The sequence below is a fragment of the Heliomicrobium undosum genome, assembly GCF_009877425.1.
In the GTDB taxonomy this organism is placed as follows: Bacteria; Bacillota; Desulfitobacteriia; order Heliobacteriales; family Heliobacteriaceae; genus Heliomicrobium; species Heliomicrobium undosum.
The window spans coordinates 1-57671 of the sequence record NZ_WXEY01000012.1 but is presented as its reverse complement, the minus strand read 5'-3'; the positions used below and the strand labels follow the sequence as shown (position 1 = coordinate 57671).

At 56.1% G+C, this 57671-nt stretch carries 48 protein-coding genes, 1 pseudogene, 1 CRISPR repeat array and 1 riboswitch (1 of these 51 running past the window's edge); of the genes and pseudogenes, 12 read left to right on the top strand and 37 right to left on the bottom strand.

Annotated elements, in window-relative coordinates; genetic code table 11:
• From cas6e to GTO91_RS11565, 17 genes are all read right to left on the bottom strand, one after another.
• A protein-coding gene (cas6e, locus tag GTO91_RS11645) for a type I-E CRISPR-associated protein Cas6/Cse3/CasE (protein ID WP_161258890.1) crosses the window boundary here: on the bottom strand, window positions 1–21 show its start. Its footprint begins 654 nt before the window's first position; only the first 21 of its 675 coding nucleotides appear in the window; its start codon is at window positions 19–21; its stop codon lies off the left edge, out of view.
• Entirely contained in the window at window positions 3–686 is a 684-nt protein-coding gene (cas5e, locus tag GTO91_RS11640) for a type I-E CRISPR-associated protein Cas5/CasD (protein ID WP_161258889.1), read from the bottom strand. Before cas5e ends, cas6e begins: the two co-directional genes overlap by 19 nt.
• Window positions 683–1738 (bottom strand): type I-E CRISPR-associated protein Cas7/Cse4/CasC, encoded by a 1056-nt coding sequence (gene cas7e / locus GTO91_RS11635; protein WP_161258888.1) that lies wholly within the window; start codon window positions 1736–1738, stop codon window positions 683–685. The genes cas5e and cas7e overlap by 4 nt, the downstream gene beginning before the upstream one ends.
• Window positions 1739–1764: 26 nt before the next feature.
• Window positions 1765–2268: a type I-E CRISPR-associated protein Cse2/CasB gene (gene casB / locus GTO91_RS11630; protein ID WP_161258887.1), complete on the bottom strand. Its 504-nt coding sequence runs from the start codon at window positions 2266–2268 to the stop codon at window positions 1765–1767.
• Window positions 2265–3848, bottom strand: a complete 1584-nt coding sequence (casA, locus tag GTO91_RS11625) for a type I-E CRISPR-associated protein Cse1/CasA (RefSeq protein WP_161258886.1) — start codon at window positions 3846–3848, stop codon at window positions 2265–2267. The genes casB and casA overlap by 4 nt, the downstream gene beginning before the upstream one ends.
• Window positions 3835–6561 carry a CRISPR-associated helicase Cas3' gene (cas3, locus tag GTO91_RS11620; RefSeq protein WP_161258885.1) on the bottom strand — a complete coding sequence of 909 codons (2727 nt, stop codon included), beginning with the start codon at window positions 6559–6561 and terminating at the stop codon, window positions 3835–3837. The genes casA and cas3 overlap by 14 nt, the downstream gene beginning before the upstream one ends.
• 941 nt (window positions 6562–7502) lie before the next feature.
• Window positions 7503–9000: direct repeats of the CRISPR family, unit length 29 nt; unit sequence CGGTACACCCCCGCGCACGCGGGGAACAT.
• 159 nt (window positions 9001–9159) lie between these two features.
• Complete coding sequence (locus GTO91_RS11615; RefSeq protein WP_328793789.1) at window positions 9160–10746, bottom strand: SpoVR family protein; 1587 nt, start codon at window positions 10744–10746, stop codon at window positions 9160–9162.
• 235 nt (window positions 10747–10981) lie between these two features.
• Window positions 10982–11341: a hypothetical protein gene (locus GTO91_RS11610; protein ID WP_161258884.1), complete on the bottom strand. Its 360-nt coding sequence runs from the start codon at window positions 11339–11341 to the stop codon at window positions 10982–10984.
• 128 nt (window positions 11342–11469) lie between these two features.
• Window positions 11470–12378 carry a diguanylate cyclase gene (locus tag GTO91_RS11605; RefSeq protein ID WP_161258883.1) on the bottom strand — a complete coding sequence of 303 codons (909 nt, stop codon included), beginning with the start codon at window positions 12376–12378 and terminating at the stop codon, window positions 11470–11472.
• Window positions 12379–12731: 353 nt separating this feature from the next.
• A complete protein-coding gene (locus GTO91_RS11600) occupies window positions 12732–13535 on the bottom strand; it encodes a P-loop NTPase (RefSeq protein WP_161258882.1) in 804 nt (267 codons plus the stop codon).
• 55 nt (window positions 13536–13590) lie between these two features.
• Window positions 13591–14724 (bottom strand): radical SAM/SPASM domain-containing protein, encoded by a 1134-nt coding sequence (locus tag GTO91_RS11595; RefSeq protein ID WP_161258881.1) that lies wholly within the window; start codon window positions 14722–14724, stop codon window positions 13591–13593.
• A complete protein-coding gene (locus tag GTO91_RS11590) occupies window positions 14721–15773 on the bottom strand; it encodes a TIGR04222 domain-containing membrane protein (protein WP_161258880.1) in 1053 nt (350 codons plus the stop codon). The genes GTO91_RS11595 and GTO91_RS11590 overlap by 4 nt, the downstream gene beginning before the upstream one ends.
• A 278-nt stretch (window positions 15774–16051) precedes the next feature.
• On the bottom strand, window positions 16052–16714 hold the full coding sequence (locus GTO91_RS11585) for an amino acid ABC transporter permease (RefSeq protein WP_161258879.1): 663 nt from the start codon (window positions 16712–16714) through the stop codon (window positions 16052–16054).
• 15 nt (window positions 16715–16729) lie between these two features.
• Window positions 16730–17383, bottom strand: coding sequence for an amino acid ABC transporter permease (locus GTO91_RS11580; RefSeq protein WP_161258878.1), 654 nt, complete (start codon window positions 17381–17383; stop codon window positions 16730–16732).
• Window positions 17384–17452: 69 nt separating this feature from the next.
• Window positions 17453–18301: an ABC transporter substrate-binding protein gene (locus GTO91_RS11575; protein ID WP_161258877.1), complete on the bottom strand. Its 849-nt coding sequence runs from the start codon at window positions 18299–18301 to the stop codon at window positions 17453–17455.
• 135 nt (window positions 18302–18436) lie between these two features.
• Window positions 18437–19171: an amino acid ABC transporter ATP-binding protein gene (locus tag GTO91_RS11570; RefSeq protein ID WP_161258914.1), complete on the bottom strand. Its 735-nt coding sequence runs from the start codon at window positions 19169–19171 to the stop codon at window positions 18437–18439.
• Between the two features lie 58 nt (window positions 19172–19229).
• On the bottom strand, window positions 19230–20339 hold the full coding sequence (locus GTO91_RS11565; protein WP_161258876.1) for an HD-GYP domain-containing protein: 1110 nt from the start codon (window positions 20337–20339) through the stop codon (window positions 19230–19232).
• Window positions 20340–20748: 409 nt separating this feature from the next.
• Here GTO91_RS11565 and GTO91_RS11560 point away from each other — a divergent pair, with 409 nt between their 5' ends.
• Together GTO91_RS11560 and GTO91_RS11555 are read left to right on the top strand one after the other, a co-directional pair.
• On the top strand, window positions 20749–21189 hold the full coding sequence (locus GTO91_RS11560; protein ID WP_161258875.1) for a CBS domain-containing protein: 441 nt from the start codon (window positions 20749–20751) through the stop codon (window positions 21187–21189).
• Window positions 21190–21322: 133 nt separating this feature from the next.
• Complete coding sequence (locus GTO91_RS11555) at window positions 21323–22750, top strand: NAD(P)H-dependent oxidoreductase (RefSeq protein WP_161258874.1); 1428 nt, start codon at window positions 21323–21325, stop codon at window positions 22748–22750.
• Between the two features lie 33 nt (window positions 22751–22783).
• Here GTO91_RS11555 and GTO91_RS11550 read toward each other — a convergent pair whose 3' ends face one another.
• On the bottom strand, window positions 22784–23038 hold the full coding sequence (locus tag GTO91_RS11550) for a hypothetical protein (RefSeq protein ID WP_161258873.1): 255 nt from the start codon (window positions 23036–23038) through the stop codon (window positions 22784–22786).
• Window positions 23039–23192: 154 nt separating this feature from the next.
• On the opposite strand from GTO91_RS11550, the gene GTO91_RS11545 reads away from it, so the two are divergent.
• From GTO91_RS11545 to GTO91_RS11530, 4 genes are read left to right on the top strand one after another with little or no spacing between them, the layout of a single operon-like run.
• Window positions 23193–23828, top strand: coding sequence for a sigma-70 family RNA polymerase sigma factor (locus GTO91_RS11545; protein ID WP_235919557.1), 636 nt, complete (start codon window positions 23193–23195; stop codon window positions 23826–23828).
• Entirely contained in the window at window positions 23825–24955 is a 1131-nt protein-coding gene (locus GTO91_RS11540) for a zf-HC2 domain-containing protein (protein WP_161258912.1), read from the top strand. The genes GTO91_RS11545 and GTO91_RS11540 overlap by 4 nt, the downstream gene beginning before the upstream one ends.
• Before the next feature lie 41 nt (window positions 24956–24996).
• Window positions 24997–25947 carry an ABC transporter ATP-binding protein gene (locus GTO91_RS11535; protein WP_161258872.1) on the top strand — a complete coding sequence of 317 codons (951 nt, stop codon included), beginning with the start codon at window positions 24997–24999 and terminating at the stop codon, window positions 25945–25947.
• A gap of 12 nt (window positions 25948–25959) precedes the next feature.
• Window positions 25960–26823, top strand: coding sequence for an ABC transporter permease subunit (locus tag GTO91_RS11530; protein WP_161258911.1), 864 nt, complete (start codon window positions 25960–25962; stop codon window positions 26821–26823).
• A 72-nt stretch (window positions 26824–26895) separates the two neighbouring features.
• Here GTO91_RS11530 and GTO91_RS11525 read toward each other — a convergent pair whose 3' ends face one another.
• Entirely contained in the window at window positions 26896–28851 is a 1956-nt protein-coding gene (locus tag GTO91_RS11525; RefSeq protein WP_161258871.1) for a [Fe-Fe] hydrogenase large subunit C-terminal domain-containing protein, read from the bottom strand.
• A 278-nt stretch (window positions 28852–29129) separates the two neighbouring features.
• Window positions 29130–32894 carry an ATP-binding protein gene (locus GTO91_RS11520; protein ID WP_161258870.1) on the bottom strand — a complete coding sequence of 1255 codons (3765 nt, stop codon included), beginning with the start codon at window positions 32892–32894 and terminating at the stop codon, window positions 29130–29132.
• Window positions 32895–33225: 331 nt separating this feature from the next.
• Here GTO91_RS11520 and GTO91_RS11515 point away from each other — a divergent pair, with 331 nt between their 5' ends.
• Window positions 33226–33909 (top strand): hypothetical protein, encoded by a 684-nt coding sequence (locus tag GTO91_RS11515; RefSeq protein WP_161258869.1) that lies wholly within the window; start codon window positions 33226–33228, stop codon window positions 33907–33909.
• Between the two features lie 8 nt (window positions 33910–33917).
• Here the strand turns inward: GTO91_RS11515 and GTO91_RS11510 are convergent, their stop codons facing one another.
• The 16 genes and pseudogenes from GTO91_RS11510 to GTO91_RS11435 all read right to left on the bottom strand — a co-directional run bounded on the left by GTO91_RS11510 (window position 33918) and on the right by GTO91_RS11435 (window position 51660).
• Window positions 33918–34658: a hypothetical protein gene (locus GTO91_RS11510; protein ID WP_161258868.1), complete on the bottom strand. Its 741-nt coding sequence runs from the start codon at window positions 34656–34658 to the stop codon at window positions 33918–33920.
• Window positions 34659–34754: 96 nt separating this feature from the next.
• Window positions 34755–35132 (bottom strand): annotated as a pseudogene (locus GTO91_RS11505) (Imm26 family immunity protein); the annotation flags it as partial.
• Window positions 35133–35248: 116 nt separating this feature from the next.
• Window positions 35249–35746, bottom strand: a complete 498-nt coding sequence (locus GTO91_RS11500) for an immunity 26/phosphotriesterase HocA family protein (protein ID WP_161258866.1) — start codon at window positions 35744–35746, stop codon at window positions 35249–35251.
• 187 nt (window positions 35747–35933) lie between these two features.
• Window positions 35934–36200 carry a hypothetical protein gene (locus GTO91_RS11495; RefSeq protein ID WP_161258865.1) on the bottom strand — a complete coding sequence of 89 codons (267 nt, stop codon included), beginning with the start codon at window positions 36198–36200 and terminating at the stop codon, window positions 35934–35936.
• Window positions 36201–36462: 262 nt separating this feature from the next.
• Window positions 36463–37602: a sporulation protein YhbH gene (gene yhbH / locus GTO91_RS11490; protein ID WP_161258864.1), complete on the bottom strand. Its 1140-nt coding sequence runs from the start codon at window positions 37600–37602 to the stop codon at window positions 36463–36465.
• A gap of 12 nt (window positions 37603–37614) precedes the next feature.
• Entirely contained in the window at window positions 37615–39510 is a 1896-nt protein-coding gene (locus tag GTO91_RS11485; RefSeq protein WP_161258863.1) for a PrkA family serine protein kinase, read from the bottom strand.
• Between the two features lie 190 nt (window positions 39511–39700).
• Complete coding sequence (locus tag GTO91_RS11480; protein ID WP_161258862.1) at window positions 39701–40615, bottom strand: stalk domain-containing protein; 915 nt, start codon at window positions 40613–40615, stop codon at window positions 39701–39703.
• 82 nt (window positions 40616–40697) lie between these two features.
• Window positions 40698–41906 (bottom strand): hypothetical protein, encoded by a 1209-nt coding sequence (locus GTO91_RS11475; protein WP_161258861.1) that lies wholly within the window; start codon window positions 41904–41906, stop codon window positions 40698–40700.
• A 313-nt stretch (window positions 41907–42219) separates the two neighbouring features.
• A complete protein-coding gene (locus GTO91_RS11470; protein ID WP_161258860.1) occupies window positions 42220–42378 on the bottom strand; it encodes a hypothetical protein in 159 nt (52 codons plus the stop codon).
• A gap of 116 nt (window positions 42379–42494) precedes the next feature.
• Complete coding sequence (locus tag GTO91_RS11465) at window positions 42495–43364, bottom strand: MetQ/NlpA family ABC transporter substrate-binding protein (protein ID WP_161258859.1); 870 nt, start codon at window positions 43362–43364, stop codon at window positions 42495–42497.
• Window positions 43365–43630: 266 nt separating this feature from the next.
• Window positions 43631–44284 (bottom strand): methionine ABC transporter permease, encoded by a 654-nt coding sequence (locus tag GTO91_RS11460; protein ID WP_161258858.1) that lies wholly within the window; start codon window positions 44282–44284, stop codon window positions 43631–43633.
• Complete coding sequence (locus GTO91_RS11455; RefSeq protein ID WP_161258857.1) at window positions 44277–45305, bottom strand: methionine ABC transporter ATP-binding protein; 1029 nt, start codon at window positions 45303–45305, stop codon at window positions 44277–44279. Before GTO91_RS11455 ends, GTO91_RS11460 begins: the two co-directional genes overlap by 8 nt.
• Before the next feature lie 128 nt (window positions 45306–45433).
• Window positions 45434–45541: riboswitch (SAM riboswitch) on the bottom strand.
• 66 nt (window positions 45542–45607) lie between these two features.
• Window positions 45608–47023: an NAD-dependent malic enzyme gene (locus GTO91_RS11450; RefSeq protein WP_161258856.1), complete on the bottom strand. Its 1416-nt coding sequence runs from the start codon at window positions 47021–47023 to the stop codon at window positions 45608–45610.
• Between the two features lie 215 nt (window positions 47024–47238).
• Window positions 47239–49290 carry a methyl-accepting chemotaxis protein gene (locus GTO91_RS11445; RefSeq protein ID WP_161258855.1) on the bottom strand — a complete coding sequence of 684 codons (2052 nt, stop codon included), beginning with the start codon at window positions 49288–49290 and terminating at the stop codon, window positions 47239–47241.
• Between the two features lie 238 nt (window positions 49291–49528).
• Window positions 49529–50698 carry a double-cubane-cluster-containing anaerobic reductase gene (locus tag GTO91_RS11440; RefSeq protein ID WP_161258854.1) on the bottom strand — a complete coding sequence of 390 codons (1170 nt, stop codon included), beginning with the start codon at window positions 50696–50698 and terminating at the stop codon, window positions 49529–49531.
• Between the two features lie 125 nt (window positions 50699–50823).
• A complete protein-coding gene (locus GTO91_RS11435; RefSeq protein WP_170294217.1) occupies window positions 50824–51660 on the bottom strand; it encodes an acyl-CoA dehydratase activase in 837 nt (278 codons plus the stop codon).
• A gap of 263 nt (window positions 51661–51923) precedes the next feature.
• Between GTO91_RS11435 and GTO91_RS11430 the strand changes: the two genes are divergently transcribed.
• The 4 genes from GTO91_RS11430 to GTO91_RS11415 all read left to right on the top strand — a co-directional run bounded on the left by GTO91_RS11430 (window position 51924) and on the right by GTO91_RS11415 (window position 54884).
• Complete coding sequence (locus tag GTO91_RS11430) at window positions 51924–52790, top strand: VanW family protein (protein WP_161258853.1); 867 nt, start codon at window positions 51924–51926, stop codon at window positions 52788–52790.
• 190 nt (window positions 52791–52980) lie between these two features.
• Complete coding sequence (locus GTO91_RS11425) at window positions 52981–53955, top strand: hypothetical protein (protein ID WP_161258852.1); 975 nt, start codon at window positions 52981–52983, stop codon at window positions 53953–53955.
• A 185-nt stretch (window positions 53956–54140) separates the two neighbouring features.
• Entirely contained in the window at window positions 54141–54380 is a 240-nt protein-coding gene (locus GTO91_RS11420) for a hypothetical protein (RefSeq protein ID WP_161258851.1), read from the top strand.
• An 81-nt stretch (window positions 54381–54461) separates the two neighbouring features.
• On the top strand, window positions 54462–54884 hold the full coding sequence (locus tag GTO91_RS11415) for a hypothetical protein (protein ID WP_161258850.1): 423 nt from the start codon (window positions 54462–54464) through the stop codon (window positions 54882–54884).
• Window positions 54885–55107: 223 nt separating this feature from the next.
• On the opposite strand, the gene GTO91_RS11410 is transcribed toward GTO91_RS11415, so the two are convergent.
• Window positions 55108–56784 carry a methyl-accepting chemotaxis protein gene (locus GTO91_RS11410; protein WP_235919556.1) on the bottom strand — a complete coding sequence of 559 codons (1677 nt, stop codon included), beginning with the start codon at window positions 56782–56784 and terminating at the stop codon, window positions 55108–55110.
• Window positions 56785–57023: 239 nt separating this feature from the next.
• Here GTO91_RS11410 and GTO91_RS11405 point away from each other — a divergent pair, with 239 nt between their 5' ends.
• Entirely contained in the window at window positions 57024–57671 is a 648-nt protein-coding gene (locus GTO91_RS11405; RefSeq protein WP_161258849.1) for a glycoside hydrolase domain-containing protein, read from the top strand.

Genomic DNA, 57671 nt, shown 5'->3' with positions numbered 1-57671 from the left:
CTTTAATTCGGACAGGTACACCATTTTTCCACCTCATTAGATACCTCAACATATTCAAGCGTTAATCTTCGCTGTCGGAATGTACGTTGTGAAAATGAAATCGGAAGATCGGAAATGAGAATTTCTCCGTTTTCCGCCTCGAATAACACCGGAAGTCTTCTCGGCTTTGCTGGGAGTTCTATTTCGTCCAGGTAACGCCAAGGCTCTTGTTGAAGCGCGGTTTCAAGCGGTCTGTGTTCCCGGATAGAGCCCTTCGGAAAATATGGGGGTACTGTCAACGGAAACGATTTTCTTCCCAGGCATAGCGTAAACTTCGGCGAACGCAACGCCTGTTCAACTTCACGCAGCAAACAGAGATTATCGGACTCAAAACCGGCGATAAATCGAGCCCCCGCTAAGTAATGTCGAGATGACGTCACCGATGTTTTACCCGTACCATCCGCCTTGATCACGTTTTGGGCCGTTTGAAAGTCACGAAAGGCCCGACCGGGCGCATCAATGCGAACACCAAACCGCATCGTGGTGAGGTCGGATATCTCTTCTTCCCGTCGGCGCCCCAAAGCAGCGCAGAGTAAGCCGATGACTGCGCTTTTCGTTGGCGCCAGCTGTGTGTCTCGATCATCAAAACGGCTGCGACTCCCCCACGATTGCATGGGACCGATTAAAGGGATGAGCAGCGTGTTCATGCCCGCTCTCTCCGCACTGTCTCCACAATTAGATTGACGGCTTTATCAAAACTATCTTTCTTTGCAGAACTGAGGCCATGCAATGGAAACTGATCGTCACGATCATGGACGACCGCCTGCGTCGCCTCTTGATAAAGACCATACACCTTATTCATTTGATCATGGTATCTCACCAGACGATCAATCGAGGCGGAAACAAGATCATCCGTTCGAACCGGCTTCACGAAGGCATTAGCCAATGATACCGGCACCCCTGCATTTCGCACAATGAAGAGGACGAAAGACGGAGGGTTATAGGCCGTCATCACAGTTTGTTTTCCGGAAGGGAAAGCAAGACAAAAAGCCCGCAGGTATTCTCTGACCGATTGCAACGCAAGCTCCTGATCGCCCTTTAGGTTCTCCTCCAATTGGTTCACGTCGATAAGGGAGTACCGATAAAAACATGCAGAGTTGTATCCCTGGATCCCCAGCATGCCTGCACCGGTTTCATCGGTCTGCTGTAGATCGTCCATGGCCGAGAAAAAGTCTGTTTCCATATTTACCCGATGGGTGCTGATCGCGTGGGCCACCTGACAAGCGGCGTCGATTTTACGTTCCGGCACTTCCGCCACCATGCGGCCAAACATGGCGATATCAGCCGACAGTCGCGCCTTCTTCAGCCGTTCAGTCGCTGTTTTCTTGTCAGCCCCATCGCGTAAACACTGTACGATCGCCTCTATCTCACTTTCCGAAATGAAAAGCAAAACAGCCGTTTCATCGGTCCTTTTATCATCCATTTTTGAATAGTGGGCGCTGATGAACTGAGTAACCGTTTCGTCCGAAATCTCACCGTTCGTCAGCGTCTTTACCTTTTCCACCAATCGTTTCGTTCTAAAGCCTATAGGGATGCTGTTTTCTAAAACAAAAAAGTTCCGGATGGCCCGCTTCCACGATTGACTGGAAACGCGCGCCCTGGGAACACCGCCAAATTCACACATTTTCGGTGTATTTGTATCATCCCGGTTGAGGCAAGAAGGCGCAAAGTTTTGCAGCACATGGCATTCGATTTTCAAAAGGCTCTTCCCCTTTCTCGATCATCTTAATTAGCGGAACGGGCCGGTTCCCGATAAAAATCCCTCGCCCATCTTCTCTGAACGGCGCTGTCAACGAGATCCCAACGGTCTGCATCATGCAACAGCATCTTCCAATCCAGGCCGAGACCATGGCTTCCCAGCAGCTTAATGGAATGGCGGAGCAAATCGGGGAGTTGTTCCTTTCTGGCTGCAAGGACCATACTAAACCTTTTTTCAATGCTGTCGGACTTCTCTCTTAGATGTCGGAAGGCCGCACCGAAGGAGACCCCCTCGGTATGTATGGGGTTGATAACGAAAAGCCCAGCGGCGAGATACAGCAAATCCTCTTGATCACCACTTACATTGACCGCAAATGGGGCGACATAAGGCGCCGCATGGATCGGATTTTGAATGGACTGCCGCAGTCTTGCCAAGGCAGCCCGACACGACGAAATCTTGTCACGATTCCGCTCAAAGGACGACAGTTCGGCGATCAAGCCGTTGACAGCCGTCTCAAAGGAAGCACTCATTTGCCCGTTCCCTCCTTTCGACTTCGCTTTTTACGGGCATCCTTTTTTTCCTGACGCAAAGACAAGTCGGCTGTAAATTTATCGCTGTGTCTCGCGATGGCTCTCCAGACCCTCGGGGATTCACCGAGGAGATGACAAATCTCATGAAAAGAACATCCCGCTTGGGTTTCCACTTGACGATACCAATCGGACAGCGCTGCATCACCGTCAGTGGGCAAACGATTGAGAAATCCGGCAAACTTTCCTTCAAGCCTTGCCCAGTACTGATTTGTCGGGTTTAACGAATCTATCACGGTATTTACATCTTTTTTTACACTCGTTGACTCTGCCTCCCCCTCTGGCCGAATGAAATCTTTGACAACCATCCTCAAACGATTGCGCAAATCGACGGCCACTTCTTCGGCAGCGCGAATCGCCATTCCCATCGTGGACACAAGATCCGGATTTTGAATAATTTTAGCCGGGATTGAATAGTGTTCCTGTCGCCAAAGCAGAAACTTGCCAGCTTTTCCTGGGTCTGTGGCCAGACCGGAAAGGTTGACCGAAAACCGTGTCTCCCTCGGCAATATGTCATCTTCGATCAGTTGTGCAATAAACTCGATAATTTTGTTCCGTAAGGAACCGACTTGGAAAAAGGTATGGAGATCACGCCAAGCGGCCTTATCGGCACGAAGTCCTAACGGATAAATGCCCTCCTCCTTGCTTTGCACATAGACTTTCATCGGATCATTAAACGGCTTGTCTTTGTCCAATGAGCGACCTTGCGTGAAATACATCATTCGGACTCGTCCGTCTTCATCCGGCAACAGTCGAATGAAACGCGACTGCATCGTATATAAGTCAGCCACACTAGAAACCTTATGTACGATTCTTTTCTTCCCAACCACCCTGTCCGTTTTTTCCATCGGTTTTGTGCTTTCCCAGGGCACAGTATCTTCAGCGGCCCGAAGAGACGGAACTAGATTGAGCATACAGGTTTCAAAGAGGTTGTTGCCGTGTAACCATAACGTAAATCCCCTCAACGCAGCGCCGTCAGCGAGATAGGGACGCAGCACTTCCTCTCCGTCAATCTGCGCCGTACTGGCTTTCCCGAACCCAAGCGCAAAGGCCTGTCCGACAACCAACATGCGAGCGGCGGCGGCAAAATCGACTTCCAAAAGCACGTCATCCACGTTGTGGTCGAAGAGAGTCGCATTGTTCCCTGTCGATAGTTCATGGGCCAACCGACTCAACCCGCTCTTGCCTTTCATCACCAAGCCGGGAATCTGATAAAAGGGTCGAGGCCCAAACAAATCAAAACCGTCTCTATGCCGGTTAAAGTAATCCTTCACCTTGTCTGAAGGAAATTTTCCATTTGTCCATAGTTCAAGCCATTCTGCTTCTGTCGCCACACCGATTGCCCGGTACAATATGGCCTCAATCAACCGGAGCAGCGCAGGAACCTCGAGAGGGTTGTTTCCTTCGATCTCTCGCAATCCACCGGCGTCTACGATGACTTCCTCCAACCCGACTTGCTTTCTCTTTCCGCTGGTATCCACACAGGGTATCCATGGCTGATCAACGAGATTAAATGTCGGCATCGACGACCACCTCCTGATCCGGTGCGTTCCATTGGAGTCCTTCCTGTTTCGACAGTCGTACACTCGTTTTTCCGATTTGGGCAACGCCGCGTTCAAAGCGCACCAATCGAGCATGCCGAAGCATGGGAACACTCCTCCACTCATCGGGAGGCTCCAAGTCGATTGCGGCTTGAAATATCTTTTTACTGGAAACGGAAACGCTAAAGCGCATCAATTCCTTCACCTGAGACAAGTCGGGAACGCATGCAGAAAACGGGGCAAGCGCTGTGCCGTCCTCCAGTTCGCCAACGCAAATCAACAGGATGGAAGGATCCCCGATACGAGTGGCTGCGCGCACCGTTCTGTGGACTTTGGGGTCATCGTCGTCAATGAGTTCGATGTCGTTATGCTCAGCGGTATTGCCCGGCCGAAGAATCGCTCGCGCCCCCTGTTTCGGGTCGGGCAACAGCACCGTTTCCGCTTGGGCCAATAACTCATTGCGGCGATCGATCATGTTTTGCCTGTGCGTTTCCATCAATAGATCCCATCGCTGGTCCGGCGGGGTCATTTCGCCGCTATAAACCAACTGAACCAGCCTGTCAATATCTGCAGCGTAATCGATATGTTCGAGCCATCGGATCGCTAGGTATGTGCGGTACAAGATATAGGGCTCATATATGTTGGCCCTATGGTTAGGCAACTGCACGATGCCGTCGGCATCCTCATCGGCCAAGATGCACAAGTGTGGAAAAGGGATGGGCCGCTCGCTCCTATAATGACGCCATAACCGGCCCATGCGTTGAAGGATTAAGTCGACAGGGGCCAAGTCCGTTGCCATCCAATCAAAGTCCAAGTCAATGCTTTGTTCGATGACTTGAGTAGCTACCAAAATTCGCTTTCCGTCTCGACTGGAATTTTTACCGTAGTGCTTCATAACCGACTCTTCCGTCTGCTGACGCCAGCATGCCAATGTCCTGGCATGGAAGAGTTCGACCACCCATTCGGCAGGTTCCAAGCAACGTTTAAGTGTTCTATACACCTGAATGGCGCGATTGACCGTATTGCAAATGACCGCTGCCCGCCCAGTGACCGGCAATTCCTTGTCAATCATGACGGCGAGCGCAGTGGGGTTTGTCTTATGAAAGGTCATCTTGACCGGTTGTTTCTTGGCTGGCGGTGAAAATGTCTTGGTCAACGATCTGTCCTGCTGAACGACGGTTACACGAGGATAGGCGCAATATTCGCTATATTGTACCGCCCCCCAGGCTTGAAGAAGCTGGCCTCGTTTCTCATGGGGCAATGTTGCAGATAAGAGGAGCACCGTACAGCCGATTCGCCTCAGCCAGGACAACAGATTTTTTAGTAACTCGTTGGTATAAACGTCGTAGGCGTGCACTTCATCTACGATGACGACTTTTCCCGCCAAACCAAAGAGGCGGACAAACCAATGCTTGACTTGTAAGGTTCCCAACAGCGCCTGGTCGATGGTGCCGACGCCGAACGGTGCCAAAAGGGATCTCTTTTGACCGACAAACCATTCCTCTGCGACGACGTTTCCCTCATCGCTTTCATCAATGGTGGCCATTCTGAGTTCTTCAAAAGAGTCTGATAATAGTTTTCCTGAATGTACAAGTTGCAAATTGAACCGAACCGAGTTCTGGGCCGCTTTTTTCCCCAGATAGTCTCGAACTCGGTCAAACATCGCATTCGATGTGGCAAGCGTTGGGAGCGCCAGGTACATCCCCTGGGCAAATCCTTGCGCCAAAAGACGTTCGACCACATACAGCGCGGCTTCCGTTTTTCCCTCGCCCATGGCCGCTTCGATGATGATCAGTTTTGGACAATCGGAAACCTCTACGATGTCCGCCACCGTTTTCTGCATTTCGTTTGGCGAAAAACCAAAGAGTTCTTCAAAAGATGCGGCGGTTCGCTCATGGGTGGTTACCTTATCGATGGTCTGTTTCCATCCGACCGAAGATACGGCTTTTTCAGCGCGCGCACGCGATATTGCGGGGTATTCGTGAATGGGTTGCAGGGGTTCATAGGGGAAAAAGGCTTCTGACGACGCGATCCAATCTGCAACCGTTATCAACCCTGCGATGATTGGCACAAGCCCGGCTTCTGTCAGATCCGAAACCTTGATTTCAATTGGCGGAGCTTCTTCGAACATACGAGTAAGTTGAAAAAGCAAATTTTTTCGTATTTTTGCCCAGGGCTCCCCCCCGTCTGCGTTTCTTCCCAGGCTCAATTGCGTATCTTTAGGAAATCTACCGTGATGACCGGCTGTAAGCCGCGCCAATGCTCTCTTCAGCCGTTTCCCGCAGTTCCAACCGGTAATGCAGGGTTCATCGATTCTTGATAAGACGTATTCGGTGATTACACCATGGGGTTGGTAATCGGGATGCACTATGTTCAATTCCGTATTCGCCAATATCTCCTTCACAATAGGAGAGCGAAACTGAAACGAAGATACTTTACCAATATCATGTTCACCGGCGAGTAATGAAATAAATCTCCCTGTCTGAGATTCAGTTAACCCAAGTTCGGCTGCGATGATTCGTCTCACTGAAGGTGTTAATATACTTTGATACAGAAGATGGGCGACATGCGCGACATCTGCCATGTGATAAAGAATCGGGTGATAATTGGAGAAATCATTCGATTTCGCCTTTCCCCAGGGGGACAATAGCTGTTCTAGCTCACAGGGGGGATGCGCGGTTTCTTGAGTTCCCATGAAAACACCCCTAGCGCAAAACTGCATTGAAAAATCAAGCACTACTTTGTTTCTTCCCGTTTTCGGAATAGCGCTTAGTAATGGGCAAGGGGTTACCCCCGCGTATGCGAGCATCTTAGGGGGTTCCTGCACCAGTCCGGTTATCAGCGGTACGCTTTCACTCGCTCAGAGGCATAAAACCCATGAGTACCCGGGGGTGAGCTGTATTATTTCACTCCCGCGCGCACAGGCAGCATAATGTCCATCGAAGCCGAACGGAAGGAGCGGAAAGGGGGAGTAAAATCCCCCTTTTGGTTCACCCAAGAGTTTTTTCAATTTGTTCCACTCGAAATTATCTATTCTTCAAAACCTTTTATTTCCCTCCATTTTTTACATGCAAAAAAAGTTCGCTAGCATAGAACCTTATCGGTGATCCCAGTTTGTTGTTATTTTCTCGAAATACTTCCTCTGGACTTTTTCACCTTTACAGCTAAAATGATTCTTCTTCTCATCCACAACCGTCTATATGCCGGTCCAACCCGGAGCATAAAACCGCGTTCGCGGGGAACATGTACCAAACTTGTCCAAAGCCCGCATCCACAACTGTTCACCCCGAGAGCGGGAAGCATGGAGACGGTCACCGCTGTTAGAGGCGGCTTCTCGGTACACCCCCGTGTGCACGAGGAATATTCCGTGATCGGCCATCACGCGTTCGCCCCTTTACGTTACACACCCACGTGTGCGGGGAACATACTGGGATTTTCGTTGGAATGGTGAACGTTGTACGGTACACCCCGGCGTGCGCGGGGAACATGGTTACTTCACCGCTACGTCCAGCGTCACCGCGGTACACCCCCGCGCACGCGGGGAACATGGTTTCGGTCGGTTCTTCAGCTTTTTTCGGTTCGGGCGGCACACCGCGGGGAACATGGCCCTTCTCTTGTTTCAGTTCGCGGATCTTCTCGGTACACCCCCGCGCACGCGGGGAACATGAATTGGGACGATATCAAAGCTTTCTTTATTGACGGTACACCCCCGCGCACGCAGGGAACATGCCCGGATGACCTTGTGCGGCTCGTCAATCCACGGTACACCCCCGCGCACGCGGGGAACATGATTTTCCTGGTATGTAAGCAGGGCGTGCTCTGCGGTACACCCCCGCGCACGCGGGGAACATGCGGGTCCGTACCATTTCGCCCCGGTGTCTTGCGGTACACCCCCGCGCACGCGGGGAACATAAATACGCCGCCATCGCAAGCCCGGGCGATATCGGTACACCCCCGCGCACGCGGGGAACATGCAACCGGCTGATATTACAACGCGCGAACACGTCGGTACACCCCCGCGCACGCGGGGAACATGGATCAAAGTCATCAAGGGTGGTCCTGGAGAACGGTACACCCCCGCGCACGCGGGGAACATTTGACAACGCCTCCAGTAATTTGATATCCATGGCGGTACACCCCCGCGCACGCGGGGAACATAACTCGACGAGCAGCGCCGCGTCCCCGGAATCCGGTACACCCCCGCGCACGCGGGGAACATACGGAACCACGGCATTCCCCAATGCCTTCAGCCGGTACACCCCCGCGCACGCGGGGAACATAAGCGCAGCGCCTGCCACTCTGCGAGCGGAATCGGTACACCCCCGCGCACGCGGGGAACATACCAGGTCGTAGCCCTGGGAGGCGGCGAATGCCGGTACACCCCCGCGCACGCGGGGAACATATCTCGAAGAACATTTGCTAATAACATAGCATCGGTACACCCCCGCGCACGCGGGGAACATGCAACGCGCAGTTTGATCCCATACTCCCTGCACGGTACACCCCCGCGCACGCGGGGAACATAAAAGGACGGGCAGATCACCCTGTTGATTTTCCGGTACACCCCCGCGCACGCGGGGAACATCTCCTGCTGATCGATAATGTGCCCGCTGTTGACGGTACACCCCCGCGCACGCGGGGAACATGCTTTCCTGCTCCCGGATGAACTGCAGCGTTCCGGTACACCCCCGCGCACGCGGGGAACATCGATCGACTTGGGTTTCCGGGGGCGGCGCTGACGGTACACCCCCGCGCACGCGGGGAACATGCAATATTTTATAAACTTATCTAAATCTACTTCGGTACACCCCCGCGCACGCGGGGAACATATCAAGTGGTCACCGGAAAACTGCCCACAACGCGGTACACCCCCGCGCACGCGGGGAACATGCCTTGCTGGTGGCCACTGTCGGCGTGTCTGCCGGTACACCCCCGCGCACGCGGGGAACATGGGAATTAAACCCGAAGAGTTGGACCAGTTGCCGGTACACCCCCGCGCACGCGGGGAACATTCATCTGCAACATTCGCCCAGGACATGCAAGCCGGTACACCCCCGCGCACGCGGGGAACATGGAACCAATGAAACAAGCAAGACACAAGCTGGTGGTACACCCCCGCGCACGCGGGGAACATACTAGAAAAACCTAATAATGACGCGGCTTCCTCTCGAAAATCCCCTTTCAGGTATCATTCGTCAACAGCTGATAATTTCCTCCAATTTTTACACAAAACAAAACCATCGACTCTCACGTCGATGGCAAATCCTCAAGAGCTTCTACCCCTTTTCCCCGATTACAAATACTTCCTCTGCACCTTCTCCCCATTATAACTAAACTGAATCCGCTTCCCATCCACCGCCGTTTCCAGATAGACCGCCCTGCCCCAGAGCGTGAACAGGTGGGGCAGCGTCTTCTCCAGGTAGGGAATGTCCAGTTCCACCCCTTCATAGGCGTGACGGATCAAGAGTTCGCCGGCGCGGTTGTAGTCGCCGTCTTCCACAAACAGCATCGGCAGGCCGCCATTGGTCATGCGGTTAACCATCTCGTTGCGGATGACTTCCCAGTTCTTTTCGATGATCTGCCACTGGTTGCCCACTTTTTTGTACAGGTACAGATCGGCCGAGTCGACCAGTTCCTTCGTCAGGTAGTTGCGGATGAAGGACTGGTCCGTGTCGACCTCCCGCACCTCGAAAATCATGTCGTGGCCGTAGCGCTTCTCGATGTCTTCGAAGAGCTTCAGCCCCAGGTAGTAGGGGTTGATGGAACTGCGCGACGACTGGACGACCTGGGCGTGCATCTTGGCAAACTCCCAGGCATCCTCCTCCTCCATCTCCATCTCCCGCATAATCCGCAGATGCCAATAGCTCGCCCATCCCTCGTTCATGATCTTCGTGCGCATCTGAGGCCAGAAGTAGAGCATCTCCTCGCGCAAGATGGTCAGAATGTCCCGCTGCCAGTCATCGAGGAAGCGGCCATGCTCCATGATGAACAGGAGAAGATCCTTTTCCGGTCGTTCGGGGATTTTCCGCTCCTCCCCGTTGACTCGCCCGTTTTCGCCCGGCTTTTTCACCCCCGCTGTCTGCGCAGGCGATGATGTCGCTCCCTTGCACGACGAAACGGTTCTGCCGGAACTGCTGCCGCTCCCGCCGCTGTTGGCGCCCATGCCGCCCGAGCCGCTGCTTCCACCGGAACCGCTGCCCGAACTACTCCCAGGACCGCTCCCAGCACCGCCGAAACCGCTCCCGGACCCGCTCACCCCGCTCGCAACGCCACCGCCCCCGTCCAGGAGGTTATCGAGTGCAAAGAGATCCTCAAAGGGACTGTCCGGCTGGACCTTGGGCTCTTTCGGCACGGCGTCCTTGATCGTGTGGACATGGGGGTCGATGTGTTCCTGGATGGCCATGGCGGCGTCAAGGAAAGCCTCGACCTTTTCCCGCCCATAGCGGATCTCGTATTCCCGGATGCGTTCCGCCGAGGAGGCCATCGATTCGACCATATGGCGGGACGTTCCCCGGAAGGCGGCGTTGTTTTTGAAAAAATCGCAGTGGGCCAGCACGTGGGCGGCGACGAGTTCGTTTTGGATGGGCGTGTTGCCCTCCAGCAGGAAGGCGTAGCAGGGCGACGAGTTGATCACCAGTTCGTAAATGCGGGACAGGTTGTAGTCGTAGGACATTTTCAGCCGATGAAAGCTTTTGCCGAATGACCAGTGGCTGAAGCGCGTCGGCATCCCGTAGGCGCCGAAGGTGTAGAGCACGTCAGCCGGCACGACCTCAAAGCGCATATCGTAAAAGTCGAGGCCGAAGTTTTTGGCGATCTCGATCAACCTGGGAATTGACCGGCTCAGGCGGTCCAACTCCGATTTGATCTGCCCCTGTTCCACCGGCAATCCTCCCCTCCCCTAACATCTCCTAACAGTCTATGGGGTGGGGGGGCTTTTTTTTCCGGCAAAAAACAAACCGCCACAAAGGATTTGCGGCGGTTTAGAATATGCTGCGCTCAATTATAGGCACAATTGTCATCACCGGTGTTAACGGCGTCAATATTCATCGGCCCCATGGCGTCAACATCGTCTTTGCATCAACGGCTTCAACAGCGTCCTCGGACGTTCTATAACCTCAGTGGATAGTCGTCGGTCCCCCGTCCGCGCCGGTCCGCCGGAAATGGTCGAGCCCGCGGGCGATGGCGGCGTCGACGATCTCGCTGAGGCGGATCTGGCTGTCCTCCAAAGGAAACCGGCTGAGGGCCTGTCCGAGAAAGTCATGCCAGGTCTCGGCAAAGATCTCGGCCATCGCCTCCGGCGTGATCGCGTCTACGGATTTGACGAAGGACTGGTGGCGCAGATAGAAGACGCGGGTCCATCCGGCCAGGTAATGGGCCAGATCGGCGCTTTCGACCAGCGGCAATGCCCCCGGCAAGAGGGGATGGCCTTGCACCTCTCGCGGGATGCTGGGATGAGTATACGGTTGCGATTTCACGGAGTCACCTCACACATATGTGATGGGGCAACCCTAGCTGTTCCCCGCAATCGCGCTTCTATACTCCTCTGGGGCTAACGTAATGCTTTATCACGGCCACTCGTATAGTTAAGGGGCTGAGCAAAGTTTTATCCCAGCCACTCAACGCGGTTGCGGCCGCTCTTTTTTGCCTCGTAGAGCGCCTTGTCGGCCCGGTCGATCAGCGTCTGGGCCGTCTCGTTGACGCGCTTGCATTCGGAGATGCCGAAGCTCGAGGTGACGGTGAGCGCCAGGTCGTCAGAGACGACAAAGGGCTCGTTGGCCACCGTCTCGCGCATTTTTTCGGCGAGGGTGAAGGCGCCTTTCAGATCCGTCTCAGCGGCGATGATGGCGAACTCCTCGCCCCCGAAGCGGCAGACCGTGTCGGTGGCCCGCACATTCAATTTCAACCGGCCGGCCATGGTGATCAGGATCTTGTCGCCCACGAGGTGGCCGTGGTTGTCGTTGATCCGCTTGAAGTGGTCGATGTCGAGCATGATCAAGGTCAGGATGCTGCCGTAGCGGTCGACGCGGGCCAATTCCTCGGCGAGCTTTTGGTCAAAATAGCGGCGGTTGTACAAACCGGTGAGAGGGTCGCGCAGTGAACCGGCCCGGAGGATACCCTCCCGCCGCTTCAGGCTGTCGATGGAGGTCTTGTGGCGCAGGGCCACCTCGACCCGGAGGATCAACTCCTCATGGTCGATCGGTTTTTGAATGTAATCGGAGCCGCCCGCCTTCAAGCATTCCAGCCGGTCGTTCTTGGCTTCGCTGGAGGAGGCGAAGATGACCGGGATATCGTAACCCTCGGTCCCTTCCTTGAGCCGGCGGATCATGTCCAATCCGGACATGCGGGGGAGCACAATATCGGAAATGATCACATCGGGATGGAACGTCCTCGCCATGGTCAAGGCGTCAAAGCCGTTGCGGGCGATGCCCACCTGGTATCCGCGGCGGGAAAGCAAGTCCAGCAGGATGCGACCTTCCAGGATGGAATCGTTGACAATCATCACTCTTGACACGAGGTTCACCTCTTGGCGTATGTCCACAATAAGAAAGATTCTCGTTATATGTTGAAATCCCTGCTGTTTTTCTCCCTTTTCGTCATAAAACCAGACCTGAACAGAGGAAACAGCCCTTGAATGTCGACACAGAAGGAGAAACCCCGTTGGGGAAAAAGCCTGCGAAAACATGACGAAGGGGTCTGCACACATCCGCAGACCCCTTCTCGCCGGCCAGGCAGGCCGACCTTATGGTGAGGACCAGCCAACCGATCCGCCGTCCTCCTCAGCCCCTCTCACCTTCAGCGGAGAGAGACTTTGCAGCGCCTTGGCTGCTCCTCTTGGTTATATCATACACCCAAGAAAACCCGCTGTCAACCCTCTTTGTGTGAACTTTCCCAAATGTTTATGGCCATCTGAAAGACGAGCGGGTGATGGTATTCTTCCAGCTTTCCGGCCCGGGCAAATTCGATCAACTTGGCGGACCAGGGAAAGCAAGCGATGACGCCGCCTTCTCCCGCCCAGGCCTCGTCGCCGTCAGACAAGGGGAGCAGGTTTTCGCAGTGAGGGCATTCGATCTCTCCCCCGTTTTCCACCACCCCGACGATGGGGACTCCTTTTTCCTTTAACCAGGCGGCCGTCCGCCGCACCACGCGCCGGTCTAGTTCCCGGAGCGACGTGACCAGCAGCGCGCCGGTGAAGGGCTTTCGTTGCCCGGACTCGACATCCCCATCGGGCCGGACATCCCCATCCGGCTGAATGGAAAGGCCGGCAAAGGCGTCAACCACTGCCTCATGGACCTCGCCAAGTCCCGAGGGCATGTCGATGAGAACCACGTCCCATCCCCCCTTGGCTGCTGAACCGATCCACTCGCCGAGGATGTCGCGCCGGCGCGCGCCAGAACCGGAGAGCAGGGATCGCCCTTCATCAGGAAGCAGTCCCGCCGACCAGACCGCGATGCCCCGTCGAGTTATGGCTGGCATCCAGCGGTCTCCTTGACGGCGCAAGGTTTCTTTCAGCCCGAAGAGCGCCGGGATTGCCGGACCAGCCACATCCCCGTCGACGACAGCAACCGACAGACCGGCCTTCGCCAGGCCGGCGGCCAGGAAGGCCGTCACCGTCGATTTGCCTGTCCCGCCTTTCCCGCTCATCACGGTGATGACGACTTCACATGTCATTGCGCTCTATCCCTTCTAACTTCATATGAAATCATCTACTTTCAGAAGCGCCATTTCAACATCCCATCCAGCACCCCGGATCGCGCTGAAAGGGATTGCCCGTCGCCGCATAGGCCAGGCAGCGCAAACCGCCGCCGCAGGCGCGCCGGTAGAGGCAACCCGCACAGGATGCCGGGTCGTTGGCCCGATCGCGCAGTGGGGCCAGCAAGGGCGCACCGAAGTAGATGTCCGACAACGTCGCTTGCCGGATGTTGCCGGCGATCAGCGGCAGGCGGCGGCAGGGCGCCACATCGCCCTTTGGCAGGAGGCAGAGCAGGCTCCTCCCCGCCGTGCAGCGATAGGGTTTCCCGCCGTCGCTCAAAAACTGCAAGGCCCGATCCAGGGCGATGACGGTCCGCTTCCGCTGAAACCAGGACCGTTCCGCCTCGCGGCGGGCGCCGGACATGATTTCCAAAAAATCGCGCGTCTCTTCCGGTGTCAGCGACGCGCCTGCCAGGCCTTCGCCGCGGCCAAAAGGGATCAGCCGGTCAGCCCAGACCTTGTCCACCTTCAACCGGCGGCCCAGACGGGCCACCTCGGGAAAGTCCCGGTAGTTCTCCCGGTGGGCCGTAAAGGAGATGAAGGCGGGCACCCCCTGGCGGACGAGCGATTCCAGCGCCGCCACCGCCTGGTCATAGGTCCCCGATCCCCGGATGGCTTCGTGCCGTTCGCGGCTCCCTTCGATGCTGACCTGCACGAATAGAGGTTCCAACCGGCGCAGTTCCCTGGCGACGGCGTTGTCGATGCGGCTGCCGTTCGTTAGGATGGCAAAGCGGAAATGCGCCTTTTCAGCAGCCAGCAAAGCGAGCAGGTCCATAAAGGCAGGGTGGATGAAGGGCTCGCCGCCGGTGACGGTGACCTGACCGCGCGCTTGCCGCCCCTGCCGGCGCGACAGTTCCGCCAGCAGCGCCTTGAACTGTTCGATGACGCCAGGCCATGCTTCGGGGGCCAACTCGCCTTTGCCTTGGTCTTCGTCATCACCGGTCCCGGCGTTAGCGTTGGCGTTGGTGTAGGTGTAGGTGTTGGTGTTGGCGTTGGCGTTGGCATCGGTGTCCGCGCCGGCGGGCGCGTTGTCCTCCTGATAGCAATGGGCGCAGCGCCAGTTGCACCGCTCAGTGATGTGCCACTGCAGCAGCATCGTCCCGGTCACCCGCCGCAACCACCGCCGCAGCCGCCTCCTCCGCAACCGCCGCCGGAGTCACTGCCGCCTCCGCAACCGCCGCCGGAATTTCCATCGTCTCCGGCGCCTCCACCCATATTGATATCACCGCCAAATCGATTTCCCCAGTCAAAGAACCCCCTGCCGCCGCCACAGCCGCCGCCGCTTCCATCGTCGCTGCCGCCGCATCCGCCCCCGAAACCGCCGGCGGAACCGTCGCCGGGCGAAACGTTCCTGCCGCCGTAACGAGCAAACAACTCATAATAGGGGTCATAGCCCATGCCGGCCGTGACGAAGCCGGCGCCGAAGAGGGCCACATAGAGGGCCGGGTTCATATCGAGCGGATTGCTTTCCTGCCTGAACTCACGGCGCACCCAGGCAAAGCGCCGGTTGGCATCGTTCAGATGCGCTTCGCCAAGTCCGGTTAATCGTCGAGAGGGCTGTAAGGCCAGCCATGCCACCGCCGGCAAGATGAACATCTCGATAGCCAACAGCGCTACAGGCTTATGGACATTGATTCCAGAAGCCAGTTTGACCGCCCCGATAAGGGCGATCACCGCCATGGTCAACAGGGCGATTTTTACCGCCCGTCCCCGTTCCTCGGCGCTGCGCAGCAAGCCCGCCTTCTCCAAGTCTGCTCGGACCGGCGCCAGCAACCGTTCTATTCGAGAGCGGAAGGAATCGTTCCGGTATAGCTCCCGTGGCGTCCCGTGACGTGTGAACCCATCGAGCACCTCTCGCTCCAGTGGGGTTGCCGCCGCTCCTGGCGTCTGATCCACGAGCCGCTGCTGGCGACCATCGGGTGAGAAGGCGACACGCCCCCGGTTGTGCAGATCAAAAACGACGGCTTCCACGACGGCCTGCCAACCGCCGCGCAGGTAGGCCATGTGAACAGGGTCCAACTCCGCCTCCGGAGACAGCGGTTTTCGGACAGCGCTCCCGGTCCGGATAGACAGCATGACGACAACGATCATGATGCCCGCCAAGCAGGGGTAGAGGATCAGAAAAACCGGACCGGGAATCAAGGTCAGCCAGTCCATGGACATCCTCCTTTTCGGCAATCAGCGCCATCGTGATTCTTGTTATGTCATGTCATTCAAGACTTCCGTCGCCTATCGCTCTTCGGTTGACCATCGCTTCTGTCAACCCTGCCACCCATCTTAATTCCCTTCCATTGTATCAGACGGAACAATCCGATTTACAGGGGAAAAACGTCAGGGCAGAAAAAAGCTGCGCCCCATAGCGGGGAAACAGAAAGGCCCCCTGTCCACCTGCTGGACAGAGAGCCTGTTACTCTGTATTCATCGGTTGCCGCCTTTCAACCCATCGCCATCCGTTTTTCCATGTACACGCCGAAGCGGGACAGAGTGAAGTTGACAACGAAGTAGATGCAGGCGACAAAGAAGAAGACCTGAACGGGGTTGTTGTGCTCGATGAAGATCAGCTTGCCGTGCTCCGTCAGCTCCGTCAGCCCGATGATCGAGGCGTAGGAGGTATCCTTCGTCAGGGTGATGAACTGGCTGATCAAGGGCGGGATCATCTTGCGAAGCGCCTGGGGCAGGATGATGTAGACCATCGTCTCCAGATAGGTGAACCCCTGGGCGCGGGCCGCTTCCCACTGCCCCTTGGGCACCGACTGGATGCCGCCGCGGATGATCTCGGCGACCAGTGCCGACGTAAAGATGGTGAAGGCCACGACAGCCGCCCAGAACTTAGGCAGGCCCAGGCCGATTTTTGGCAAGGCAAAATAGGTAAAGAAGATCAGCAGAATCAGGGGCAGGTTGCGCAGGGACTCCACATACAAGAAGGCGGGGTAGCGCAAAAAGGGATACTGGGAGATGCGCAGCGCGCAGATGACGATCCCGAATAAGAGGCTGAGGGCGATGCTGATCAGGGCCAGTTCAATGGTCCACTGCAAGCCTTGCAATAAAAACTTGACATTTTTCGGTTCAAAGAGTACGGTCCATTTCGACCAGTCCAAAGCTCCCCCTCCTCCCTAGGAACTGCGGCGCAACCGCTGTTCGAGCAGATTGGCGACCGTGCTGAGCGGCACCGTGATGACCAGGTAAAGCAGCGCCGCGAAGATGAAGACCTCAAAGATGATGAAGGTCTCGCTGGCGATGCGGTAGGTCTCATACATCAGGTCGGCCACAACGATGGTGCTCAAGATGGCCGAGTTTTTCACCATGTTGACGACCTGGTTCGTCAAGGGCGGGAGCACGATCTTCACCGCCTGGGGCAGGACGACATAACCCATGGCCTGCAAGTAGCTCATCCCGGAAGAACGGGCCGCCTCCATCTGCCCCTTCGGCACCGCCTGGATGCCGGCCCGGAAGACCTCGCCGATGTAGGCGCCTGTATACATGGCCAGTCCGATGGTGCCGCAGGCGAAACCCGACAGCTTGATGCCCAGCGCCGGCGTCCCGAAATAGATGAAGAAGACCTGGATGATCAACGGGGTGTTTTGAAAAAACTCCACGTAGGCGACGCCGAAGGCGTTGAGGACTTTGGAGCCGGAAACGCGCAGGATGGCGATGGCGACGCCGATAACCATGGACAGCAGCAAGGAATAGAGGGTCACTTCGATGGTCACCTTCAGACCGGAGAAAAACTGTGGCCCATAAGATAACACGTCATTCCACTGCTCCATGCAGGCGTACCCTCCTTTCACAACAAAGGGGGAGTGAAGCGCGCTCCACTCCCCGCAAGCTCAGACTCCTTACTTGGGCGGATCCTGTTTGAACCACTTCTTATAGAGCTCGTCGTACTTGCCGTTCGCTTTCATCTCTTTGATGAAGTCGTTGACATACTTGACCCACTCGGGATGGCCCTTCTGGAAGCCGAAGCCGTAGGGCTCTTCGGTGAAGAGGCCGCCGACCAGTTCAAAGTTGGGATCATCCGTCACAAAGCCCATCAGGATGGAGTTGTCCGTCGTCATGGCATCGGAACGTCCCAGTTTCAAGGCCTGGAAGGCTTCCGTGTAGGTGGCGTACTCATCCACTTTGGCGTTCGGCGCTTTTTCCCGTATGTTCTTGGCGCTGGTGGAGCCGCGAACGGTCGAGACGGACTTGTCTTTCAGGTCGGTCACGCTCTTGATGGGGCTGCCCTTTTTCACGAGCAGCGACTGGCCGGCCATGAAGTAGACATCAGAGAAATCGACCTGCTTTTTCCGGTCTTCCGTGATCGTCGTCGTGCCGGCGACGATGTCGATCTGGCCGTTTTGCAGCATGGGGATGCGGGTCTGGGACTCCACCTTCTCCAGCTTGACCTTGCTCTCGTCACCGAAGAGCTTCTTGGCCAGTTCCTTCATGATGTCGACTTCAAAGCCCTCGGGCTTGTCCGCGCCGGATTTCAACTGTCCGAAGAGGGGCACGTCGTTTTTGACGCCGGCGATCAGGTAACCGCGGTTCTTGATGGTCTGGATGTAGTCACCGGAGGCTTGGGTCTGGGACTCGGCGGGTTTCTTCTCGCCGCCGGCCGGAGCGCCGCCGCCGCAGCCAACCGCCAACGTGCCCAGGAGTGCCGCTGTGCAGCAAAGGGCGATTCCTTTGGTCCACTTCTTGAACATGGACATCCTCCTTTTAATATTTTTTTATGCTTCCGGCTGCCCTGTGGGGCCCGCCGAAATCAGCGAGATCGGTGGATATACGAGAAGAGCGGAAAAGAGCGGAAGAGAACAAAAAGGGACAAGAGAGTGCAAGAGCTAGCGAGCCGATGTGAGGATCTTGCTCAGGAACAACTTGGTCCGGTCTTCCCGGGGGTTGATGAAGAAGTGTTCCGGCGTCCCCTCTTCGACGATGGAGCCGTTGTCCATGAAGATGACGCGGTCGGCCACCTCGCGGGCGAAGCCCATCTCGTGTGTGACGACGACCATGGTCATGCCTTCCTTGGCCAGGGTCTTCATGACATCCAGGACCTCGTTGATCATCTCCGGGTCAAGGGCCGAGGTGGGCTCGTCAAAAAGCATGATCTTCGGTTTCATGGCCAGACCCCGGGCGATGGCCACCCGCTGCTGCTGGCCGCCGGAGAGTTGAGAGGGGAAGGCCTGCGCCTTTTCCGGGATACCCACCTTATTCAGGTAGAACATGGCCGTCTTCTCGGCTTCCTCTTTGGCGACCTTGCGCACCTTGATCGGGGCCAGGGTGATGTTTTCCAGGACCGTCTTGTGGGGGTAGAGGTTGAAGTGCTGGAAGACCATACCGATCTCCTGGCGCAGGAGATTGATGTTGGTCTTGGGATCGTCGATGCGAAAACCGTCCACCGTCAAGCGCCCTTCGGTGACTGTCTCCAGCTTGTTGATACAGCGGAGCAATGTGCTTTTGCCGGAGCCGCTGGGACCGATGACGACGACAACTTCCCCTTCGCGGATATGTAAATCGATATCGCGAAGCACGTGCAGCTTCCCGAACCACTTGTTCACCTTTTCAAAGCGTATCAGTCCAATCGCCTCCCCGTTGCGAAAAAATCCACATATGCTCTAATTATAACATTATCTTTTAGATTTTGCCGAATAAAACTTGCTGAATATAAACGTCAGTTTTTTCCTTCAGATGAATCAGGTAGGGGCTGACCAGTTTGCGCCCGTCGGCCGTCTCCGTCACCAGCACCGTCGGCTGGAGGGGAGATTCTTCGTAGAACTGGACCACATAGCCCTCCTCGCCGGTAGAGAGGCGCACCCGCGTGTTCAGCATCAGGTCGCGCAGCCGGTCGACGAAAACAAAGACGATGTGCTTGTCGAGATGGTCCCGGGCGTGAGAACTCATGATGCTGACGGCGTTGATGTGATCGAGCCGCCCCCGGTAGGACCGGTTTGTCGTCAAGGCCGAGTAGACGTCGGCCACGGCGACGATGCGGGCGAAGAGGTGGATCTGGGCATAGCGCAGGCCGTTGGGATAGCCTTTTCCGTTGCACCACTCCTGGTGCTGGAGGATGCAGGCCATCTGCTCTTCCGGCAGTCGGACGCCGCTCTCCTGGAAGACCTTCATCCCCGCCTCGGGATGGGTCCGGATCAGGGCGAATTCTTCGTCGGTCAACTTGCCCTGCTTGTTCAAGATCGCGTCGGGGATATAGATCTTGCCGATGTCATGGAGGATGGCGCCGACGGCCAGGCTCTCCAACTCGGCTTTTGAGAGGCCCAGGCTCATACCGATCATCGTGCTCAGCAGACACACATCGACGGAGTGATGGAGGGTGTAATCGTCTGATTCCCACAGCCGCGATAGGCGCAGCCCGATCTTTTCATCGCGGGCGATGGCGGAAACGATGTCCGACGTGGTGCTGCGGATGGCGCCTTCGTTGAACCCATGCCCCTCGCGCATGTCGAGAAAGACATCGCGCACCGTCTCGATGGACTGCTGAAAGAGGACTTGTTCCTGTCCCACTTTCTTCAGCGATTCGTACTGCATCTCTATACCGTTGACGGTCTTGGGCTTCTGGCCGGTGAGGATGCCGATCTCTTCCCACTTGAGGATTTGACGGTAGATGACATCGGTGAGCACCGTCCCCTTGGGGATCAACAGCCTGCCGTCTACCGTGAATACGTCGGCGGCCAGTATATCACCGATGGCATATTGTTCTGAGACTTTTCCCGTTCGAGCCGAATACATTAGCGCCCGCCCCCATTTCTCCTATATTCCGGCCAGACGGTTCGCCAACAGAGCAAGCGACGTCGACGCCCCCCGGACGAGAATGTTCGATTACACACCAAAATATTATTTTGATGCCCATTTTCTTCCGTTTAAAGCTGACCTTTACGTTCGACGGCGCCGCCTTGTTTTCCTCCGAACAAAAAACAAATCCTTAACATAAAAACAATAGAAATCACAAGGGAAGCCCGTGATAAAGAACACTTTCGCCGGAATCAAGGGTTTTACAAAAGTGGCGCAGCAGTGTATGATCTCCTTGTGAGAATGGTTCCAATACAAATCCAGGAAATAGTCTTAATTTTCACAACTCCGCGGCCCGAACCCGTCAGCTAAACACGTAAGCGTCGCTGGAGAAAGGAAGAAACCGGACGTGAACATCGCTTTTTTTCTTATCCCCAAGAAGGATGTGATCCATCTCCCCATCCACGCCACCATGCGGCAGGCGGCGGAAAAGATGGAATACCATCGCTATACCGCCGTCCCCCTCATCGACAGCCAGGGGAGGTATGTGGGCACCCTCACCGAGGGCGATCTCCTCTGGAAATGGAAGAATACGCCGGGCCTAAGCTTCGACAACATGCACAAGGTCTCCCTCAACGATGTGCCGCGGCGGATGAACATCAAGCCGGTGCACATTTACGCTGAGATGGAGGAACTGATCTCGCTGGCCAGCGAACAGAACTTTGTCCCTGTCCTCGATGACCGCGGCGTCTTCATCGGCATCGTCCGCCGCCGGGAGATCATCGAATACTGCGCAGGTCTGCTGCAAGCGGGACGACCGGCTGTCCGGGTCGCCGCAACCCGGGGGTGACCGGGGCGATATGGCGCTGACCAGCGCTGGCCCGCATGGAAAAAATCCATCAGCAATACAATAAGAGGAAAAACACCCGTCGCCGCGAAAGAGAGGCTACGGGTGTTCCATTTTTTCCAAGGAGGCTGTTTTTATGAAAATTGCCGTCCTCAGCGGGAGCCCCAAAGGGGAACTCAGCATCACCCTGCAGTACGTCCGCTACCTCGAACGGATTCTCCCCGATCATGAGTGGGAGATCCTCCATATCTCCCGAGACATCCAACGGCTTGAGAAGGATCCCAAGGCCTGGCAAGGGGTTGTCAACGCCATCGCCGCATCGAAGGCCGTCCTGTGGGCCTCTCCCGTTTACTACTATCTCGTGCCTTCCCAGTTGAAACGGTTTATCGAACTCGCCGGGGAACGGGGCGTTACAGAAATTTTTCGCGAAAAATACGCCGCCGTTCTGCTCACGTCGGTCCATTTCTTTGATAACACCGCCGCAGAATACCTCCATGGGATCTGTGACGACTGGGGCATGGCGTACACGGGAGAGTTTTTAGCGGAAATGAACGATCTGGCCCGCGAGGAACACCGCCGGAACCTGCTCTTTTTCGCCGGCGAATTCCTCCGCGCCGCCGAAACGAGCGTCCCGGTGGCCCGCCGGTACGAGCCGCTGCCTGCGGGGCGCCCCCCCTGCCACCACGCATTCCCAGGCGCGCTTTCCAATGCTGACGCGCTTTCCCAGGCGGATCCGCCTCCCCAGGCGTCCAACACGCTTCCTCGCGCGCCCAGGACCGAAACCCGCCGCATCGTCATCCTCACCGACGGGAAGGAAGGCAACCTGGGCGCCATGGTTGACGCCTTTGCCGGGCATTTTCCGGAACCGGTACAGATCGTCGACCTTCAGGAGTTGGCCATCCAGGGGGGATGCCTGGGCTGCCTGCACTGCGGCTATGACAACCGCTGCGTCTACAATGATGACGTGCAAAGGATCCTAGACACCATCGTGGCGCCGTCCGATGCGGTCGTCTTCGCCGGCGCGATTGTGGACCGCTTCCTCTCTTCCCGCTGGAAACGCTATTTAGATCGCAGCTTCGTCTACGGACACATCAAAGGTTACGAGGGAAAACAGATCGCCTACATAATCTCGGGTCCCCTTCGCGCATTGCCGAACCTCCAGATCATACTGGAAGCCTACGCCCAGGTCAGCGGGGGCCATCACGTCGGTATCGTCACCGACGAGGAGCCCGAAAGGGCTGCCGCCCTCCTGGTGGCCCTAGCTGAACGGATGATTCGCTCCATCGACGCCCGCGCCCAGGCGCCGGCGCCTTTCTGGGGGACAGGCGGGCGGCTGATCTTCCGGGATCTTGTCTACCGGTTGCGGGGCATTTTTGCCGCCGACCATCGCTTTTTCCGCCGCAACGGCCTCTACGATTATCCTCACAAGGAACTCGGCAACCGATCCTTTCAGGCCTTTTTGTCATTCCTCTCCCTCTTTCCGCCCGTCCGAAAAAATCTGTACGGGCGGATGAAGGAAAACATGCTCATGTCCATCAAGCCCTACGCCGATGGAAAAGAGTAGCTGCCAGCCATATGCGTCAGCCCAGGTGAATCGCTACCCGCCGCGCAGCGTCTTCAGTCGGAACCTCGCCAGGAAACGTTCAAAGACATCCGGTTCAGCCCGGATGGTCACCACGATCTCCGGCAGGCGGAAGGCGCCGATGGAGACCTTCCGTTCCGCGCCCAAGTCGACGCGCCAACCCTCACCCTCGAAGCGCCCCTGCGACTGCTCCACCCCGCCAAGCTCGACGAGGCATTGGCCAAGCTCCCGTTTCGTGATCGATCGCATGCGCATCTCTTTTTCCAACATGCCACATCCTCCGTTCATGTTCTTCTGCTTATTCTGCTTATCCCATGCCTTTCCGGCTTGTCCGAAGGGCCTTCTTCTTGTTATTGTAATCTCTGACGCACGAAAAAGTCTCATCTCATCCTGTCACCTTTTCGCTCCCGACGCCGTCTCTACTATGGAAACCCAAAAGGGACCGTTGCGCAACGGCTATAAGGGGGAGAAGAGCATAGACGGCCATCCCATCGCCATTTCAACGCCGATATACGGTGAGAATATGGAACAGCGTTTTCAACAACTGTATCGGGAAATGGCGCCCAAGTTGGGTCGCCAGGCCACCTTCCTTTTGGGGGACCCTGCCGCTGCGGAGGATCTCGTCCAGGAGGCCTTCCTGCGGTTGCATCGAACCGGCCTCGACACGGTGGAGCACCCCGCCGCCTGGCTGAGCAAGGTGATCAGCAACCTCTGCTACAGCCACCTGCGCAGCGAGGGCAGCCGCCGGCAGCGCGAGGAAAAGGTTTTTCTCCGGACCGCCGCCGAGATGTCGGCCACAACGGCGCTGTCGGCGGAACAGGTGGTGCTGGAGCGGGAGGAGGCGCGCCTCACCCGCCTGGCCCTCGACCGGCTGCAATCGAGAGACCGCCTCGTCCTGCTGCTCAAGTTCTCCGGATTCAGTTACGATGAGATCGCCGCTGCAACCGAGATCGGCCGCAGTTCCGTGGGCACGGTGCTCATTCGCGCCCGCGAGCGATTCAAAAAGGCCTACGAACAACTGCTCCGCAACCAGCCGCACAAAGGGGGGGTGATCCGATGAACTGCCGTGATCAGGGAACCTGGCAGGCTTTCCTGGACAATGAAGTATCCGCTGCCGAAAAAGAAGAACTGCAACGCCACCTGGACACCTGCGCCCCTTGCGCCGCCACGCTGTCAGAACTGACGGAACTGGAACATTGGTCGAACCGGCAGGTGACCGCTTACCAACAGGTAATCGAGACCGAGGCCCCCTTCCCGCCGGCGACCGCCCTCCCGCCCTTCCAACCCGACAAGCTCCGCGCTCCCCTTCCCAAGGACAAACAAGGAGGAACCATGATGACAACACAATGGAAAAAATGGCTGAGCGTTGCCGCAGCCGCCGCCCTGGTGACAGGCGCTCTGACGGTCGCCCCGGTGCAACAGGCTGTCGCCGATTTCCTCTCCCTCTTCCGGGTGCAGAAACTGCAGGTCGTTCAGGTCTCGCCGGAACAGATTAACGACATGGCCCAGGCGGTCAAGTCCAAGGTCGGTCAGGTCGACCTGAAGCAGTTCGGCCAGGTCGATGTCCTGAAAAAACCGGAAGAGAACCGAGTCTCTCCCGCCAAAGCAACCGAACTGCTGCCCTTCGCCTTCAAGCAGCCTGCCTTCCTGCCTGACGGTTTCAACCGTCCCATCGAAGTGGCCGTCTCTTCCGAGGGACGTTCCGAGTTCCGCCTCGATGTGGCTCAGGTGAACAACCTGCTGAAAGGGATGGGGGCGACCACTCTGCTGCCGGAGAGCCTGCAAGGCAAAGCCTTCGGCTTGCGCATCCCCGCCAGCGCGCGGAACGCCTTCGTCCACGAGGGGAATCACAGCCGCATCAACCTGAGCCAGTTCTCCAGCCCGGAACTGACCGTTCCCGCCGGCGTCAATCCGCGCGACCTGCGGGCGGCCCTGCTCGACTTCCCGCTCCTGCCCCAGGACGTGCGCACCCAGTTGGCCGGCATCGAAGACTGGCAGCACACCATGGTCGTTCCCGATGTGGACGGCTCCGTCGAAAAAGTCGACATCAACGGCGCCGAAGGCGTCTACAGCGTCAACAAGCGCGGCATCAGCCACCTGTTCTGGGTGGATCAAGGCGCCCTCTATCAAATGAACGGCCCCGTCGATAAAGATACGCTCCTGAAGGTGGCCCGCTCGCTGAAATAACCGCCGGCAGCCAGCCGACGGCAAGCATATGAGGTGAACCCGTGCCGGCCATTGAAACGATCGGATTGACGAAAACCTATCAAGGCCGCGGGGGCTGCCGGGATATTTCCCTGGCCGTCCCCCGCGGCTCCATCTTCGGCCTCCTCGGCCCCAACGGCGCCGGCAAGAGCACCCTCGTAAAAATGCTCGTGGGCCTGCTCAAACCGACCGCCGGTGAGGCTTACTTGCTGGGCCGCCCCGTCGAAGAGGTGGCCGTCCGCAAACGGATCGGCTTTTTGCCGGAGGCCTTCCGCTACCACGACTGGCTCAGCGGCGAAGAACTGCTTCGCTTTCACGCCTCCCTTTACGGCCTCTCGGCGCAAGAGACATCGGCGCGGCTCCCCGTCGTCTTGGAAATGGTCGGTCTGGGGGAACAGGGGCGCAAGCGTGTCGGTGAGTACAGCAAGGGCATGCAGCAGCGCATCGGCCTCGCCTGCGCCCTTCTGCCCGACCCAGAACTGATCTTCCTCGATGAACCCACATCGGCCCTCGACCCCATCGGGCGCAAGGAGGTCCGCGACCTTCTCGTCCAACTGCGCGCCCAGGGCAAGACGGTCTTCCTTAACAGCCACCTCCTGAGCGAACTGGAGACGGTCTGTGACCGCATCGCCATCATCAAACAGGGCCGGCTGCTCTTCCAGGGCGACTGGCGGGAACTGGCCGGGCCGCTGCGGCAGGCGCGGGTCGTCGTCAACGCAGACTGCTGCAGGACACCTTTTGACCTGGCGCGGATACCTGCCCTTTCCGGCGTCTCCCTGACGCGGGAGACACCTTTGTCCGCCGGACTGGACAAAACGCCTCGCACGGAGTGGGTCTTCACCTGGGAGGAAGGAACACCCGACATCCCCCGGTTGGTGGAGGCGCTCGTTCACTCGGGCATCCCCATCCATGAGGTGGCCCCCCTGGCCGGTTCCCTCGAAGAACTGTTTCTCGAAACCATCGCCGACGGTTAGGAGGGATCAGACCTGTTCGCCATTGCCCGCCTCACCTTCCAGGAGGCGTCTAAAAAACGGATCTTCCTGCTCACCCTCCTGCTCTCGGCTGTCTTTCTCGCCCTCTACGGCGCCGCGTTGCACCTCTTCGCCAAAGAATTCGCCAAAATACAGTCGGTCCCCGGCAGCGTCCAACTGATTGCCCGGCAAGTCATGGGCCAGCAACTTCTGGGCGCCGGCCTCTACTTCTCCTCTTTTCTCCTGGCGCTGCTGGCGTTGTTGGCCAGTGTCGGCTCCATCGCCTCGGAGATCGAAAACGGCCTGCTCCAGGCCATCGTGTCCAAACCGATGCGGCGGCGGGAGATCGTCCTCGGCAAGTTCCTCGGCTACGGCATCCTGCTGACCGTCTACGCCCTGCTCCTCTACGCCGGCATCATGCTCCTCAACGGCCACTACAACCATTCGGCGCTCACGGCGCTGAACACCGGCAGCCTGCTGGCGGGAGCCGCCGTCTTCCTCCTCCAGCCGTTGTTGCTCCTGGCCGTAGCGCTGCTGTTCAGCACCCTCTTTCGCACCCTCACCGCCGGCATCGTTTCCGTCATGCTGTACGCCCTGTCCGTCATCGGCGGTTTCCTCGAACAGATCGGCGGTCTGATCAACCGCGGCGACCTCATCAATACGGGCATCGCTGTCAGCCTGATCATCCCCAGCGACACCCTCTTTCGCAAATTGATGAACATCGTCGGCGGCGGCGACACCAACCCGCTGGCCTCCCTGGCGGCAGGCCCCTTCGGCGTCACGGCGCCGCCGAGCAACCTGATGCTGGCCTATGTGGGCCTCTATATCGTCGCTTCGCTCTGGCTGGCGATCCGGGTCTTTGATCGCAAAGACTTGTGATGTCCGCCAAAATCAAAAAACGGGCGGGAACGTTACGTTCCTGCCCGCCCCGCCGGCGCTGCCGGCGTTTTTTTATTGCTTTCTGCCGCTTTCCTCTCGCATGGACTTCAACTTGTCGGCCTCGTCGGCCAGTTCGCGCGATTGCCGCTTGAGGATTTCCGCTGTATGCTCTATGGCGACGGTGATCCGCTGAGACACTTCTAGGGCGTGGGCCGTCTTATGATCGAGGGATCCCGACTCGTCGGCGATGGCGCTGATGAATTCGCGGATCCGGTCGGTCCCGGAAGCGGACTGGTGGGCCAGTTTTTTCACCTCGTCAGCCACGACGGCAAAGCCGCGTCCGCTATCGCCCGCCCGGGCCGCCTCGATGGCGGCGTTGAGGGCCAGCAGGTTTGTCTGGGCGGCGATGTTCTGGATCTGATCGATGATCTCCGCCGAGTCTTTGCTGAAACCGCGGATCCGGCCCGAGTCCTCCGACAAACGGGTCATCTCATCGACCATCTCCGTGGCGCCCTGGATGATCGTCTGGAAGCTGTGGGAGAGATCGTCGTTGGTGGCGCCGATCTGGGCCACCGTGTCGGCCACCTGCTTGTTCAGCACGATCAACCGTTCATAGGTCTCCTGGACCCGCAGCTTCTCCTGCTCGCTCAGACTGGCCCACCGCTCCGCCGCTTCCGCCTCCTGCGTCTTCCGGGACAGGTTCAGTTCGTTTTCTTTGATCAGGTAATACTTGCAGCTGTCGACGCGGTTGCGTTGGCTAAAAATCGCCCGCATCATCTCAGCACAAGTGCCGTAACCACAGCACTGGCAGTTGATTTTGCGTTCCTCTTCCGTGGGCTTATGCAGGTTTTCCCAAATCCGTTCCGCCTCTTCCCGCCTCGGTTCAGCGGAACGGCAAAGGGCGGAGCGATCGGTGTAGGCGCGGGAGAAATCGAGTCCGCTGCGCTCCAGTTCGGCATAGACCTGCTCAAAGGGCTCTTTTCCCTTGGAAAAGAGCCCGCTTTTTTTCTGTTTATGTTTTTCCACTTGCGCCTTTTTTCGCTCGTCCATGACCCGATCGACCTGGTAGCGCGTCAAGTGGTGGGTGGTCGCCGGACCGACATTGCAGCCGTGGAGGCAGTTGAGGATGTCGACCAGAACGGGCGCCTGGCCGCGCCGGATATCCTCCTTCAGCATAGGGATGTACTCGCTGTAGACTTCTCCGGCCCCTTCGACGCGGGGGATGTCGGCTCGGTCCACCGGCACGCCGAAGCGCTGAAAGGTCTCTGTTAAACCGCCCGGCTGGGAATAGACGACGGCGCGCTCCGCCTCCGGCGAATCGAAGGCGGACAGCGCCAGCCGGCTGAGGTCGATCCTCTTCTCGGCGAAATAGCGGTCCAGGGAGGCGTAGGTGACGTTGTAGGAAACGATCCCTTTCGTATTCGGGTCGTGAAACTCGCGCCGCTTGGCCAGACAGGGACCAACAAAAGCGAGCTTGAGGTTTCGAAATTCGGGGCGGCCTTTCACCCAGACGGCGGCATCGAGCGCCGGCGAGTGGGTGGGGGCGAGATAGGGAATCAAATCCGGTTGGTAGGTCTCGATAAAGGTGACGATGGCCGGGCAAGGCTGGGCAATGATCGGCTTGCGCGCCCCCGCTTTTAAGGCCTTCAGGTAGAGATAAGTGGTCAGTTCGGCGCCGAAACTGACGTCGATGACTGCCTTGACCCCCATCTGTTTCAAGGCAGTGATCAATTGCGGGAGCCGCCCGTGATAGTTGACGGCAGCCGCCGGCGCGATCAGCACGCCGATGGCAATGCCCTTTTGCAGATCCGATAGAAACTCCGGAAAATCGTCAACGCCGGTCCGGGCCTTGTGGCCCTTGGCGTTACAAATTCGGACACATTCGCCGCAGCCGATGCAAAGATCGTCAATGACGGAGACTTGGTCGGCTTCGACGACATTGCATAACTTGACCGGGCAGGCTTCCAGACAAGCAAGACAGTGCTTGCATTTTTCTTTGTCCACTTGAATCACTTTTGGCAGCGCCAATTCCTGCTCCCCTCCCAAATACCCCTCTGGTCATCTCTATTCCTTTGACGAGGCGCTTAGCGCAAAATAAAAAAACCCCACCGCTTTGGGGGTGGAGTGGTGGAGTTCGATGAGGCGGCGCGCTCTTTCGCTTTGCCCCTTTATTCTAACGAAAATAGTACAAAATGAGTAGTAATGAACTAAGTTATTTTTTTAATTTTCTATCTTTCCTTTTATTCCAAATCCTACTATCCCAGATTTTCTCGACTCTTTCGGACAACATCACCGACTCTTTCGGGCTATTCAACGTTGCCGATCCACCGCGCCAGCACCTCGGCCAGTTCCTTGATTTCCACCGGCTTGCTCAGGTAACCGTCCATGCCGGCCGCCTGGCATCGTTCCCGGTCTCCTTGCATGGCCATGGCTGTCATGGCCACAATGGGCACGCGCTTGCCCGTGCCTTCTTCCATAGCCCGAATGCGCCTGGTCGTTTCGAAGCCGTCCAGTTCCGGCATCTGGCAGTCCATCAGGATCATTGCGAATGCCTCTTCTCTGTAAGCCAGGATGGCTTCCGTCCCGTTCTTCACTGCGCGGACAGGGTATCCCAACTTCTTCAACTGCGCGCTGGCCAGCTTTTGATTGACAGGGTTATCCTCAACGAGCAGCACCCGCTTCCCATTACCCGGAGGTGAGGAAACCCGCATGTCTTTTGTCACGGAAGCGGTCTTTTCCCCTGGAAGCTTCCCTCCTGAGGGTGTCGTTCCTGGGAGTGTCGTTCCTGGGGCTGTCGCGGAGCCCTTTCCGCCTGCCGCAGACTTCGCGCGCTCTTGCGCCAGGGGAAAGGGAATGACGAACCAGAAGGTGGATCCCTTGCCCGGCTCGCTTTCCAGGCCGATCTCTCCGCCCATCATATCGACGAGGCGTTTCGAGATGGCCAGCCCCAGGCCCGTCCCTCCGAAGCGCCGGGTGGTGGAGCCGTCGGCCTGCGTGAAGGGCTGGAAGAGGCGCGCCTGCACATCCTTTTCAATGCCGATGCCCGTGTCGGTGACATCAAAGCGGATCCGGAAGCCTTCTCCCTCCCGGGCCAGCAGGCTCGCCACGATCGACACCTGCCCGCCATCTGTAAACTTGATGGCGTTGCTGGTCAGGTTCAGCAGGATCTGGCGCACCCGGACGGGATCGCCGAGCAAGGCCTTGTGAATCCGGGCATCGACGAGGGACGTGAGGCCAATCCCCTTCTCGCGGGCATGGCGCTGCAACAGTTTTTCGACGCCGTCGACAAGCGGTTCCACATAGAAGGGAACCGACTCCAGTTCCATCTTGCCGGCTTCGATCTTGGAGAAATCGAGGACGTCATTGATGATCGCCATCAGCAGTTGCGCCGACTCGTGAACAGTGACGGCACAGTCCCGTTGTTCTTCGTTCAGGGGCGTATGGAGCAGCAGTTCCGTCATACCGAGGATGCCGTTCATGGGGGTGCGAATCTCATGGCTCATCATGGCCAAAAAGTCGCTCTTGGCCTGGTTGGCCTTTTCGGCCGCCTGTTTTTGCCTGACCAGTTCTTCCTCGGTTTTCTTCAACTCGGTGATGTCGGAGACGAAGCCTACCACGCCGGAGGGTTGCCGCTCGCCCTTTTCATAGTAGGGTTTGGCGTAGTTGTAAAAGATGTGTCCGCCCAGTTCGTTGATGAACTCATGGACTTCTCCGCGGAAAACACCCTCGATGGCAGGCACGGAGATCCGGGAGAACTCAGGAGGATGGACTTCTTCGATAGCCCGGCCCTTGACCGATTCGGTCGTGAGGCCGAACTTCTCCGCCAGGGCGCCTTCATTAAAAGTGAAGCAAAACCGGCCGTCCGACTGCCGCATCAACTTAAAGACGATGTTCGGCAGCATCTGGATGGTCTGTTTAAACTCGTCGGCCAGCCGCAGGCGCTGCTCCTCGGCCTGCTGCCGTTCTGTCACATCGATGCCGGTGGAGATGATGTACTCGGCCTGTCCTGATCGATCGTAAAGCAGGGCGTTGGACCAGGCGATCATGCGCAGTCGTCCCGTTTTGGTGACCCAGTGGTTTTCATTTTTCCAGAGGAAGGTCTCTTCTTGGGGATGTCGAAAGGCCGCTTCGAGCTTTTCCGCCGTCTCCGGCAGCAGCAGGAAGTCCCAGAGCATTCTTCCTTTTACCTCGTCAAAGGTGTAGCCGGAAACCTCTTCACAGGCGCGGTTGAATCGGATGATACGGCCCTCCAGATCCAGCACCAGGATCAGCGCACCGGAGGTGTCCAGGACGGTGGAGATAAATACCTGCTCATGGCTCAACTCCAGGTTGGCGTCGGCCAGCGCCTGGGTGCGTTCCTGGACCTTCTCTTCCAATGTTTCTTTGGCCTGCCGGATCTGCTGGAACTTTTCCTGCAAGGCGCCGGCCATCACCTGGAAGTTGGCGATCAGGTCGTCAAATTCGGCAATGGGGCTTTGGGGCCAGTTTACCTTTGTCCGGGAGAGAATTTTGTCGGGCAGGTCCCGGGTTACTTCGACCAACCGGGAGACGGGGAGGGCGCTCTGCCGGCTGTGCCAGGCGCCGATGGCCAGGGCGGAGAAGGTAAAGGCCAGCATGAGCGCCAGGTTGCGGATGTACTCCTCCATGAGCCGTTTTTGATAGGGCGCCAGCGGGATCTCGACGATCACCTTCCAGGGGATGTGGGCGCTCACTGTCGTCTCCCGGAAATAGGTCGATCGCTGCCATTTCGTCACCGCCGGCAGGTTATTTTCGGAAGGCGCTCGTTGCATCAGTCCGTCTTGAAGCGGGACAACCTCGCCCGTTTGTCTGCCGGCAAAGTCGGTCATGAAGGAAAGGTCCGCCCGGGTGCTCGCCAGGACGTGTCCGGTCTGGTCCAACAGAGTCACCTGGGTGTGTCCCGTCGAGTCAATGGAAGAGGTGAGCTGGTGCAAGCGGATAAAGTTAAGGTTTAAGCGACCGGCGGCGATGCCGAGCAGGCGGTCCTCTCTGAGCACAGGGATCGCCGTCACCACAGCCGGGAGACCGTCCTTATCGAGGAAGGCTTTCGACACATAGGGCTCTTGCGTCTCCCTCACCTGTTGGATGCCTTGTTCTGTCATCGATTCGGAAGAGGCCTGCGAATCGAATCCGGCGATGGGGACGCCGGCGGTGTCGTACAAACGGATATGGGAATAGTCCATGCGGATATGCTGGGTCATTTCCAGCGCATCCCGGAGCTTCGGCACAGGGCGCATATCGGCTTCCGCGGCGATGCGGGCGACCTCCTGCAACAAACGCAGCCCTTCCTGGTAGCGGAGGCCCAGCCGTTTCCCCGTATTGGCGGAGACATTGTCCAATTGGGAAATGACCGTCTGCTCGATTTTGGTAAAGGCGTCGCGGCTGTAAGCCGTCAGCATCAAAATCGCCGGGATCAGGACAAAGGCCATGAGCGACAGATACCATGTCTGCGCAAGGGTGCGCCGGAATTGTGGGCGAAGCGGAATCCCCCAGCGGTCGAAAGGGACATAGAGGAGCAGCAGGCTGGCGATCAGCGCGTTGAAGATCCCGTTGGTCCCTTGTTTCAGCACCACCAGCAAGGTCAATGTGGGATCGACATGCATCACACCATAATAAAAGACCCAGGCCAGCGGCATGCCGACGAAGACCCAGAACAGGCTGGTCGCAAAGACGAGGCCGTGGGGCCATCGCCGCAGCGCCAGTCCTGCCGTTAGGGTTTCCAGCACGAAGATGATGGCGGCATAGGGGTGGTTCCACAGGATCAGTGTATACCCGGCCACCAGGGCGGAAACAGCCATGCCCCAAGGCAGGCCGAAGAGAACGAGCACGATCATGACGGCGATGCTGCCGAATAAAAACTCGACGCCGAAAAAGAGGGTCAGGTTGAAGTAGTTGCCCAAAAAGCCGAGACCCGTTAAGGCGAGCAAAAGAAAGAGCCCCGGCAGGGTGGCGGGGGACGGTAGGATCGCGGTCTTTTGTGACGCCCCCTGATCGGGTGACACAGCGGGGGTTGGCGAGTCAGTGGCACTGCGTTGTTTCAGCTGGGTCGGCAACAATGGAAGCCCCCCCCTCGCAGATTTCATAGACAAGTAGGTATTTCTGTGGATTCGCGTGATATCCTGCTGTGCCAAATTTGTTATTGTTGATACATGGTCATTATAGCTCGCGAATATTTATCGCGCATTCTGTTTCCTACGAGAAAGGGGGCTTCGCAGTTACCATTCAACCTTGCCGAATTGGCGCTTTCCATGCGATGATATGCGTAATCACCTTGCTGGTTGTAATATCCTCTCCTTAGATTTACAATGCTCGGTGCAGTACCCAGTGAATGACGTTAAACTCACTTGCCCCATCCGCCGCTGGCGTGTATGGAGGAACTGCGCCTTGCCGATTTTTCTTTATGGAGGTTTTATGATGGGACGAAGGCTGATTGTGAACATGTTAATCCTTGCGCTGTTTTCACTGTCGCTGACAGCGTGCAACCCGCAGCGCCCACCTTCTTCCGGGACTTCTTCAGAGACTTCTTTAGAAACTTCTGCCAGAGAAATCGCGACCCAGGATCCTGCGCTGGACAAGGTATTCGCGTATATAAAAGAAAACGACGGTCACGCTAAAATGTCCCATGTCAGGGTCATTTTTGACCAGAAGATAGAAGAATACCGGTTCCTAACGATTCTTTTCAAGGAAACCAATCGCAATTGCCAGTCGTTAGTGGTATTTACCGGCGAGAAAAATATCATAACTGCTCCTATTGATGAGCAACCCCACATCGCCTTTACTTCCGCCGTCGCTTCAGGCGGACCGGGAATAACCACGACAGGAGTCCGCAACCCAGAACACGCCTTCGTTTTCATCGGCGGGAAAGTCAATGATGATAAAATAAATGAGATGAAGATGATCTTTACCGATGGAAAAACAGGGGCAGTCAAACCGACGGAGGATGGCTATTTTCAATTTGCGCAGGTTGACAATGACCCTATGATCGTAGAAAAAATCCACGCCCTGGATCAAAACAAGAACACTATCTTTACATATCCGCCGTACCCTCCAAGGGCCGTGAATGAGTAAGCGGTTCCCTAGTTTAAACCAAAATACCGGTTCAAAACGTCATCAAGCACTTTCCATGACAAAATCAGCGGCCTGTCTCGTTCTTGTTGAGGACTTGCGCCCTTGACAACTAATTTTAGCCGTTTAGCCGGATAGTCTCTTAATGAATCCTGCTTAAGTATCAATTGGCGAAGACCGCCTTTGCCGGTCCGATAGGGACTTCTGCTCATCGCCCCGACGGAGAAATCCTTTCCATCGCCCCCATCGCATAGTTCGCAAATCGGATAGCTTCCCCTACCATCTTTATCAATGCCAATTACACGAAAGAGGGCTTGATTGCCGGATTGTAACGTATAGCTGAACACATCGCCAACTTCGAATTCACTTACGTATTTGTTCGACTTTGCCACTTTTTTCGTGGCTGGTTGGGGAGAATTCAATTGAGCCTTTAGTTTCTCTAATACTTTTTTTCTCTGTTTTAGCAACGTCGGATTATGGTCCCATCGTTGGAGATCTACACCGTTATCAATGATTTCCAAAGCTCTTGATTTAACTTCATTCTCTAGTCTTCCATACTTCCACTGCGTGGCCGCCAAGGCCAACCAAAAAGAGGGGGCTTCATCGGGGTCATTCAATGCATGCTGCCATTCCGCCAGCAACAATTTGGTCGCTTCCGGACCTTCATGTCCTTGCCCCAAAAGCTCCCGGTAATCATCGCGAACGTCACAAGCCAAATCATCTGAAAAAATCGCTGTTCCCCAAGCGCCCAAGAGAATACCTCCCTTTCATACATGTTGTGAAAAAGATGAGGAAAACCCGTAAGACACTGCTGCGCCTTACGGGTTTTAACCTATTCTTCCATGAACTTAACTGTTTTGCAAGGCTTTGTGAATCAATTTGCCTACATTCCAATGGCTAGACAATGCATAAATATCCCACATCTTAGGTTCATATCCCAATGGTTGACCTTCTTCATTAACGAACTTCTTTTCGTTCGATTTATAGAATCCGTAATCACTAGCATAATCTTTTTCATTTATTTGAGTCGAGTACACCGTTTGAAAAAATCCGCTTGTCCACCCCGCATTATTCACAATAAGAGGGGGAAACAATAGTTCCTTAGGGCTGAGTTCAACCGGTTGTACAATTCTATCATAGTTTGTCTGATAAACATAAATTAAGTTTTTACCTTGAATTAACTCAATTGGACTTACCAAATCTGCTTTGATCACTTTTCCGTAAAAGTATACGCCTTCTTTTCGGTTGGATGACGAAAACGTCTCCTGATTTTGGCCTTTTTCGGGAGGGTTTCATTTTAATAAGTAAATTACGCGCTTCCATCGTTTATCCTTTCTTATGGCTACTGATCTTCAGCAACATGTAATGCTAGAGCCTTATGAACCAATCTACCGATGTATCCGTAGCTAGACAATGCATACTGATCCCACAGCTTAGGTTGATATCCCAATGGTTGACATTCTTCATCAACGAATTTCTCGATATTTTTTATAGGAACATTCAATTCATCTGCATCATAAAATCCATAATCGACAGCGTGATCCTCTTGCGTCACCTTAGTCGAGTAAACCGTTTGATAAAATCCCATTGTCCATCCCAATTTACTTACAATCAACGGTTGAAATAAAAGTTTTTGAGGGTTAAGTTCTACTGGTTGTACAATTTTTTCACAAACTGTGTGATAGATAAAAACGAGATATTGTCCTTGGATAAAAGCTGATGGGCTCGCCAAATCTGCTTTAATTACCTTCCCATAGACATATATGCCCTCTTTCGGCTGAATCACAAAAACGTCGCCACTTTTGGGCTTTTTTCGAGAAGGTTTCATTTTAACTAGCAAATTGAAATTCTCCATTATTAAAAATATGCCCCGTTTCTTCTACGATATCTTGGACACCAATGGAACGCAGTTCACATTTGGTATTTGCTTCATTTAGGGAAGGGTACAATGTTCCTACACCACGAGTTTGGTTGCGTTGTGGATATAAAATTAGTATAATTCAAAAACGTCATCTTCAACTTCACAATTAAGATACACAAACCATTGATAGTAACCCACCTCCCTTTCTTCCTTCTGCAACGTCATAAAGAAGTCGCGACTCGTCCACTTTTAACGCAAATGCGGACAGCAATTGTCGCACTTTCTCATCTTCAAGGGCGCCGACAATCCCCTCAACATCACGAAGAAGATCCTCTTCTTCTACTATTCCGTCTTCATACCGCTGAAGGGCGATAAAAATTCGAACGGTCAATCGTTTGGTGTGGTCATTATCATGGTTACTATAAAATCTCACTACTTATCCCCTTTCCGTTATGGGATGTAGAAGAAATTAATTTTTAACTATACCAACAATCTTTTACGAGTCAATAGGATGTTTTACATTTATTTTTCGTAATATGTAATTATTTGCGTAGCATCGCCATCGCGGGGAGTTCTTCTACGAGGATATGGACTTAACCCCAAAAAAGTACGGCTAAAGAAAACACCCCCTGACATCGCAAACACTTTGTTTGCAATACTCCAGAGGGTGCATCACGTCACATAATACTTCCCGCCTACATCTCCGTCGGCTTAAAAAAGGTCTTCAACGCCCCGTACACTTCGCTCTTATCCCGGATCGTCACCGTCGAAAACTTCGAGCCCTGGACTTTCCGGAAGGCGTTCATCAACGTGCTGGAAAAATGAGACCGGACGATTTCGCCGTAACCGAACTGGTTGCACTTGCCCAACAAGTCGTTGACCAGGCGGACGCACTGTTCGTTGTCGGTCGACAGGTTGTCGCCGTCGGAGAAGTGGAAGGCGTAGATGTTGTAGTCCTGGGGCGGGAAGCGCTTGTCGATGATCTCGTTGGCCAGTTGGTAGGCCGAGGAGCAGCGCGTTCCGCCCGATTCGCCTTTGGTGAAGAATTCCTCCTCGGTGACCTCCTTCGCCTCCGTGTGGTGGGCGACGAAGACGATCTGGACGGCGTGGTACTTGGAGCGCAGGAAACGGGTCATCCAGAAGAAGAAGGTGCGGGCGATGTACTTTTCAAAGTTGCCCATCGAACCCGATGTGTCCATCATGGCCAGCACGACGGCGTTGGAGTGGCGCTCGTGGTGGATCTCCCAGGTCTTGTAGCGGAGGTCTTCCGGCAGGACGGGGAAAAAGCCGGGGGTCCCCTTTAGGGCGTTTCGCTTAAAGGCCTCGATCAGGGTGCGCTTGCGGTCGATGTTGCCCTGGAGCCCTTTTTTGCGGATGTCGTTGAAGCGGTAGGATTCGGTTTCCAGTTCGGGGGCGGCCTTTTCCTCCATGTTGGGGAGGTTTAAGTCGGCAAAGAGGATGTCTTCCAGTTCGTCGACATCGACTTCAGCCTCAAAGTAGTCCACGCCCGGCTCGGATCCGGCGCCGCCGTTACCCTGACCGGGCGTCGGCTGCAGTTCCCGGCCGAGGACATCGCCCACCTTGCTGCCGCCGTTGCCCTGGCCGACGTGCTTCTGCTTGTTGTAGTCATAGCGGATGCGGTACTCTTCCAAGGAGCGGATGGGCACCTTCACCGTCTTCTGGCCGTCGTTGAGGATCAGCGCTTCCTCGCTGATGATCTGGGGGAGGTTTTTCTTGATCGCCTCGCGCACCTTTTCCTGGTGGCGGGTCTGGTCGATGAAGCCCTTGCGGTGGAGCGACCAGTCCTCCCGGCTGATAGAGAAATCGCCGGACATTCCGACCACCTCCTAGCGGTTGAGGAGGGAGCCGGTGTAGCGGAGCAGTTCGTTGGCGCAGACGTGGCAGTAGCCGTGATCCTCGATCAGGCGGGCTGTCACCTCGTTCATCCGCTTCAACTGCTCGGCGTTGGGCGTGCGGCTGGAGGTGGTGATCTTGACGACATCCTTCAGGTCGGCGAAGAGCTTCTTCTCGATGGCTTCCTTGAGCCGCTCATGGGAGGTGTAGTCGAAGCTCTTGCCCTTGCGGGCGTAGGTGGAGAGGCGGATCAGGATCTCTTCGCGGAAGGCTTTTTTGGCGTTTTCGCTGATCCCGATCTGCTCTTCTATTGATCTCATGAGCTTCTCATCGGGATCCATCTCCTCCTCGGTGATGGGATCCTTGAGTTTCGTGCCGTTGCAGAAAGATTCCACGTTGTCGAGGTAGTTGTTGAGCATGGTCCGGGCCGACTCTTCGTAGGCGTAGACGAAGGCCTTCTGAACCTCTTTTTTGGCGATATCGTCAAATTCTTTGCGCGCGATGGCGATGTAGTTGAGCAGGCGGTCCCGCTCCTCCTTGGAGATGGAGGGGTGCTGGTCAAGGCCGTCTTTGATGGCGCGCAACACGTCGAGGGCGTTGATGCAGACCGTGTCTTTGCGGATGAGGGCCGACGAGAGGCGGTTGATGACGTAGCGCGGGTCGGCGCCGCTCATGCCCTCATCAAGGGCTTCGTTTTGCAGTTCGACGAGGTCTTTTTGTTTAAACCCTTCCACGTCCTCGCCGTCGTAAAGGCGCATCTTTTTCACGAGGTCCATGCCCTGTTTTTTCGATTCCTTCAGCCGGGACAGGACAGAGAAGATGGCGGCGGCCCGCAAGGCATGGGGCGCGATGTGGATGTGGCGCAGGTCGGACTGGGAGATCAATTTTTCATAGATGCGGACCTCGTCGCTGACCTTCAGGTTGTAGGGCACCCGGACGACGATCATCCGCGAGATGAGGGCCTCGTTTTTCTTGTTCGAGACGAAGGACTTATATTCGCTCTCGTTCGTATGGGCGCAGATGAGTTCGTCGGCGGAGATGAGGGCGAAACGGCCGGCTTTGAAGTTGCCCTCCTGGGACAGGGACAGCAGGTTCCATAGGAATTTTTCGTCAGCTTTTAACATTTCCTGGAATTCCATCATGCCTCTGTTGGCCTTGTTCAGTTCCCCGTCAAAGCGGTAGGCCCGGGGATCCGACTCAGAGCCGTACTCGGAGATGGTGGAGAAGTCGATGGAGCCGGTGAGGTCGGCGATGTCCTGGCTCTTGGGGTCAGAGGGGCTGAAGGTGCCGACGCCGACGCGATTTTCTTCGGAGAAGAAGATCCGTTCAACAGGCACATCCTCGATACGGCCGTTCCACTCCGTTTCGAGGCGCATGCGGCAGTGCGGGCAGAGGCTGCCTTCGATGTAGACGTTGTACTCATGCTGAAAATCCTCCCGCAGTTCTTTCGGGATCAGGTGGAGAGGCTCTTCATGCATGGGACATCCCTTGATGGCGTAGAGGGCGCCCAGTTCGGTGCGGCTAAACCGCTCCAGGCCCCGCTTGAGCATCATGACGATGGTCGATTTGCCGCCTGAGACGGGACCCATGAGCAGGAGGATCCGCTTGCGGACCTCGGTGCGGCGGGCGGAGGAATGAAAGTACTCCTCAACGAGCGTCTCCAGCGTTTTGTCTAAGCCAAACATCTCATGAGAGAAAAACTTGTAGCGCTTGACGCCGTTGATCTCCTCCACTCCCTCGGAGACGATCATGTTGTAGATCCGGGAGTGGGCCAATTGGGTGATGAAGGGCCGCTCCTTCACCAAATGGAGATAATCCCGGAAAGTACCTTCCCAGGCTAACTCTCTCTCCCGCTGCCGGTAGTTTTCCAATTTATTGAGAAACTCCAAATCGCTCCCCCCTGTTCTTATCCGAAGGCATGGCCAATTTCTTCCTGTATGCCGCGCCGTTAGCCCCTCCACCATATTAGTAGCGTAGTTGCTGGATGGTTACTTCTACCTTATGCGGGCTAGGGTGGAACAAACACAGGGGTTGTCCGATGATTAAAGGCAAACAATCAACGAATCAGTGACTTGTGACTCAGTCATTCAGAGGGACGATATTCTCGATGGAAATCTCTCCCGTGTAAAAATCGATCCCGTAGTAGTAGTTCTGACCGCCCCGCGTAGCGGAAATCAGCCACAGAATGCCCTCTTGGTACGGCACTAGGTGGGCATTTTTAATCGAATCCTCGTGGATACCCTTCGCCTGAAGGATATCGATGGCCTTATCCCTGGAAATCCCACTTTTAGCCAATGCTGTTCCGATGACGGAAATATCTCCCGTCCGCGTATCTGTTTCGAGCCAGAGAAACTTTGTCTCGCCGCTTCCGTCTTTTCCGGTCACCATCGTGGCCGATGAACCGTATTCTTCAAAACGCAGCAGGGCCTTTTTTATATTGGTTATCTCTTTAAGAAGCTTGTTGTTTTCAACGAACTGGGACGCTTCCTTTTCAAGCGGGCCATAGGAAGAGCCAACAAGGAGGTTCCCTTCCATGCCCTCTTTTTTATTTTTCTTTTGCCGGATTGAGACCGCTTTTTCAGCGTCATTCCAATCAACCTTATAGCCCAGAATGTCCGAAAAAGCACGGAGGGGGATATAGGTGTTCCCTTCCAATTCTTTCACTGGTTGCTCTATGGTATAGGCATTTCCTACCTCATCGGTGAGTTGATTTAAATGTTCACCGAGGAGAAAACGATGGAACCGATTGGCGACCATAAGCCCGCTATTGTCCCTTTTTACGGAATAACCCAATAAATTTTTCACATCCGATAATGAAATATACAAGCGATCGTTGATCATCACTGGCTGCCAATGAATATTGTCGACCCTATCGTTTAACTTCAACTGAATGCCCACGTTTTTTTCTGTTTTTTCCGGATAATCTGACGCCTCTGCCCCTGTGAGTTGACAGGCCAGTAACACCGTTGAAATTAAAACAATCCTTTTAATCATTACTTACAACTCCTAAAACTTAAGTAACCTTGCCGTAAGGATCGTATCCATTACGGCAAGGATGTAAAACTACTGTTTGTACTTAATACTTGGGCGCAAATTGATCGAAGTAAATACCGGAGTAATTTCTTCCAAATGCAACGAAAACACTATAGGGGGTAACAGACCAATTGTCATGAACTTCCATATACTCATGACCAGCGGTAGAACCATTTACTGTATACTGAGTCCAGCCGACCCCTGTAACGGAATGGGTACCGTAATAGGTTTGACTATAAAATGAAATCACATTGGGACCGTATGTATTGATACCGGATTTGTAGGCGCTGTATGTGGCGCTTAAATACCAGGCTTTTGCAGTCGATGCGCCATGACTACGCGCAAAACTTTGCATGCCCGGAGAAATGTTATTTACCGGGGTCGATCCCGAACTGCTGGTTCCCATCGCTTGTCTGAGCGCATAAAGAAGTTGTTCGTTCGTCAATCCCGACGTGAGAGACGAATAACCTTTTGAAGCCCAATACTTCATGATGTTGGCCGCTGACGTCGGAGAACACCCGGAGTAACCGCCTCCCCACAAGGAACTGGTCGTTTGTTGGAGATCAGGTACCCCGCCGATTAACGTAAAACTGTTTGACCCGGTTTCAAAGCTAAGGCTGTCGGTAACACCGTCACTGGTAGTGCCAATCTCTCCCGGAAAGATGTCGTCGATTTGTTTACGAAGTTTGCGAGCGTCATTATTTTGTTCTATTTTCTTCTTTGGCTTAGGTACATTTTCTTCTTTTGCGATAGATATTTCTTCTTTCAAGGAAATAATCTTAGCCGAACCATCAGACAGTTCACGTTTTAGGCCGTAATATGCCGGACCAATCGCGACTACCTTTTCAGAAGTTGCTTTTTCTTTTGACTTTGATTTTAATTGACCTATTTGCTCACTGTCCATTGCGCTCCCCTCACAAGAGAAGCTGAGGATGGGGTACTCATCCGGGTCAGCGCTAACTTCGACAAATCCTGCTTTTTCTCCATCACTAGTAATGTTAACGATATAGCTAAATACCGAATCAGACGTATCGTATACAGGGACAGGTTCCTGTAACTGAATTTTCTTGGACAACCAGGTCGAATCTTTGTTTGCTTTTTTGTCAAGAGCAATCTGAAAGGCAGCCGCCTTTTTAGCTTCAGAAGCAGAAATCTTATCCCCCGAAGAGCCGTCAGCAAAAGACGCTGTGGGGAGCGCAAGCATGAGCAAGGAGCAGCTTAATCCGATAAGTCGTAGAAATCCCTTTTTCATTGTTTTCTTCCTTTATTAATGCAAACTTGTAAACCGCTTTGCTGTTATGTCTTATTTTGGAAAAAAAGTAATCTGGCTGCAATGTCACCACCTTCTGTTTTTTACTGAAGTAATTTTACAATATTTATTTTTTTTGTTCAACCATATTTTAAGCCAATTTACACTCCATTAAGGTGTATATGTTAATAGTTATTTTTTTCGCTTTCTATAAATTTATATTTAACATTAATAGTTATATCCACCGATGTAACCTATTCTCTAAAACAAACAGCCTGAAGTTCACCGCTGTTACGGATGCTTCAGGCTGTTGTTTTTATATCCGGCCTTTTCGTGCTTTGATGTTGGCTATAATGGCTTTTTCCGAGCGATCAGAGAACTCTGTCGCCGCCACAGCGGTGATGTTTTCTGGATCCTGAGCGGCCACATGGCGGACCGTCTGGGTCGAATCGGGAATAGGTTTTTCCGGTGTCATTTGGCTGTCCCTCCTCATGCGTTTGACCAACTCGCTATTGAAGGCAGTAAGCCTAGTATGTCCAAGAACAGCCTGGGTACCGGGGAGAAAAAGCGGCCTGTAACTCGAGGCAGTAGTTAAAAGGCCGGCACGACAGCCCCTTGGTACTTCTCACCGATGAACTTCTTCACTTCGGGGCTGGTGAGCGCCTTGACGAGCTTCTGGATCGCTTCGTTGTTCTCGTTGCCGTTCTTGACGACGACGATGTTCACATAGGGCGAGTCCTTGCCTTCCATCGTCAGGGCGTCTTTGAGGGGGTTGAGGCCGGCGCCGAGGGCGAAGTTGGTGTTGATAACAGCGATGTCGGCGTCATCGAGGATTTTGGGCAGCATGGCCGCTTCCAGTTCGGTGATCACGAGGCCTTTCGAGTTCTCTTTGATGTCTTTGGTGGTCGCCTTCACGCCGGCGTTGGGGTCAAGTTTGATGAGGCCGGCTGACTGGAGGAGCAACAAGGCGCGGCCGCCGTTGGTCGGATCGTTCGGGATGGCGACTCTGGCCTTTTCCTTCAGGTCGGCGAGGGACTTTACTTTGTGAGAGTAGACGCCCATGGGCTCCACATGGACGCCGGCCACGGTCTTCAGATCCAGCTTATGTTCGTCGGCGAAGGTGTCCAGATAGGGCTTATGCTGAAAGAAGTTGGCGTCAAGTTCACCGTCAGCTAGGGCCAGGTTGGGCTGCACATAGTCGTTAAACTCGACGATCTTCAGTTCAATGCCGTCCTTGGCCAGGAGATCCTTAGCGATCTTCGCGATCTCGGCATGGGGCACCGGGGAGACGCCAAAGCGGATCGTCTTCGATTGGGCTGCCGTTTGGCCGTTATTGCCGCCGGCGGCTTTGCCGGTCGTATCCTTGGCGCCGCAGCCGGCTGCGCCGAGGGCGGCTACGGATAGCACCAGGAGGCCGCCAATGAGGCGGGTGACTTTTTTCTGCAACAGTTGGTTGAACATAATTGTGATTCTCCTTGTCTGTTTTTTGCTGTGGTGTTGGTGAGTTTCTCTGTGTCTGTATTTCCTGCAACCTGTGTTTCCGGGGCATCTAAGCGCCCGATACTTTTCTGCGTTTAAGGTCTTTTCTGCGTTACAGTTTTCTAAGGTGTTCTTCTTGCACATTAGCTGTGTTCTCTGTGTTCCTCTGCTTCCTTAAGGTGCTTTTCCTGGAGCCTTCGCTCGCCCCTTTCTCGCCGCAGAAAGGCGAACGCTATTTTGTCAGCTTTTCACACCAGCCCGCGGCGCTTGCGGATCCGCCCGGTGAGCCAGTCGCCGAGGCTCTGGAAGACCTGCACCATGGCCACCAGTACCACGACCGTCACCCAGGTCACATCGCTGTTGTTGCGCATGTAGCCTTCTCGGATCGCCAGATCGCCCAAACCACCTCCTCCCACAGCGCCGGCCATGGCCGAGTAGCCGATCAAGGTCACAAAGGTGATGATGATCCCCAGCAGCAGGCCGGGCAACGCTTCCGGCAGGAGCACCTTGCTGATGATCTGTCCTGGTGTCGCCCCCATGGCCCTAGCCGCCTCGATGATGCCCTTGTCGACCTCTTTGAGGGAGGCCTCGATGATGCGGGCCACGAAGGGGATGGCGGCGACGGTGAGGGGGACGATGGCGGCCTGGGTGCCGATGCGGCTGCCCACGAGCAGCTTGGTCAGGGGCAGGATGGCCACCAGCAGGATGATAAAGGGGATGGAGCGGAAGATGTTGACGGCGATGGCGAGGAAGCTGTTGACGAGCCGGTTGGGCAGGACGCCGGCTTTCTCCGTCACGACCAGGAGGATGCCCAAGGGGATGCCGAGGAGCGTCGAAAGGCCGGTCGCCGCGATAACCATGTAAAAGGTCTCCCATGTGGCCTGCAAGTACGTCTCATTCACGGTCGATCACCTCCACCTTCACATCGCGGGAGCGGATATAGGCGAGCGCCTCGTCGACCTTGACCGCTTCGCCAGTCAACTCCAACAGCAGCGTGCCGAAGGGTGTCTCGCGGACGGTGTCGATGTTCCCGAAGAGGATGTTGGCGTCGACGCTAAAACGGCGGATGACTGAAGCGAGAAGGGGCTCTTCTGTCGCGCCCCCTGCAAAGGTGATCCGAATGAGGCGACCGCCGTTGCTGCGCTGAAAAGTACCTGCCGCGAGGAGGTGGCGGAGCTTCTCCCCCTCGAGGGCGCCCCGGACGAATTCCTTGACGACGGGCGAACGGGGATTGGTAAAGACCTCGCGCACTGGTCCAGCCTCGATGATCCTGCCGCCTTCGATGAAGGCCACCTCGTCGCAGATCTCCTGGATGACCTGCATCTCATGGGTGATCAGGACGACGGTCAGGTTGAAGCGCCGGTTGATGTCGGCGATGAGTCGCAGGATGGACTGGGTCGTCTGGGGATCGAGGGCGGAGGTGGCTTCGTCACAGAGCAGGATCTTCGGGTGGTTGGCCAGCGCCCTGGCGATACCGACGCGTTGCTTCTGGCCGCCGCTCAGGTGGGCCACATAGGTGTCTTCCTTGTCTTCCAGCCCGACGAGGGGCAGCAGTTCCTTCACCCGCGCCCGGATCTGCGCTTTGTCCATACCGGCGATCTCCAGGGGGAAGGCGATGTTCTCGCCGACGGTGCGGGAGGTGAGCAGGTTGAAGTGCTGAAAGATCATGCCGATCTGCTGGCGAAGCGCGCGCAAGCGGCTATCGTCAAATCGGGCGATGTCCTCGCCGTCGATGACGACGCTGCCCTCGCTGGGCCGCTCCAGCATGTTGATCGTGCGGATGAGGGTGCTCTTGCCGGCGCCGCTCGGCCCGATGATGCCGTAGATTTTTCCCTCAGGGATGGTAAGGTTGATCCCGTCGAGGGCGGTGAAGAGCCCCCCGGCGGCGGGGAAGACTTTTTTCAGGTTGCGGATTTCGATCATGGTGTCTCCTCGTTTCGGTGAAGTGTAAAAACTCGCTGACATGAAAAACGCTGGTGACGCGAAAAAATGATGGTACAAAACAAAAAACCTCTTCGACAAGAAGAGGTTTTTGCGCACGCTTATTCCCCTCCTTATCTCCCGGGATGCGTCGCATCCCGCAGGAATTGGCACCGTGTTATACATAACCGGTTGCCGGGCGTCATCGGGCCAGTCCCTCAGCCATCTCTTGATAAGAAGTCCGTATTTCGTTGTCACGCACTTGAGTATAACAAGCACAAGCTTCGCTTGTCAATCGGTTTTTTCTACTCCTCCCCCGGTCCATGGGGAGTCGGCCTTGCCACGCCGGTGCGCCGCGCCACCTCGACGACGGCCCGGGCGACGACCGAGGCCACCTCTTCATGGAAGATGGAGGGGATGATGTGTTCGGCTGACAACTCCTCCTCGGGAACGAGGCCGGCCAAGGCGTAGGCGGCGGCTAAGGACATCTCGTCGCTAATCGTCCTGGCGTGGCAGTCGAGGGCGCCCCGAAAGATGCCGGGGAAGGCCAGGGCGTTGTTGATCTGGTTGGGGTAGTCGGATCGGCCGGTGGCGATGACGCCGGCGATGTCATGGACCGTCTCGGGCTCGATCTCCGGTTCGGGATTGGCCAGGGCGAAGATGACAGGCCGGGCGGCCATGGTCTCCACATCGGCCCGGTCTAAGACACCGGGACCGGAGACACCGATAAACACGTCGGCGCCGGCGACAACCTTTTTCAGGGGTCCCTTGACACAGCCTGCGTTGGTGTGTTCGGCGATCCATCGTTTGGACGGCTGCGACGGCCCTTCATCCCGGGAGATCGCCCCTTTGCGGTCGCAGACGATGAGGTCTGTGGCGCCGGCCTTCAGCAGCATGGCGGTGATGGCCATACCGGCTGCGCCGGCGCCGGCGATGACGATCCGCGCCTGCGCCAGTTCCTTGCCTACCACCTTCAGTGCGTTCAGGAGCCCTGCCAGGGTGACGATGGCCGTCCCGTGCTGGTCGTCGTGAAAGACGGGGATGTCAAGGATTTCGGACAGCCGCTGCTCGATCTCGAAGCACTTCGGCGCAGCGATGTCTTCCAAATTGATGCCGCCAAAGGCCGGGGCGATGGCCCGGACGGCGTCGATGATCGCCTGCGGCTCATGGACGTCCAGGCAGATGGGCACGGCATTGATGCCGGCAAAGCGCTTAAAGAGGACCGCCTTGCCCTCCATGACCGGCAAAGCGGCCGCCGGACCGAGGTCGCCCAGGCCGAGGACGGCGGATCCGTCGGTGACGATAGCGATGGCGTTACCCTTCATCGTGAGAGGAAAGGCCATGTCCGGCTCCCGAGCGATCAACTCGGAGATAGCGCCGACGCCGGGAGTGTAGATCAGGGAGAGGTCTTCCCGGTTGGCGACGGGACAGCGGGAACGTACCTCGATTTTGCCGCCCACGTGGCGGAGAAAGACACGGTCGGCCACGCGGATGACCTGCACACCCGGCGTCTCCCGCAGTTCCGCCAGCAGACGCTCAAAGGCGCGGCTGTCGTGGAGGCGGACCATCAGTTCCCGTATCACGTGGGTGGTCGAGGCCGACACCAGGTCGATCGATCCCGGGTGCCCCTCATGGGCGGCGATAATCGAAAGCACCTGGGCCAACATCCCCGGCTGGTTTTCCAGTTTGAGACGCAGCAACACGTTCACCGCAATCGACATGACAACACTCCCTATCTTGGCGCCGCGTGAGCGGGCGCGAGTATGTAGAGTAGACCCTCGTTTCTGTCATCCCTTCACAGGAAGTATTGCACATTTTCCCCTTCAATCCCTTCACAAAGTCCAGAAAAAAAGAAAAAAGGGACTTATTACAATCCCTTTTTATCAAAAATTTAATATGGATGAATGGAGGTGGTGTCTAGCCTGAGAAGGGCGCTCTAGGGGTCCATGCGAAACTGTTTGGCTTTTTCTTGGAGCGATTGAGCGGACTGGCTGAGCTGGCCGCTGCGTTCGGCCATCTCCTCGGCCACAGCCGCCTGCTCCTGCGTAGAGGCGGCCAGTTGTTGCGAAAGGGCCGAAAACTCGCCGGCCACCCCTTCGATCACCCCGGCCGACGCGTTCATCGCTTTCACGGAGGCAGAGATCATATCGACGGCTTCCTGCATCTGACGAACACTGCCTTCAGTGCGCATGGCCGACCCGATGACCTGCTCCAACGCTGCGGCCCCTTGCCGGATCAGGCCCACCTGCTCGCCGATCGATGTCACGTTGGCGTTCATCATATCGACCATGCCCGAGATCTCCTGCTGCATGTTGCTGACAAGGCTCGTGATCTGCGTCGCTGCCCGGGCTGATTCCTCGGCCAGCTTGCGCACTTCATCGGCGACGATGTGAAAGCCACGCCCATGCTCGCCGGCTCTCGCCGCTTCAATGGCAGCGTTCAAGGCGAGCAGATTCGTCTGCTCGGCGATGCCGGTGATGGAGGTGGTGATCACCCCGATCTCCTCGGATAGCCCGTTGAGCCGGCGAATCGCCGCCGTGCTGGCGTCGACGGACTGACTGACGCCCTGGAGGTGCTGGGACGCTTTTTCGATGGTGTCGTGACACTGGGTTGCCGCCGCCGTCGATTGTCGGGCGTCCTGGGCCAAGGCGTTTGAAGCCGCTTCCCCCTCATGAACATGCAATTCGCTGGCTTGCACATGGTCGCGAAAACGGGCGACCTCCGCCACCTGCTTGCCGGCGCCTTCCGCCAACCCTCCGACGGCTTCGGCGAGTTGTGTCGCCGCCTCACCCACCTGGTTGGCCGATTCGGTCAGGTGACAGGACGATTCGTCCAGTTGTTTCGACTCTGCCAGCACCTGGCTGACGATGCCGCGCAGGTTGACGGTCATTGTGGTGAAGGACTGGGCCAACTGGCCGAACTCGTCTTGAGAAACAACTTCGTTTTTCACCACAGATAAATCGCCCTGGGCGACGCGCTCCGCCTGTTCTTTCAGGTGTCGCAGCGGACGGGCCACGCGTCGCTCGATCAGCAGATACAGCAGTAGGGCAAAGAGGGCGACGGCCAGCAGGAAAATGGAGAGGTTCGTCCAAAGCAACCGTGTCGCCGGCGCATTGACCTCCGCTTCCGGAATGGCGGCCACAAGCTTCATCCCCGTGTTGCCGATCGGCACAAAAACGGCATGCTGCGCCACCCCGTTCATCGTCAGGTGGGCCAGCCCGACTTCTTTGGCTTCCACGACCTGTTTTCCAAACTGTTGCAACTGGGGATCCTGCTCATCGAGGATTTTATCTTTCAGGTTCTTGCTCTCATCGGGGTGGGCCAGGTAAAAGCCCTGTTGGGTTACGATAAAGGCCCGTCCTCCCTGCCCGACGCGGATCTGCCGCACCGCTTCAGTCAGTTCCTTTAAGCCAATGTCAACAGTGGTCACCCCGATCCTCTTCCCTGCCAAACGGATGGGATGGCTGGCGGTGAGCATGGGAACGCCCGTCACCGTGTCTACATAGGGCTCGCTCCAGATGGCCCCGCCGGGGCTGTTCATGCCGTTTTTGTACCAGTCGTATTGAAAATAGTCGTACTCGGCGTTGCTGTAGTCCCAGGTCAGTTTGATCTCATTGCCCTCTTTGTAGAGGTAGGGGCCGAAGTACGTGCCTTTCTCCGGATAGACGCCCGGTTCCAGCCAAAATCCGGCGCCAACACTCATGGGCAGGCTCTTCAGGTGTTCCCGAGTCATGTTCAACAAGTCCTCACTATGTTGCGGACCTAATGCGCCCACATCGTTGGCGATGGTTTGGCTCATGGCGCCGGTGATGGCGATCTGCGACTCCAACCGGGACGCCTCCATCTCCGCCTGCAAACGCATGCGCGACAGCGCTGACGCATCGACGTTATCCTTGGTGTACATGAAACTGACAACTGTTTGAACGGCAAAAATCGCCACGGTAAGCAGGAGGGTAAACCCCACTAACAATGACTTGATGCTTTTCATCGCCACTCACCCTTTTCCTTTTTGTGATTGCTATTACAATTACGACATTCGACATGGTATTCCCTTTTCCTCAAGTGAAGGCTTAAAGAAAACTTAAAATTTCGATAGCATATCTAGCATGTACATTGAATTATTTATTCGATTTGTATTTTGTGAAAAAATAAAAAACCGCAATCCCTCCCAACAGCGGTTGGAAAGGGAATTGCGGTTTTGCTTTCCCCTCGGAATCATCGCGCCTTTACACCCCGCCGAGCATCTCCAGGTAGGCTTGCACCCGCGTGCGAATCTGCTGGCTGTCGCCTTCCGAGTAGTCCGTCTCGATGTGCAGGACAGGGATCTCACGCTGCTCCCGCAGGTAGTCGCGGACGATGCGGGACTCCACGTTGTAGGTGTGGCAACCCTGCCAGGTGATGTCCACAATGCCATCAGCCTTGTACTCGTCGACAAGGCGGACGAGCAGTTCCAGGCGGTCTGTATTGGGGCTCATGCAGGAACAGGGGGTGGCCAGGTACTTCTCACCGATCGCCTCCATCGGTGGCTTCGTCTCATCGACAGTGACGAGAAACTGCTTCATGCCGGCGCAGTTCTCCAGGAAGACGACGGCAGCCCCGGATTCTTCAATGATGCGGATGACCTTCTCCGTGCCCACGCCGGTAGGGACGCCGGTGACGATGATGCGCTTGGCCCCTTTGGCGGCGGCGCCAACGCCTTGGGCGATCCGCTCGTCCAGTTCGGCCATCAGTTCCTCCACCTGTTCCGCAAAGGCGGCGCGATCAAAGCAGAAGTTTCTCGACCAGAGCACCTTCAGCAGGTCTTGACCGGAGAGGGGCACCGGGTCGTGCTTGAGGTAGCCGGCGAGACGCTGCATGAGTTGGCGCTCGGCGTTCAGTTCCTTGATGGCTTCCACCAGCGCCTCGTCGGTGATGGTCGTCTGGAAGAATTCCTCCAGGGCGCCTTTGGCCCGCTCCATCTCAGCCATCCAGTAGTTGCGGTCGGCCTCGCTCTGGCTGCCCGCCGGGAGGCTCATCACATGCATGGGCTTGAACTTGCCCATCAATTCGAACATCTTCTTCTTGCCGTCACAGGTCGTCTCGCCCATGACCAGGTCCGAGTGGAGGAAAAAGGGGCACTTGTCGGTGATGGCAAAGCCGTAGGAAGACTTGATCAGGGGGCAGAAGTTTCGCGGCAGCACCTTTTCGCCGTCATTGATGGGCTCCTCCTTGGTGGCGCAGAGGGCCACCGGCACGGCGCCGGCCGCGATGGCCAACTCCTGGGGCGCGAAGACGCAGTAGTGTCCCATCACTTTTTTTCCTTTTTGCTTTTCCGCGATGATGGAACCGGCCGCCTTCGGGATGGCGACGTCAAAAAAGGCCATGGTGTAGGGGCGTTCTTCGGCGATGACAGACATTTCCGACTCTCCTTCTTTCGTGGCATTTCCATGCCATTTTCGCTTACGTTCACATCTTTTAGAACAAATTTTATTCGCGGTTCTCTCGCAGACGGCGTACATCTTCAAATGCTTTCACCGGCTTTTCAGCCCGCCGCCTTTTCCCTGGCGATCAAGGCAGCGCCGATGGCGCCGGCGAAGGGCGACTGTTCCTTCACTTCCACGGGGCAGCCCAACGCTTTTTCCAGGGCTGCGCGGACACCGGCATTGCGGGCCACACCGCCCGTAAAGAGAACCGGTCCCGGTGCGCCGAGGCGGGCCACCATGGCAGATACCCTGCGGGCCACCGACTGGTGCAGCCCGGCGATGATCGCGCGCCGGTCAATGCCCTGGTTGAGCAGCCCGATCACCTCCGATTCGGCGAAGACGGTGCACATGGCGTTGATCGGCTGCGGCTGGGCTTCAACGCTCCCCGGTATGCATGCGCCCATGTCGGCCACCTCCATCCCCAGGGCATGGGCCATGACGGCCAAAAAGCGGCCCGTTCCGGCGGCGCATTTGTCATTCATGACAAAATCGATGACACGACCGGTAGAACTGACGAGAATCCCTTTGGCATCCTGGCCGCCGATGTCGATGACGAGTCGCACGCCGGGGCGGAGATGCACCGCTCCCCGGGCATGACAGGCGATCTCCGTCACCGCCGAATCGAGAAAAGGCAGATTGACCCGCCCGTAACCGGTGCCGCAGATATAGGCCAGTTCCTCCTTAGTTCGCCCCCAGGCGGTCAATGCCTCCTGGAGCAGTTCCCGGGCCGTCTCGCCGGGGCTCCAACCGGAGGGGCGCTGCCAAAAGCCAAAACGATTTTCGTCGTGAAGGACCAGTTTCACCGCTGTTGAGCCGGCGTCAATGCCGGCCACGACGATAGCCGCCCCAGTCGCCTTTGGTGCTCCTGGTGCGGCGATTGCGCTTTTGCTGTCCAATGTAACCACCTTTATGCTCAGGATTTTTTTAACCGTCGCTACAGATTCGACGACACAAGCAAAAATAGTTCGGCTTTCAGTACCGGCTTTCCTGTAGAGACAAGTGAAAAAATGAGTAAGGGCGCCTTCGAATGTGCAGCGCGCTGAGTCACTTCTAAAGCGAAGAAAGGGCGAATAGACATTACAGTAAAGTTTCCACCTAATATTTCCCAAAAAAGGTCTTGCCTGTCCGCAAGGCCTTTTTTGACGGAGGTCGATTCGCCTTGAACCTGATCGCGCGCCGGGCCGCCCTCTGTGCGGCCATGGTAGCCGGCGCCCTCACCCTGCACGGACTTCAGTCCGCCGCCCTGACCTGGACGGAGGCCTACGCTCCGGCAGATTCCACAGCGCAGGCGCAACCGCAGCGGCAACCACATCTGGCAGTGATGACGCCGGAGGCCGGCACGATCACCTTCCTTGTCGGGAAGGAGCGCTTTGCCTTCGTCCCCGGCCAAGGCGCCGATTACCTGTCGCCGGGAACATGGTCCTACCTCCCCACCCTGGATCCGGAAACGGCAAGGCAAACGGCTGTCCTTTTCGCTGATGCGCTGCCGAAACACCTCCGGCTCCGCGAAGGCGGCCTGGAACGGATCGCCTCGGCGATCCTGGAGGGAGAAGAGGTCACCGTTGCCGTCCCCTCCTGGGTCATCGCGGCCGAGATCGTTCTCCCGCTCACTCACGTGAGCTACAACGGGGGACGCAACGCCTCGACGGCCCTGGACCATCTGGACGGCTATGTGCTGAAAGCCAATGAAACCTTCTCCTTCAATGATGTCGTCGGGCCCCGGTCGGCCGATCGCGGTTTTATCACAGGCATGTCGCTGATCGATAACCGCTTCATCCAGGAGCAGGGCGGCGGCATCTGTTTCGCCTCCACCATCGTCCACCAGGCGGCCTCGAGGACAGATGTGGAGGTCGTGGAACAAAATCACCACTCCCGCCCCGTCGCCTATGTCCCGCGCGGCGGGGACGCCACCGTCTACTACGGGGAACTGGACTACCGCTTCCGCAACGGCGACGCGCTGATGGCCTTTGAAAAGTTGCAACGGCCCAACGGCTTGGGACTCCGCTTGTGGAAATCGATGCATTGACACAACAGATTGTCATATCCGGATTTTTGGGAAAATGTCATGGACCGCGGTCTGAAGGGAGAAAATCGATTCGCCACACCCATGACCGTATTCGGATGAAATGCGACCCCCTCATGCCTCATGGTTGCGTTGAAAAGACTCATGATTTCCATTATCGTGGTAAGGAGAAATTTAAAAAGGAGTGGGGCCTTTGTCGACCATCCAGGCAGGCGTTCTCGACATCCTTGGCATCCCCGGCATGGAGCACACCTACGCCATCGCGGACGGAAACATCAACTTTCACGACTACTGGACCGTCAGCACCGACCCGAAAGACTTTCCCAAACCCCTCTACACGCCCGACCATGTCGAGATCGGCGCCGCTGTAGCGTGCAATCTCTACGTGGCCCGCGGTTTGGCGGAATTCGGCGTCCCCTCCAGCCTGGACCGCACCGAATACAACCACGGCCCCCTGAGCGGCGGTTATATGGATCTGGGCGACTGCGCCGGCATCATCTACGCTTACATGGGCGTTTGCCACCAGATGTGCAACGTGATCCTCTGCTCGGCTGAAGGTGTAGACAGTTGCCCTGTCAACTGGAACAACAAGCTGAATGACAGCCGCTGGGTCTTCGGCTTCCGGGGAACCATCCACCCCTATGATTATCAGGCGGGCGCCCAGACCTTTGAAAAGTACCTCTGCACCATGCGCAGCAAGCTGATTGAATTGTCCAAGTATCCCGAACCGCCCACAAGCGATCAATTGCCCGGTTATTTTGACGACTTATATGCCGCATTACATAAAGATATCCGGGACCACTTGGGCGAAAAGCCCGTGAAAGAAAACCGCACCTCTCCGATTCAAAAGCTCTTGACGGCATGTCTGGGTCTGGAACATAAATTCGAGTCCTTCTTCGACCACATCCTGGAAGGCGATCACACGTTTACGACAACGAAACACGGCCTGGACAACCTTCTGCTTCGCGGCCAAGTAGACCGCAGTGAGTACGCCGAAAGCGTCAACAGCGCCCACTCGGACCTGCTCGCCCACCTGGCAAACGTCTTCGATGAAGAGGGATTCAAAAAGATCTTCGGCCGCTCCCCGTCGGATCCCACCAGCCCGCTGATCATCCCCGAACTGATGCCCCAGTCTTACGAAGGCGTGAAAAAAGCGCTGAAACTGTGATGGCAAATGATATCCGATTGTGTTCTTCATTGGCGCTATGCAGGCGCCATTTTTTTATTGGCAGGAAAAACAAGATTTTCACCGAAAAAGTTTACCAAACAACGCGCCCCCGCTCCCTCGCGATTAGCCTTCTCGCTCACGACCATTTCGCTCGATCATTCTGCAACAGAGAGGAGTCTATTGACATGTCCACCGGCAAACCGGACAGTCACCCAGAAGGCGGACACCCCAGCGAGTACCTCAACGATATGGCCGAATGGGGCAATCAGCAGTACAATCCCGGCCGCTACCTCGGCGGCGAACTTCCGCCACACCTCAAATACCCCAAACCCATCGTTCGCTGGATGGCGAGAATATCCCTTATCTTCATAGTAGGCAGCGTGATCTATCAATTAATCCAGTTTTCGGTCCAAGTCGCCCAGTAGAAAAGCGCGGTTTCACTGCGATACAGTGCACGCCCGCATGGGGGTATTCCCATCTGTTCGACCAGTGAGAGGCAAATAAATGTGAAAGATTCCCTTCTAAAAACAAATCTCCTTAGCCTGCTTTATGGCATCGCGCTGTTTGCGGCGACTGTATTACCCCTGAACATCGGCAGGATTGAACATCTCACTGGGTTACCCTTAGACCAGATAACGAAAATATCTATCATCGTGTACCTCACCGGTCTTGTTTTTTGCTCATTGCTGTTCCCAATCCTCACGAAAGCTTGGCTGGGTGGAAAAAAAATCGCTTTTCTTTCCTGCGTACTGTGGTTTCCTTATTGGCTCCTCTTCACGCTCACCTTTTCCTTCACTTTTCCGAACCACCATCCTGGCGACGAGGATAATTACGGCGCGGCCTTTTTCATCATCGGCATGTTGCTTATGTATCCCTTTTATATACTGCTCATGACTGGGATCAGTACCATGATTAAAGATAAACGTTAGCGTTTCCTCATAAACGTGTAATAGAATTTGATACCAAAAACCAGCCCGCAACGGCTGGTTTTTGATTCTTTATGGCTTTCGCCCCGTTGTGGGGACGTAAAGCAGATTGTTTCCCGAGCGTACCCATCCTTACGAAAAATAAAAACCGCCTTTCCCGATCGGCACAGCCTGCGGGCATAGGCGGTTTTAAGTCGATTTTAGTTGAGGGTATCGTCCTAGGATGCTATACCTTAAACTTCCCCAGCGCCCCTTGCAGTTCCTCGGCCAACCTGGCTAGGGCGTGGCTCGACGCGGCGATCTCTTCCATAGAAGCAGACTGCTCCTCTGTCGCAGCCGAGACCGTCTGTGTTTGCCCCGCCGTATCCTTGACGATCCGGTCGATGTCCCGCACTGATGTGACAATATGCTGGCTTCCCCGGGCCAACTGTTCGATGGAAGAAGAGATCTCCTTGATTTGGGCGGAAACCTGACCGATCAAGGACACAATCTCTTGGAATGCCTGTCCGGCCTTATTGACCACATCGGCCCCCAGGGCGACTTCCCGTGTGCCGTCATGCATCGCAACAACGGCCTTGTCGGTCTCCGTCTGGATTTCGCCGATCAGGTTTGCGATCTGCTGGGCGGCCTCCTGGGACTGCTCCGCCAACTTGCGCACTTCGTCGGCGACGACGGCAAAGCCTCTCCCCTGCTCCCCGGCGCGGGCCGCTTCGATGGCCGCGTTCAGCGCCAGCAGGTTCGTCTGCCCAGCGATGCCGGAGATGGTGTCCACGATCAGGCCGATCTCCTTCGAGCGTTCTCCCAGTCGGGCTACCACTTGGGCAGAACCTGAAACTGTCGTCTCAATGCTCTTCATCTGGCTGACTGCGGCGTTGACGGCTTTATCGCCCTGCGCGGCAGCGCCGGCTGTCTTTTCCGCCATGGTCGTCACGAGATTGGCATTCGCCGAAACCTGCTGGATGCTTGTCGACATCTGCTCAATGACGTCCACCGTGGTCTCCACAGCGTGCATCTGCCGTTCCGCCCCTTGGGCCACACCGGTGATGGTCATCGCCACCTGGTTGGTCGCCTGGGCCGACTGCTCTGCGCTGGCGGTGAGCTCTTGCGATGAGGCGGCAACAGTTTCAGCCGTGCTTGCCACATGAATAATCAACTTGCGGAGATTCTGCGTCGCTGTTTGCAGGCTTGTCAGCAGTTGACCCAGTTCATCCTGGGACCGAACAGGCACTTCCCGGGTCAAGTCCCCATCAGCCATCGTTTTGGCCACATCCATGCCTGCATTGATCGACGTAAGGATCGGCCGGGCGATCACTGTAGCGACGGCCATTCCAACCAGCAGCCCCATCGCCAGAATGATCATCAACAATCTTTTCAAGGCATGCTCCTGTTCTGCAATATGTTCGCTCGCCTCCAGGAACAACTGGGTTCTCATTTCGCTAAACTTCTGCACTTCCGCGATCAGCGCCGCATTGTCCGGCGCAGCGATTGAGCCCATGTAGGCGACGGCAGGCGCTTGTCCTTGCGTGTCAAAGAGCGCAAACATCTTCCCGGGATGGGGCGCAAACTTTTGCGCAGCCCCATTTACCGCCGCCAAAGACTCTTTGTTGTCGGCGATGGTGTGATTCAAGAACGTTAAGGCATCGTTCGCTTCCTTCTCAGCCTTCGCATATTCATCTTTAAATTTGGGGTTTCCCGTAGCCAGATACCCGCGAATTCCCGCCGCCTGCCGCGCCACATTCAAAGCCAGCTTCTGGCTGTCATCTTTCATCTGGATGTGATATTCGATGAGATACTGCGTGTCCGCTTCTATCTTGGATAACTGCGCAAATACAACGCCTACGATGATGGCCATAAGTGCAATCATTACGCCGAAACCGCCATAAATCTTGGTGCGAATGTTCATATGTTGTCATTCCCTTCGTTACACTTGCGTCAATTTCTTTTCCGCAGCGAATTCGTTCGCGCTTTCACCCCCATCAACCATTTTTCTTTCATGCGAGTCTTGGTACACCGTCTTCGCCGCAAAGAACTTGCGCATTGAATCACATATTAATATTTCTACGAAAAACAGCCTTATCCTTTTTCACGCCAGCGGCGCGACCTTTGTTTCGTCTCCGCATATGTTGATGCGGGGGTGTTCCGATGGCCTATGTATGGGGAGTGGACTCGGCCTCGCCGGTCGATAACCGATTGCTTCAATGTGTACTTACCCGTTTTGGGAAGCCGCTTTTTTGGGGGAGATACCTGTCTACGGTTCCGCGCGCCGCTTCCGGTTTGACAAGGGCTGAAATTGCATTCCTCCATCGTCAAAACATTAAAGTCTTGCCCATCTATAACGCTTTCCGGTCTGCCGTAGGGTACGGAAACGGAAAAACGGTGGCCCGCGAGGCGGTTCGGTATGCTTTGCGATTGGGGATCTCCCGAGGAACCTATCTCTTTGCCAATATCGAACATTATTTTCGCATTGACGAAGGCTGGATCCGGGCATGGGTGGATACGATTCGGATGTCGGGATATAAACCGGGCATCTATCATGACCCCATCCGCGGCCAATTCAGCAAAGCCTTCTGCAGCGCCGTAAAAAAAGACGCCAGGGTAAGGCGCGAGACGGTATTGTGGAGCGCTCAGCCGGAGATCACGACAACGGGACCGAGGAATGCGCCTGCCTTTGCACCCAACAGGCCACCCTGTCGGGGAAATGTCTGGGCATGGCAGTATGGGCGCGATTCGAGGGTGTGCCCCATTGATACGAACCTCATCGACAGCAGGTTGTATAATCAACTTTTCTAA

What these genes read in the sequence shown, in the direction of transcription:
- GTO91_RS11475 (WP_161258861.1), bottom strand. Translation starts at nt 41,906, where the DNA reads ATGAAAAAGGGATTTCTACGACTTATCGGATTAAGCTGCTCCTTGCTC.
- GTO91_RS11445 (WP_161258855.1), bottom strand. Translation starts at nt 49,290, where the DNA reads ATGAAAAGCATCAAGTCATTGTTAGTGGGGTTTACCCTCCTGCTTACC.
- GTO91_RS11555 (WP_161258874.1), top strand. Translation starts at nt 21,323, where the DNA reads ATGAAAATTGCCGTCCTCAGCGGGAGCCCCAAAGGGGAACTCAGCATC.
- GTO91_RS11600 (WP_161258882.1), bottom strand. Translation starts at nt 13,535, where the DNA reads ATGACATGTGAAGTCGTCATCACCGTGATGAGCGGGAAAGGCGGGACA.
- GTO91_RS11565 (WP_161258876.1), bottom strand. Translation starts at nt 20,339, where the DNA reads ATGTATTCGGCTCGAACGGGAAAAGTCTCAGAACAATATGCCATCGGT.
- GTO91_RS11455 (WP_161258857.1), bottom strand. Translation starts at nt 45,305, where the DNA reads ATGATCGAAATCCGCAACCTGAAAAAAGTCTTCCCCGCCGCCGGGGGG.
- GTO91_RS11580 (WP_161258878.1), bottom strand. Translation starts at nt 17,383, where the DNA reads ATGGAGCAGTGGAATGACGTGTTATCTTATGGGCCACAGTTTTTCTCC.
- GTO91_RS11440 (WP_161258854.1), bottom strand. Translation starts at nt 50,698, where the DNA reads ATGTCTGTCATCGCCGAAGAACGCCCCTACACCATGGCCTTTTTTGAC.
- cas3 (WP_161258885.1), bottom strand. Translation starts at nt 6,561, where the DNA reads ATGGGAACTCAAGAAACCGCGCATCCCCCCTGTGAGCTAGAACAGCTA.
- GTO91_RS11410 (WP_235919556.1), bottom strand. Translation starts at nt 56,784, where the DNA reads ATGAACATTCGCACCAAGATTTATGGCGGTTTCGGCGTAATGATTGCA.
- GTO91_RS11575 (WP_161258877.1), bottom strand. Translation starts at nt 18,301, where the DNA reads ATGTTCAAGAAGTGGACCAAAGGAATCGCCCTTTGCTGCACAGCGGCA.
- yhbH (WP_161258864.1), bottom strand. Translation starts at nt 37,602, where the DNA reads ATGTCCGGCGATTTCTCTATCAGCCGGGAGGACTGGTCGCTCCACCGC.
- GTO91_RS11540 (WP_161258912.1), top strand. Translation starts at nt 23,825, where the DNA reads ATGAACTGCCGTGATCAGGGAACCTGGCAGGCTTTCCTGGACAATGAA.
- cas5e (WP_161258889.1), bottom strand. Translation starts at nt 686, where the DNA reads ATGAACACGCTGCTCATCCCTTTAATCGGTCCCATGCAATCGTGGGGG.
- GTO91_RS11405 (WP_161258849.1), top strand. Translation starts at nt 57,024, where the DNA reads ATGGCCTATGTATGGGGAGTGGACTCGGCCTCGCCGGTCGATAACCGA.
- GTO91_RS11465 (WP_161258859.1), bottom strand. Translation starts at nt 43,364, where the DNA reads ATGTTCAACCAACTGTTGCAGAAAAAAGTCACCCGCCTCATTGGCGGC.
- GTO91_RS11450 (WP_161258856.1), bottom strand. Translation starts at nt 47,023, where the DNA reads ATGTCGATTGCGGTGAACGTGTTGCTGCGTCTCAAACTGGAAAACCAG.
- GTO91_RS11590 (WP_161258880.1), bottom strand. Translation starts at nt 15,773, where the DNA reads ATGGACTGGCTGACCTTGATTCCCGGTCCGGTTTTTCTGATCCTCTAC.
- GTO91_RS11545 (WP_235919557.1), top strand. Translation starts at nt 23,193, where the DNA reads ATGGAAACCCAAAAGGGACCGTTGCGCAACGGCTATAAGGGGGAGAAG.
- casB (WP_161258887.1), bottom strand. Translation starts at nt 2,268, where the DNA reads ATGAGTGCTTCCTTTGAGACGGCTGTCAACGGCTTGATCGCCGAACTG.
- GTO91_RS11480 (WP_161258862.1), bottom strand. Translation starts at nt 40,615, where the DNA reads ATGATTAAAAGGATTGTTTTAATTTCAACGGTGTTACTGGCCTGTCAA.
- GTO91_RS11470 (WP_161258860.1), bottom strand. Translation starts at nt 42,378, where the DNA reads ATGACACCGGAAAAACCTATTCCCGATTCGACCCAGACGGTCCGCCAT.
- GTO91_RS11550 (WP_161258873.1), bottom strand. Translation starts at nt 23,038, where the DNA reads ATGTTGGAAAAAGAGATGCGCATGCGATCGATCACGAAACGGGAGCTT.
- casA (WP_161258886.1), bottom strand. Translation starts at nt 3,848, where the DNA reads ATGCCGACATTTAATCTCGTTGATCAGCCATGGATACCCTGTGTGGAT.
- GTO91_RS11420 (WP_161258851.1), top strand. Translation starts at nt 54,141, where the DNA reads ATGTCCACCGGCAAACCGGACAGTCACCCAGAAGGCGGACACCCCAGC.